The following is a 54,997-nucleotide window of genomic DNA, read 5'->3' on the forward strand; positions in this document are numbered from 1 at the left end:
CAGCGTGGATGCCAGGGGCTACTACACCAGGCTGGAATACGATGCGTACGGCAACGTGACGCGCAAAATCGAATACGCCACGGCACTGACCAAATGGAACGACGTAACTCGACCAAACGCACCCGCAGCGAACGCACAGTCCCAGGATCGAAGCACCCGCTACACCTATGACACCATGGGGCGCGTGACCCAGACCATCCAGGAGAACGTGCGGTACTGGATCGCGCTAGGAGAGGTAAGGGAGGTCACATCGGGCAATATCACCAGCAGTACGCTGACCTATGACGCCGCCGGCAACATCATTACCAGTACCGATGCGCTGGGCGCGACCACGACCAATACCTATGACTCCATGGGCCGCCTGGCAAGAATCACGCTACCGCAGACAACCGTCGCGGCCGCAGGCCAGGTAAACCCTTATGCACTCGAAACCGTCACGGCCTCCCCCATCTCGGGGTATGCCTATAACGCCTTCGGCCAAGTGGTTCTGCATGTAACGGAGGGAGGAGCCGACGCCAACGGCCGCGTTCAAGCCGGCGGCACTCGCTACCGCATTACCCAGTACGACATTGCTGGTAATGCCATCATGCAGATGGAGCCCAACGGCTCGAACCTGTACCTTAAGGTGGACGCGGCTGGGCGACGGATCGAAGAGAAGCGTGAGGTCGACATCACCACGGAAGCCTTCATGACGCCCTTCGGTGTCAACATGCCGATGAAGCACACCATCCGCCGAACCTACGAATACGACAAGCTGGGCCAGCAGATCGCTGCGAACGACTGGTACAACGTCTACAACATCCTGACCCCGACCCTAACCTCCAGCCGTACCAGCCTGACGTACAACCGCTTTGGCGAAGTCACGGAGAAGAGAGTCAACGGAGTACTCCAGGAGAAGATCAACTACGACCTCGACGGCCGCGTGCTGAACCGGGTGACGGCGCAGGTCGGGATAGAGCACTTCGCCTATGACATAAACGGCAAGGTGACCTACTCGGCACAGTATGGCAACCTGACTGACTCCTCCGACGACCGCATCACCTATTACCTGAATGACCAGCTCGGCAGGGCGGTGGAGCAGCATCTCCCCGCATTCGAGGCCAATACCAGCGGCAGCCCCCTGCACAACAAGCTGCCGGAAAATGCCCCCAAGGTGACACCGATCATCAGGCAGGTCGTCGACCGCTGGGGCAATGTGCTGACACGCACGGACGCCAAGGGCTATTCGACGAGCTATCGGTACGATCATGAGAACAGGCTGATCACGGAAACCGGCCCAGACGTCACCGTCTATCGTGAAAACGGAACCGGCTACATCGCATCCATCCGCAAGAGCTACGGTTACGACGCCGCCGGTAACCTGGTGGTGGAGCAGGACATTGCCATGCCCGTGGGCGGAACCACCACGGTCCTGCGCACGAGATATCACCTCTACAACAGCGGCAACCTGGTGTGGGAAATCGATGGAGTGGGGTCGTCTCGCTTCTACATATATGACGTTTACGGCAATCGCGTCGGCTCCAAGGATGCCGTCGGAAATACCCTGTTCAACACCTACGATGCGATGGACCGTCTGACCAGCCACGGTATCGTCCGTAACAACGTCGCCGTAGTTCTGCAGACCAACAAGTATGACCAAGCTGGCCGCCTCTACGCGGAAATCAGCGGTACCGTCGAAACGGCGGAAACACTGCGCAACGTGGCGGATAGTCGCGACGGCAGGACCTACACATCTGGAGTCGCCGGTAACACCCGCTACACCATCTATGATGAACGCGGCAATATCACCTGGGCACGGACGGAGTCGGGGGTGGACACCCGCTTCCAGTACGATGCCTTCAATCGCAAGGTTGTGGAAACCGACGGGGCCGGCAATACCAAGACGTGGGCTTACTCCGCCGGGGACTTTTCACTGCTGACCGGCTACAAGGACTGGGGTAACCACTACTACAGCTACACCTACAACGGCTTTGGCCAGCTAACATCGGAACATGTTTCTGGCGGTCCGGAGAAAACCTATCACTACTTCGCCAACGGCCTGACCAAGTTCGTTATCGAAGGCACACCCCAGAACTGGGATGTCACCGGAACGCAATACGACCTCAACGGTAACAAGACACTTGAGTTCAACAACACCCTCATGGGTTATGGAACGCCGTCGATGACAATCGGCGGGCTGGAAACCCGCTATCAATACGATGCACTCAACCGGCTGCAAACCGTGAGCCTACAAACAGGAGGCCAGCACGTCGGTCACCATGACCTGCTAACCCCCTCAGCCCGACTCGACTCCCTCTCGTACTACTACGACGAATTCGGCAATCGCCGCCGCGTGACGATGGACACCACCGACCAGGTAGGCAAGCGCACGCAACTGGACAACTGGTTCAAGTACGACCTGGAAGGGCGAGTGCTCATCAACGATGGATACCTCAACAGCCGAGGCCAGATCGTCGCAGGCGTGGTCAATGGCCAAAGCAAGGGCCAGGCCTATGGCTACAACGCCATCGGCCAGCGGATATCGTCCGAAGAGTTCGTGGGCAGCATCAACTTCTTCGGCCACCCCAGTAATGAGTATGTGCTGAAGAACTACACATACAACGATCTGGGCTCCCTGCTGACCACGACCAAGCGAGCTTCGATCCGAAATGCACAAACGGGACCGGATACCTCCGATGGCTCGATGCTGGGCGATGCAACCCTCATTTTCAGCGCCAACTACGATGCTCGCAACAACCGCGTGTATCAGGAAGACGTCAATGGCAACGAGCGCACCCGTACCACTTATACCTACCGTGGCGATGGCAAGCTGAACAATCAGCTGGTCGATCGCTGGAACGGAAGCAAGTGGAAGCCTTACCAGTACACCTTCTTCAATGAAAGCCGGGTGATCGGTGTAGATGGAGTAGAACGCGACCTCGCGCCTGGTTACGACGCAGCAGGTTTGCTGGTGCGCTATCGCTATACGGTCTATGACAAGAATGGCGATGCAACCATGTTTGGAGACTATTACACCACCTTCATTGGCTTCAGCTCTTGGAAAGAACAGCACATCTTCGTCTCGATCAATAGGGGCACGCCTGGCAACACGGCCATGGAGTACAGCGCGCGTGGCGACCTGCTGAGCGCTACCGCCACAGGCAATACCGTCTTCACGCGCCGCTACGCATCGGATCGCAACGGTCAGTTGATCATGCGCACCGAGGGCAACAACACCTCTGCCCAGACGTACGTGATGCACAACGGTAACGTCCTGGCCAGCGTCGGCAACAACAGTACTCCGGAAATCTACGACACCATCGCCTCCATCTCCCCCAACGAGATGGAACGGGCGCCGACCAACTACGTGATTGTCGACGGCGACACCCTGCAAAACATCGCCCAGAAGATCTGGGGTGATTCGAGCATGTGGTATCTGATTGCCGACGCCAACGGCCTGAGCGCCAGCAGCGCCCTGGAGCGTGGCACGACGCTGACCATTCCCAATATCGCAGGGAGCCACTCCAACAACGCAGATACCTTCAAGGCCTACGATGCCAATGAAGTCTCGGGCGACCTGACACCAGCCGCCAAATTCAAGCCGCCGAAGCCGAAGAAGAAGAAGAGCGGGGGCTTGGGTAGCATCGTGATGGTGGTGGTGGCCGTGGTGGCGGCTGTGTTTACGGCGGGGGCGGCATTGGCTGCGATTGGAGTGGCAGGGACCGCGGCAGGAGCAACGGTTGGAGGGTTGGCGTCCGCAGCATGGGCTGGCGGTGTCACTGCTCTCACGACCGGAACCTTTGCAGCAGGAACACTGGGGACGGCGATGGCCGCGGGGGCTATTGGTGGGGCGGTAGGCTCTGCTGCCGGGCAATTGGCAGGGATGTCCATGGGGGTGGTAGATAGTTTCTCCTGGAGCCAAGTAGCAGTAGGTGCCTTGACTGGCGGTATCACTGGCGGGATCGGCCATTTAGCTCAGGCCAGTAATATTGGCTGGGTGAAGGCAGCTGGCGAGATCACTAGTGGAGGGGCTGCGAACGCCAATCCATGGCAAGTCGCCTCGGCCTATGCTGCCAAGGGTGTAAGCGATTTTGCTGCCGGCCAGATTGCTAACCGTGTGGTAGGGCTGGATACCTCCTTTAGTTGGAGAGCTGTGGCTGCCTCAGCTGCCGGAGCGGCGGTGGGAGGTGTTGTGGGTAAAAATGCGGCCCAGTGGGGACGTACCGGCAAGATACTGGGCGATCAGGTCGGCGCTCATGCCTCAGCTGTGATGAGCGATAAATGGTTCGGCGGCGCGCGGCCGAACTATGGGCAGGTAGCTACCGATGCATTTGGCAATTCTCTGGGCAATTGGATTGTCGATGAGATGCGTGCGGCTGGAACGAGAGAGCGCCTTGCTGAGTGGACCGATGGAGAACTGACCCGAGCCCGGGCGCGTGTGGAGGATGCGTTCGACCGAAATGCTCTGGAATTCGAGCAAAGCTCTCAGGATTTCGCGAGCTGGGGAGGGTATGGGCTTGATCCGGAACTGGTTGGTGAATATGGGGGGAATGCATTCCGCGACTTGCCGACGGCACGGCGGGCGAGTGTGGCGCCTAGATCCGCAGCCAACCCATTATCAGTCAAGGCCAGGCCGGTTCAAGAGCTTGTTGCTAGCGTGGATGCGAGCGGGATGGTTTGCTTGGCACCTGTCGAGACTGTCTACCCCACAGGAATTGCCTCTCCTATAAAAGGCAGCTACGGAGTGGGGGCGATTAAGCGATTTGCTCAGATGGCAGGAGTAGGAGACCTGTTCCCGACCACTCTCACACTCGATCAGGAGCGTGGAGTTGGCGGCAAAATACTTAACTTCTTAGGCATAAACGATACGGCTCAGAATTATGCTGATATTGAGGCGTATCGAAGGCATTCGGTGCTGGGTACCGATCTTACTTATGGGCAGCTTACTGATGGTGTTGAGTGGGGGGTAGCTAGCTTGGGGGTACTGGCTGGCGGGATTGGTGGTGCCAAACTGTTTACTCGTGCCCCAGATACAGTGTCCGTTGATCTGTTCCGAAAGACTGCCAATACCGGTGAGTTTTCTGGCCTGAAAGTACCTATGCAGATGAGGTATGTGAAACAAGCTGCATTTGAAGGCGGGGTTGGTATGCAAGGTGTAAAAGTTCGCATTGTTCGAGACCCAGATCTTATCGGTAAAGACCTGTACGGATATACGCATCCAAATGGGTCAATTGATCTTTATCCGGATGCATTCACAAACATAGAGCAGCTTGTAAAAACTCTTGGCCATGAACGGACCCACACAATGCAAATTGATTTATATGGCCACCCGAATCGATTTTCAAACGAGCCTCTACGCATGAATCAAGAGCTCCGACTCAATGAAGGTGCTGCTCATGGTATTGAGGATAGCTTCTGGCAGTATTATCAGAAAAACAAAACTGGGCAACTTGGGGGATTTGAATAATGAACAAGAGCCTCACTTATCTTGACTGGATAAAGAACTTGCCTATTAGCGACTCCGAATATGCTCGATGCCCATGTCCGGCCTGCAGCTCAGTAGGTCTTTCGTATCAATATTTTGGCTTCCCTGGTAGTGAATTTGGCTGGAAATTGATTTGGTGCTCTTCGTGCATGGATGGCATTCGCATTTCTCGAACGAAGATTCCTGCAGCGATACAGGCACTTATTGCTGACGAGGATCAAGAACAGTTTCTAAGTAAGCATTCAGGCATTAATTTGGTTTTGTAAATAGCTAAAACAAAGCAATATGGGGCAGAAGACGATTTTCTGCCCAGAAAATCAACTACCCCCTGCCTTGTTCATACTCCCGCCCCCGATCCACCCTCTAGCCGTGCATAGGGAAAAGGATCTTCCTATGCCACGCAGAGCCCGAGCCTCACTCCCTCAGTGTCACCCTGCACCTGATTCAACGCGACAATAACAGCTCCGCCTGCTTCTACGCCGACGAGGATTACCAGTTCTATTTGGAATATCTAGCCGAGCAGGCGGACAAGCATGGCTGTGACATCCATGCCTGGTGCCTGATGACCAACCACTTTCACCTGCTGCTGACACCGCATGAGGCGGCAAGCGCTGGGCTACTGATGAAGGGGCTGGGCGAGTGCTATGTGCACTACCTCAAGCGCACCTATCGACGCAGTGGCACTCTGTGGGAGGGCCGCTTTCGCTCCTGCCTGGTTCAGGATGATGCCTATCTGCTGAGCTGCTATTGGTCCAGCTATAGGTCCAACGCTCAGGCGGAACTGCATGGACTGCGCAAGCCGCATCCCGTGTATGAGTCACTGGGTGATAGTGCGGAGGCCCGCGCCACGAGCTATCGAGAACCCTTCCAGCATGAGCTCAATCCTAGCCTGGTGGATCAGCTTCGCGCGGCTACCAACGGTAACTACACGCTCGGCACCCAGAGATTTACCGAAGAGGTGGAGCTAGCGCTAGGACGGCGGGTAACGCCAGGTAAGCCGGGCAGGCCTAGGAAGGGAGTGAGCGGCCTTGCCCCCCTGAACCGTGATCTGTCCCCGTTTCTCGTTTCTAACTTACCTGCTCATACAACCTTCGCAGCTTCTTCAAACCCTGCCCGTGCAGCTGCGACACGCGCGCCTTGCTCACTCCCATCATCTCGCTGATCTGCACGAAGCTGAGTTGCTGGTAGTAGTGCCCGGTGATCACCTGGCGCTCGCCATCGGTGAGCTGCTCCACCAGATAGGCCAGGGTCTCCATGCCGCTCTCGCGTTCGTAGAGGCTGGAGGGGTCGTTGTCGTAGAGATCGGCATCGAGGATTCCCACCTCGAGGAAGTAGCCGAAGGCGAGGCCGACGGTGAGATTGACGATGGCGGCGAGGTCGTCGCCCTCCTCCGCCTCGCCGGCCACGCTGAGCAGGCGCTCGCGAGTGGTCTGCTGCTGGTCCCTGACGTAGCAGGAAAGGCCCTTGAGCACCGCGCCCTTGATGAAGGGCTCGGCATAGCTCTTAAAACGGGTGCCCAGCGTCGGGTCGAAGCCATCGATGGCCTGGAGCAGGCCCATCGAAGCCAGGCTGACGTAGTCGGCGTATTCGGCCAGTGGGTGCGGATAACGACCGTGATAGTGGCCGGCAAGCATCCGTGACCAGGTGGCGTAGAAGTCGAACAGCTCGGCGCGGGTCTGGGCGTCGCGCCGGGTCTGCCAGCGCTGCCACAGCGTCCGCTCGGCCTCCGGATCGCGGTCCTTGCGCTCGCGCTCCATGCACCGGTCAGCCGACGCTGCGAATCAGCGTCTGGGAGACCAGCCCCCAGCCATCGATCAACAGGAACAGCATGACCTTCAGCGGCAGCGAGATGGTGATGGGCGGCACCATGATCATGCCGAGCGACATGAGGATGGCCGCGACGATCAGGTCGATGATCAGGAATGGCAGGAAGATCATGAAGCCGATCTGGAACGCGATCTTCAGTTCGCTGAGCATGAATGCCGGGATCAGCTTGACCGGTGAGACCTGCTCGGCGCTGGCAGGTAGCGACTCCTTGGCGAGGCCGTAGATCAGCCGCAGGTCGTCCTCGTGGGTTTGCCGGATCATGAAGTCGCGCACTGGCTGCCAGGCGCCCTGAGCAGCCTCCTCCGGGCCGAGTTGGCCGGCCAGGTAGGGCTTGGCCCCGGCATCGTAGGAGCGCTCCAGGGTCGGCGCCATGACGAACAGGGTAAGGAAGGCCGCCAGCACGATCAGCACGATGTTGGGCGGCGTGGTTTGCAGCCCCAGGGCATGGCGGACGAACGACAGGACCACGATGTTACGGGTGAAGGTGGTCAGCGCAATCATCATGAACGGCAGGAAAGACAGTGCCGTCAGCAGGGCAAAGATGCTGATGGGCGAGTCGGCGCCGAACTTCAGGCTCTCCCAGCTGGCCAGTTCGTCGGCCTGCGCGTAGAGAGGTGCCAGGCATGCAAGCGAGGCGATCAGCAGACGCTTCATGAGGTCGCTCCAGACTCGCGCTCGGTGCGCTCCAGCGGCGTAACAGTGACACCGGTGGCGGACTCGGTGACGAGCAGGCGCTGGCCATCGGCATCGAGCAGGTAGGCACGGGTACGCGCTGACAGGCGCAGCTCGCGCACGCAGTGCAACTCCGCAGCCACCACAGCCGCGGGCACGACCAGGCCACGCCGGGAATACCAGCGCAACACGAGATAGACGGCCAGCAGCAACAGCACCATGACCAGCATGGTCTTGATGATGAAAGCCAGCGAGATGGGGTCGCCCTGGCGCAGCGGCAGCGTGCCGGCAGCCACGCCCTGGGCCGTGGCCACAGTGGTTTCTGCCGTCACAGGATTTCCGTCAGCTGCAGCCCGAAGTTATCTTCCACGGCCACCAGGTTGCCGCGCGCCACGCGCTTGCCGTCGATGCACAGCGAAGCCGGCTCGGTGACCTGCTCCAGCAGCTTGACCACGTCGCCCGCCTTGAGGGCGAACAGCTGGTCCACGGTCATCTCGGCCGTGCCCAGCTCAACCACCAGCCCGACCTTGACGTGCTTGATCAGCTCCATGTCGCGGCTGATCAGATTGGGGGACTGGTTGTTGATTTGTTCCCGGGCCTCTTCGAGCTCCAGGGTGTCGATGGTGACGCTCACTTCATATGCTCCTTACTGCTCATGCGCCGCCAACTGCAGCGCGAGATGTTCGCCTTTGCGGGCGAGATAGCCCTTGGCAACTGCCTGGTTGTCCCCTGCCACCAGACTCAGCGGCTCCAGGAAATGGGTATCGCCCTGCAGGATGTCGCCAGCGCGCAGGCCGTTGGCCTCGCCGACTGTCAGGCTGGAGAACGGCAGGCTCACCTTGACCGTCAAGCGGGCCCCGCCGATGGCCTTGGCCCGGGCGACCAGCGGCAGCAACTGCTTGGCTGCCGGCAAGAACCCCGCCAGCAGGGAGGCGTCCGCCAGTACCAGCAACTGCAGATCGCCGAAGTCGGCACACAGCAAGAGACGCGCACTCATCGGCAACCCCAGATCGGGTTTCGCGTCCCGCACAGATACCGCCGATACCGCCAGAGCATCCAGCAGGCCCGCAGCCAGCGCCTGCTGGGCGGCTACGAGCAGTTGAACGCTGGTCGCGTCCTGCGGCGCCTCGGTGGCAAAGCGACCGAACACCAGGCGACGCCAGTGGGCAGCAATCCACAGATTGCCCTTGTCGGTCTCCGCCAGTTTCCACTCGCCCTCGGCGACCGGAGCAATCGTCTCGCTCCCCTCCAGGCATTCGAAAACCATCTTCTCGTCGCCCTGGAAGCACCACTGTTCCTGCCACTGGCGGATCGCCGCAGGCAATACACGCTCGGCGGCCGCCCTGCGAGTGGCGCCAACAAATCCCAACGCTCTCATTGGCTTAGCCACCACGTGTACCGTTGTAGAGCTGCTCGATCAGCTCGTTGGAGACCGTCATCACCCGCGAGCTGGCCTGATAGCCGCGCTGAATGATGAGGATGTCGCCGAACTCCTGGGCAAGATCGACGTTGGACAGTTCCAGGTAACCGCCCTGGATGCGGCCAAAGGGACCCTCGCCCGGACGACCGTAGCTCGGCGGCATCGAGTCGGGTGCGCGGTAGAGGGAATTCTCCTTCACGATCAGGGCCGTCTCGTCGAAGAAGTCCGCCAGCGCCAACTGGCTGCCATCGCGCTTTTCGCCATTGGAGTAGGTGAATTTGACGACACCCTTCTCGTCGAAGGCCAGCGAGCTGAGGCCCGCTACGGCGCTGCCGTCGACCACCTTGGCGCCCAGGGTATGGTTGGGACCGCTGGCCACCTGCGATGCCAAGTTGAAACTGCCGGGGGTGCCGAAGTCGAGGGTGATCAGTTGCTCCCCCATCGAGAAGCTCAGGCTGTTGAAGCCGGCCTGCGGCGTGCCGTCGGCACCGAAGGTGATAGTGCCGCTGTGCAGCATGACGCCGGTGCTGTCGAACACCTTGGCCGACCAGCTGTTCGGCGGCGTTGGCAGTTGCTCGAACTCGACGCTGAGGCTGTGGGTGGCGCCGGAGGCGTCGAAGACCTGGATGTTGCTGACCTTGTGCGAAAGCTCGGTGGGGCCGGTACGCGCCAACGTACCGACCATTTCCACGCGGGTGGTCGGCTTGGGCGGCAGGCTGCGCTGGTCGCTGATGTTGATATCGACCAGTGTGCCGCTCGGGCTGATGCCGGCTACGCGCTTCTGGGACACGGCGTCCACCAGAAAGCCCTTGCTGTCTATCTGGAACTGTCCGGAGCGGGTGTAGAAAGTCTCGCCGGAATCATCACGCAGCACGAAGTAGCCGGCACCGCTGATGGCCAGATCGGTCTGGTTGCCGGTCTGCCTGACGTCGCCCGGCTTGGTGCGGACCTCGGTGCCTGCCACGCTGGAGCCCAGGCCCCGCCCATCCTGGCCACCGACACTGCGATAGAAGGTGTCGCTGCCACGGAAGCCCGGCGTGTTCATGTTCGACACGTTGTTGGAAACGTTATCCAGCCCCTTGGAGAAGGTGAACAGTCCGCTGAGCCCGTTGAAAAATGCCTGGAGCATGCTCCCTCCTTAAATCCTGACCAATTTGATCTGTGCCATGCGCACGTCTGTCTGCACCGAGCCGTCGGCCTGTTTCACGCTCAGGAGCGGGCCGCTGGCGGAAAAACTGATGGCCGTGACCGAGCCGATGGTGGAACCACCGCTCTGGTTGGTGACCTCCACCTGGCGCCCGAGCAGGCCCAGCGACTGGGCGGTTGCATTCATGATCACCAGGTTCTCGCTGTTCTCGTTGCTGACCCGGGTCTGCTCCAGATTGGCGAACTGAGCCATCTGCGCAAGGAATTCGCGGTTGTCGATGGGCTCCAGCGGGTCCTGGAAGGTCAGCTCGGTGAGAAACAGCTTGATGAAATCTTCCTGCCCCAGTTGGCTCTGGGTCAGCTCGGATGTCGTCGATGACAGCGCATTGCCGATCGCATCGATTGCCATGCAGTCACTCCTGTGTCGTTGTCATTGGATCGGCTCACGGCGCCAGACAAGCCGGCCATTGGCCCAGATCTGTCCCAGCGGCTCGCCGGTGTTGTGCAGGAATTGCTGCAGGTCCCTGGCCAGCGTGTTCTGCTCCTCCTCCGAAAGGTGGAAGTCACGGATGATCACCTCGGTGCCGTCATCCCGCGGCAGCAGCAGAAGCCGACGCTCAGGCCAGCGCTGGGTCAGGAATGCAGCCAGATGTCCCTGCTCGGGGAGTGGCTTCATGGGGTCCATGGCGGACTGCGGACCTCGCGGCAACGAGAGTGGCGCGGCGGTTTCCGGAGAGCCGCTGGCCGAGCGAGGAAGCGGATCCGTCTCCCGCAAGGCAACCGCCTCCTGCGCCACGGGACTCGCTTGTGCCTGGCTCGGCGTCGCCGGAGAAACCGCTCCCACTCCGAACGAGCCCGGCATATAGGAAAGATGGTGTCCCGCCAACCCTCCCCATACGTAGAGTTCGTCCAGGGGTTGCGGCCGGGGTATCTTGGGCGCTTCGACCTCAGGCGGCGTCACCTGCGCGACAGGCAATCCCAGCTTCTTGCCGAAATCCCCGAGGTCCTTGGTCAGATCCTTGGCCTGCTCCAGCTGTGGGGCCATGGGCTTGGCATCTGGCAGGGCGAGCCAGAGCGATGCGCCCAGTTTAAGTTCCATGCGGATCCCCCGCCTGCTGGGCATCGAAGATATCGATCAGTTCTTGCTGGCTGCGATACCGCTGCACGCTCTCCCATGCGCACTCACGGGCCTTCTGCGCGATTCGCTCGTCCACGCGGGCCTCGCTGAGCGCCAGCCTGGCGGCTTCGAACTCGCCGCGCGCCTCGCCTACCCTGGCCTGCTGTTCGGCTACCGCGCCCTGCATGGTCAGCAGGCCTTGCAGGCGCTGCTCATGCAGCAACGGATCAAGCACCAGCCCCTGCTCCTGCTGATGCTGGTAACGGCTCAGCACCTGCTCATAGTCGTCCCGCCGCTCGCGCAAGACCTCTTGCGACTGCTGCAAGGCCTTGAGTTTACGGGCATGGGTACGCTCGGTCTTTTCACTCTGCAAGGCGCGCAGCCGCACGATCGCAGTCATCTGGCGAAGGCGCTTCTGTTCAGGCTGCATGGCCGCTCTCGCTCAGGCGCTGCGCCAGTCCCTGTGCCGCCTGCCACGAATGTTCGACGGGAACATGCTGGTCGGGAGCCTGCTTGAGCAGATCGTCCAGCTTGGGCTTGAGGGCGATCATCCGATCCAGGACGGGGTGCGAGCCACTTTCATAGGCACCCAGCTCGATCAGGTCGGCGCTCTGCTGGTAGGTACCCAGCGCGCTGCAGATGCGTTCGACAGTGTGCTTCTGCTCGGCATCGCGCAGCGCGCCTGCCAGGCGACTGATGCTGTGCATCACGTCGATGGCCGGCCATTGCCCCCGCGCGGCGATGGCACGGCTGAGCACGATGTGGCCGTCGAGGATCGCGCGCATGTGGTCGGCGACCGGCTCGTTCATGTCGTCGCCCTCGACCAGCACGGTATACACCCCGGTGATGGAGCCCTGCCCCATCAAGGCGCCGGCCCGCTCCATCAGTGGAGGCAGCAGGGAAAAGACCGAAGGCGGATAGCCCCGGCTACCCATGGGTTCGCCGGTAGCCAGGCCAATCTCGCGCTGAGCCAGCGCGAAGCGGGTGATGGAGTCCATGATCAGCAGCACATGACGCCCCTGGGCACGGAACCATTCGGCAATGGTGGTGGCGGTATAGGCGGCCTGCCTGCGCAGCACGGCGGGCTGCTCCGCCGCCGCCGCGATGACCACGGCCTTCTTCAGCCCCTCCGGGCCCAGGCTGTCTCGAATGAAGTCGCCGACCTCCCGCCCGCGCTCGCCGATCAGCGCGATCACGATCACATCGGCCTCGGCGTACTTGCTCATCATGCCGAGCAACGTGCTCTTGCCGACGCCGCTGCCGGCAAAGATGCCTACGCGCTGGCCGCGCCCCAGGGGAATGAACACATCGACGGCCTTCACCCCGGTCACCAGCGCTTTCTGGATAGGCGCGCGGTGCAGCGGATTGATAGGCGCGACGAAACGCGGCTTGCGCTGCAATCCCTTCGGCAGGGGCAGGTCGTCCAGTGGTTCGCAGGTGGCATCCAGCACCCGTCCGAGCAGCGCATCGCCGACGGGGATACTGGCGGTCTCGCCACGGGCGGTCACCTCGCTGGACAGGCACAGCCCGTCCACTGCGCCATGGGGCATGAGCAGCGTCTGGTCGCCTCTCAACCCGACCACTTCGGCGACGACGACGGCGCCACCACGGGCGGGCATGATATCCACCAGTTCGCCAAGCCTGACATCCAGGCCCGTGGCTTCGAGCACCATGCCTTGTATCGCGGTGAGACGGCCCACTCGCCGACACAGGTCGACCTGGGCGACGCGGGAGAGCGTCAGGCTCTCAAAGCGCTGCCACATGCTCGCCACTCCCCTGCTCCGTTGCCAGCAACACCTGCTTCAGCGCATCCCACTGGGTTTCCAGCCCGGCATCCAGTTGCCCGACGCCGAAGTCGATGATGCAACTGCCGACGGCGGCATCGTGATCGACCTGCAATGCGGCCTTCAACGCCGGGTCCGCACTGCTTGCCAGAATGCTGTGGTAGTCGGCTTCCGCGACGCGAATGTGCAACGGATGATCCAGGCGATACTGCTCCACGGCATGCGTGGCCAGATCGGCCACCAGCACACGCTCGGCAGCATGCCGCCCAAGCAGACGCAGCACGACGGCAAGGGTCAGGCGCCCTATTACCGGCTCCATCGTCTCGGCCATCCGCGCTTTCTGGACCTCCAGCTCGCCGATCAGCGCCTCGAGCTGTGCACGCTGTCGCTCCATGGTTTGCTGCTGGGCCTGCATCTGTTCGCTCAGCTTCGCCGACAGCTCCGCCTGCAGCTTTTCCCGGGCATCGGCCAGCTCAAGCTCGGCAGCCTGCCTGGCCTCGGCCAGCGCTCGAGTCCGGACCTCGTCTTCCAGCACCGCGAGTTCGCCCGCAAATGTCGCCCGCAGGCTGGCCAGGTCCGGCTGCCGCTGAGCGCTGGCAGGAGCATCGGCGAACTCGGCAGACTGGGCCAATGGCAGACGCCTGGTCCCGAGGCTCCTGGTTTCCGTGCGTACCACCGCGCCGGCGCTGGATTCAGGTGCGCTCATGCGTGCCATCCCGCGCTTCGAGTTGGGTCTTCAGGTGCTGCAACAACGCGGGCGGCAACACCTCATCGGCGAACTGCTTGTGCCACTTGAGCAAGCCGGGCCTGCTGCCATCCAGATACGAACGCCGAAGCTCCGGCGCCAGCGACTGCAGAGCGAGCGCCAGCCAGAATGGCGGCGCCTCGCTGTGCAGCGGGCCACTCGGGAGAGCGGCCTGCGGCGAGCCGTGCTCCGCGTCGTTCATCACCGCCTCGACGATCGTCGGATCGGCCGCCAGGCCGAGCAGATTGATGTCCTGCAGCAGCTCTTCCAATTGCCGGCGCTCGTCAGGCCCCAGCTGACGCAGTATCCAGTCCCGGTCCTCGTGGTGTACGCAGGCCAGGCGGATGGCGAGTTTGCGCAGAGAAAGGCTCATCGGATCACCGACCATCCTGCAGCCAGCGGCGCAGGTCATGCAGAAGCTGCTCACGCTCGACGGACGACAAGCGAGGCTGTTGTACCTGGACGACTGCTCGTCTCCTGCGCAACAGGAGTGGCAGGAAGGCCAGGGCGACCGCCGCCAGCAACAACGCGATCAGCGCTGTACGCGAGAGGCCGAACAACGAGGAGTCTTTCCCGGACTCCGGGGATGCCTGCACCCTGGGCGGTTCGGACACCTGGGCCGGAGCGGCGGGCTCCAGCTCGTCGCCCCCCGCCTCGAGCGGTACCCGGGACGGAATGTGCGCGATCACGATACGGTCGCCTCGCTCGGCATCGAGGCCCAATGCAGCCTCCAGCAGCTCGCGGATTTCCTTCACGCCCTGCGCAGGCAACGCCTCTGCCAGCACCACCCCGACGCTGATGCGCTCGACTCTGCCCGTGGCGTGCTCGACTTCCGCGCGCTCCTTGCCCAGTACGAAATCGGTCTCGCGGGTGGTCTGTGCCCGCTTGCTGCTGGTATCGCCCGAGGACGACTCGTTGGAGTTGACTTGCCTCTCGCGCTGCACCGCATTCTTGCCGCCCGGCAGCAGGGGGAGTTCCTTGACCGACTTGACCCTGTCGAAATTCAGCTGGACTCGCACCGATACCTTGGCGCCAGCCTTGCCCAGGGGCCCCACCAGCAGTTGCTGGGCCTTGCCTTGCAGCTCGGCTTCCATCTGCTCGGCCATCCTCAGGTGATCGGGCACCGCCAGGACGGCATCCCCCACGCTCAGCAGGCGGCCATTCTCGTCCAGCACCACCACATGTTCCTGCTCCATGCCCTCGACAGCGGAAGCGACCAGTTGCTGGATACCGCGCACCCGGCTGGCATCCAGCTCTTCTCCGCTGCGCAGGCGTACCACGACGGATGCCTTGGGCTTTTCTTCCTGGGGCTGGTACAGCGAAGTCTTGCGGAAAGTCAGATGCACCCGCGCCGACTGCACCTCGGCGATGCTCATCACCGTTCGCGCCAACTCACCCTCCAGCGCGCGCTGGTAGTTGATCTTCTGGCTGAATTCGGACATGCCGTAGTCCGCCTGGTCGAAGATCTCGAAGCCGACGCCGACCCGTGCAGGCACGCCAGCTTCCACCATGCGCATCCGCGCATTGGCCAGATCCGCCGCGGGCACCTCGACCACGCCCTCGGCGGCATTGATGCGATACGGCACCTGCCACTGGCTGAGCGTGGCCAGGATTTCCGCCTGGTCCGCTTCGCTGGCGTTCTTGTACAACGCGACGTAGCTGGGCTGATAGACCCACCAGGTGGCGGCCCCGAGCAGACCCACAACGAGAATGGCGCCACCCCAGAACAGCTTGGAGCGCCCGGCCAGCCCTTGATTGGCGTTTTGAATATCCATGGGTCAGATCTGCAACCGTGTCAGTTCCTGATAGGCGTCCACGACTCGGTTGCGGACCTCCACGGCCAACTGCATGGAGAGCTTCGCCTGCTCCATGGCCATGACCAGTTCATGCGGCGCGATGTTCTCGCCCACCGCGTAGGCCGATAGCAGCTCGCTCGCACGATTGCTGTCGGCTACCAGTGTGCTTGCGCCGGTCCTCAGCAGCTCGCTGAAGTCCGCTCGGGAGACCTGCTGAGGCTCCAGCGCCAGTGCGCCGGTTGCCTCCGGGCTCAGGGAGATGGGGGAAATGGCTGTCGTCATGTCACTTACCGATGTCGAAGGCTTTGAGGTTCATGGCCCGCAGGCTGTTGTAGGCGCGAATGTTCGCCTCGTAGGCGCGCGTCGCCGATACCAGGGTCGCCATCTCGGTGGCTGCCTCGACGCGCGGGTAGTGCACCATCCCATCCAGATCGGCCAGCGGGTGCGAGGGCTCGTGCACTTCACGCACCGCCGCGCCGAGCTGAGGCTCGACGGCGGAAGACATGGCTCCCAGGCGATCGGCAAACGATGTAGGTGGTGTGACCCGCAGCAACGGGGAAACCTGGCCGGGTGCGATCGCCACGTTGGCCATCGCCATGTTGTAGCTGGCCACTTCGGCACGGCTGCGCTCATAGGCCATGGCGTTGCGAATCACATCGCCGATGTTCTCCAGTTCCATCAGCGGCCTCCCTTGATCGCCAGCTGCATCAGCGCGAACTGGCGGGAAACGCCATCGGCCAGGGCCTGGAAGCGACCGCTTGCCGCGGACATCTCGGCGACCTCGCCATCCAGTGCCAGGGGGGCATCGATGGGGAACGGCTGGTGGTAGGCCTGCAGGTCGCTGGCACGCAGCCCCGCCAGCGTCTGCGCGAAGAGTGCCGCATCACCGCGGACAGCGCGCAGCTGCGAAAGCGGCGTGCCGACATCCAGGCGTGTCGCCCGGCTGCCGGGAACATTGGCCGTGGCGATGTTGTGCGCGGCCATCTTGGCGCGGGCATGCTCCAGGCTCATGGCCAGGTGCACGGCGTCGATGGTGAGTCCCATATCTGCTGACATCGCTGCTCCTTATTGAATGATCAGCTCGGCGTGCAAGGCACCGGCCTGCTTGATCGCCTGTAGCACGGTGATGACTTCCGCCGTGCTCAGTTTGATGCGGCTGAGCGCCTGGACCAGATCGCCCACGGTCGCGCCCTGTGCCAGCTGCACCGGCGCACGCTGCTCCTCGGTCACGCTGAGGTCCGTCTCCGGAACCACCACGGTGCGCACGCCAGGCCCGGCGTGATAGTTCCAGCCCGGCTGGGATACCGAGAACCGGGTACTCACCACCACGTTCAGGCTGCCCTGGGAGATGTTCACCTCGCCGAGACGTACGTTAGCGCCTGCGACCACGGTTCCGGTGCGCTCGTTGACCACTACCCTGGCGGCATAGTCCGGCGCCACCGCAACGTGCTCCACCCGGGAGATCAGGCGCGGCAGAGCGGTGCCCGGCGTTACCGGCACCTCGACCTTGGCGGCATGCACCACACGTACGCCAGCGATCCCAAGGTCGGCAGCCAGCGCATCGGCGATGCGTTGGGCGGTGGTGTAGTCGGGCTCGTTCAGGACCAGCACCAGATTGCGCTCGCCACCCTCATCACCGGTGAATGCGGAGCGCTCGACGCTCGCGCCGCGGGGGATTCGGCCGACGGTCGGATGGTTCTTCTGCACCGTGTTCATGTTGGCCTCGAAGGCATACCCGCCTACCGAGATGGGGCCCTGGGCCAGCGCGTAGAGCTTCTCGTCGGGTCCGTAGAGAGGCGTCATCAGCAACGTGCCGCCCAGCAGGCTGCGCGCATCCCCCAGCGAGGAGACCTCGACATCGATCTTGTCGCCGGATTCGCTGAACGAACGAAGGTTGCCGGTGATCATCACCGCGGCGGTATTGCGCGCACTGAGGTCGCCGTCGGCCACGTTCACGTTAAAGTTCTTCAGGGTGTTGACCAGCGATTGCCGGGTCGCCCGGTTGCGATCGCTGTCGCCGGTGCCGGCCAGGCCCACGACGAGGCCATAGCCAATCACCGAATAGTCCCGGACGCCCTGGATGCGCACCAGCTCCTTGATCCGTACATCCGCGCTGGCGTACTGGCACAGGCCCATGAGGGCCGCGATCGCCACGGTAGTCAGCAGCCTCATAGGATTCGCAGCCATTTCAGTGCCCGGTAGAAGATGTTCTGTTTCTGCGCATCGGCCACTACGCCATCACCGACGATGTCGATCTGCGCTTCCGCCAGCCGATAGGAGAACACGGTGTTCTCGTAGCTGATGTCGTCCGGCCGTACCAGGCCATCGACACGAATGCGCTGGCGCTCGTCATTGATAGTCACCGCCTGGACACCACTGACGCGCAGCAGGCCCTCCGGCAGCTGCTCGACGATGCGCACCGCCACGTTGGCACGGACCTGGCCGCGGCGACGGGTCTGGCCGATACCATCGGTATTGCCTGTCAGCCTCAGACTGAACTGGTGACTGCTGCTGTCGGTGTTGGCCCCGCCCCCTATGGCGGTCTGGCTGTCCGCCCCGGTACCGGCCGAACTCTCCGCATTGGTGGACTCGACCACCAGTACCGTCAGGGTCTCCCCGACCTGATAGCCACGCCGGTCTCCCGTCAGGGCCCGATAGCCATCCGGATCGATCAGGCTTTGTGCGCCAGCCAGCGGCATCACCAGACAGAGCATCACCAAGCCCCATTTATTGCTGCCCGACATGTACCTCTCCTCTACCCGCCACGACCGCGACCAGGCTCGAGCGAGCCCCTTCCAGCAGCACCGGTACGCTCTCGCCCAGCATGCCCGGACGCATGGCTTTGCCTTGCGCACTCACCACCAGCCCGGGCGCCAGCACCACCACCCGCACCACTTCATCCCGCTTCACCAGTGGTTCCGGCTGCAGCTGGCGCGCCAGCACCGGCTGCCCGGCCCGCACATCCTGCGTCAACCAAAGTCCTTGCGGCTCTTCCACGAGATCACCGGCCACCATCTGGGCTCCGGCCAGGTCGACTAGCTCCCGCCGTGGTTGCGCGGCAGCCAGGGGCCGCCCCGCTTTCGTGTTCAGCCCATAGACCCAGGCCTCCCGATAGGCCCGCAGCTTGAACCAGACCGTGCTCACCTGATGACGGCCGCACGCCTCGCCAGACAGCTCCACCGCCACTCGGCTGCGCAGGCCCGGGCCCAGCACGCGCACAGACGGCTGCGACAACGCGGGCAACGCACCCATCGGCTCCAGCTCGAGCTGCCACTCCCCGGAGCCGGCGGCCTGGCGCAGCTGCGCCTCGATCTCCTTCTGCAGGGCACGTGGCTCCGGCGTGGAGGCCACGCAGGCGCCGGCGAACGCAGGCAGCGCGAGGACGCTCCATCCGATCGCCAGCATCCGGCAGAACAGTCGACCAGGCTTCATATCAGCGGCGCAGGTTGTTGATGGTTTCGAGAATCTGGTCGCTCGCCTGCAGCAGGCGGGCATTCATCTGGTAGGCACGCTGGGCCAGGACCAGGCCGCTCATCTCGTCGATCAGGTTGACGTTCGACATCTCGACGAACCCCTGCAGCAAGGTGCCCTGGCCATCTCGCCCCGGCTCCGAGTAGGAGGCTTCGCCACTCAGCTGGGTCGGTCGGTAAAGACCGTCGCCGAGCTTCTCCAGGCGCTCGGCGCTGGCGAACCTGGCGAGCTGAATCTGCCCCAGGTTGATGACTTCCTCGGTCTCGGCGAGGGTGCCCTGCACCTGGCCGTCCTGCTTGATCACCAGCTTGCCGACATCCGGCGGCACCCTCACGCCTGCGCTCAGCACCTGGCCGTTGCCCATGGCCAGCTGGCCATCGGCATCCACGTGGAAGCGGCCGGCACGGGTGTAGGCGAGTTCGCCGGTGGGCAGCGCCACCTCGAAGAAACCATCCCCCTGGATCGCCACGTCGAGTTCGTTGCCACTCGACCTGACGACGCCCGGGCTGAATATCTGCACCGGATCGGAAACCCGGATGCCGGCGCCGGCATTGAGACGGGAGCCGATCGCGCCGGTTTCGTCACGCACGGTCACTTCACGGACCATGTCGTGGAAGTTGACCTCGCTACGCTTGTAGCCAATGGTCTGCATGTTGGCGACGTTGTTGGAAATGCTGTCGATCCAGGCTTGGTTGGCCGCCAACCCGGAGCTGGCGATACTCAGTGCGTCGATCATTCGATCCCTCTCCCTAGTCCTTGCCCAATTGGTTGATTCCGCTGTCCAGCATGCCGTCGTAGGCCGAGAGAGCGCGCTGCATGCTCTCCACGTGACGGGTCGCCTCCATCATCCGCACCATGTCGTTGCCCAGAGCAGCGTTGGAGCGCTCCTGCATGCCCTGATGCAGGACAAAATCCTTGGCCGGCAACAGCGGGGAGTGGGAGATGTACAGGCCATTGCCCATGGGTTCCACGCTGTGGGGGGCATGGACCCGCATCACGCTGATCCTCCCCGCCTCCCGTCCGTCCACGCGCACGACGCCGGCGCCATCGATCACCAGTTCGCCGCCTCTCACCTGGATGGGGCCGTCGTCCCCCATGAGCGGGTATCCCTGGTCGCCGACCAGGTATCCGGCGGCGTCCACCCGGAAGCGCCCATCGCGGGTCAGCATCGCCCCGTCCGGGGTCTGCAGGACGAACCAGGCATCGCCCGCCAGGGCCAGGTCGGTGACCCGCCCGGTGGTCTGTAGGGCGCCGCCAGCGGGATCGACATAGGAGCGCGCCTGGACCGCATCGAGCCCCTGGCGCATCCCGTCCACGGGAAGCAGTGGGGAAAACACGTTGAAGGCGCGGCTCGACTTGTAGCCCACGCTGTTGGCATTGGCGACGTTGTGCGAGACGTCGGTGAGGCCATCGATATCGCGCTGGATGACCCCAGCCAGTTGCATGATCAGATCAGTCATGACGCCTCCAAGGCCGGGAATCCAGGCAGGTCAATCATGCCGGCCGAGGTGACCCGCGCATGCTGACCGATTTCGTTGACCGACAGCACGGCCATATGCGGGACGGCCCGCCACAGGAAGGCACGCAGTACCCTGCGCAGGGGGGCGGCACAAAGCAGCACGGGCTGACGGTTGCCGACCAGTTGGCGCTCGGCCTCCTTGGCAACGGCGGCCACGAAGCGGTCGAGCTCCTGCGCGGGCAACAGCGGACCGCCACCACCCGCCTCGCGCTGGCGCGCGGCCGACAGCATGTAGCCCTCGAGCTGCGGCGCCAGCGTCAGTACGTTCAGTTCGCCGCCCTGGTCGAGCAGGCGCTCGTAGAGCGCAGCGCCCAGGCGCTCGCGCACGCGCTCGGCCAGATCCTCGGTGTTCTTGTTGCTCCGTCCCAGGTCGACCAGCACTTCCAGGATGGTTTCCAGGCCGCGGATCGGTACCTGCTCCTTCAGGAGCAGCTGCAGTACGCGCTGGATATCCGAGTAGCTCAACACCTGGGGCACCAGCTCATCCACCAGGCTGCCGAGTGCGGCACGCTTCCTCTCCACCAGACGCTCGGTCTCCGCGCGGCTGAGGAAGTCCGGCGCATAGCGCTTGGCCAGTTCGGAAAGGTGGGTGAGCAATACGGTGTCCGCTTCCACCAGCGTATAGCCGGCGGAACGTGCCTGGCTGCGCAAGGCCGGCACGATCCACTGGGCATTCAGACCGTAGGTCGGCTCCTTGGTCGCCCTTCCCTCCAGGGTCAGGGTCACGCCCCCCGGATTGATCGCCAGCACCTTGTCCAGCTCCAGCTCGCCGCTGGCCACCGAGGCGCCGCGTATGCAGACCTGGTAGGTACCGGCCTGCAGCTTCTTCTCCAACTGCACATGCAGTTGCGGAAGGCTGAAGCCATAGTCGCGCGCGAACTGCTTGCGCATGTTCTCGATGCGCAGGTTGAGCGTGCTGGTAGCCGTCAGTACCTGGGCGGCCAGGTCGGCGCTGAGACGTAGCTCGAAGGTTTCACCGCCGGTCTGCTCCGCACCTTCGCCTTCCTCATCGGCATCGGCATCGCTCTCGGCATCCTGGCCGCTCTTTGACTTGTTCAGTTTGCGGAAGGAGTACCAGGCCGCGCCGGAGAAGGCCAAGAACAGCAGCAGCAGCGGCAGCATGGGCAGGCCTGGCAGCATCATCAGCAGCAAGGTCACCACGGCCACCACGACCAGGGTCTTCGGGTAGGAAGAAACCTGTCGCCCCAGTTCCTCGCCCAGGCGTGCATCGGTAGCCGCGCGGGTGATGATGATGCCCGCCGCGACGGCGATGATCAGCGACGGAATCTGGGTGACGATGCCGTCGCCCACGGTCAGCAAGGTGTAGTGATGCAGCGCCTCGCCCCAGCTCATGCCCTTCTGCAGTATGCCTACGGACAGGCCGCCGATGATGTTGATGGCGATGATCACGATGCCGGCGATGGCATCGCCCTTCACGAACTTGGAAGCACCATCCATGGCACCGTAGAAGTTGGACTCACGCTCCAGCTGGCTCCGGCGACGCTTGGCCTCGTCCTGATCGATGATGCCCATGTTCAGATCGGCATCGATGCTCATCTGCTTGCCCGGCAGGGAGTCCAGGGTGAAGCGTGCGGCCACCTCCGCTACCCGCTGCGCGCCGCTGGTGACCACCACGTACTGCACGACCACCAGGATCAGGAACACCACGAAGCCGATGACATAGTTGCCACCCACCACGTGGGTGCCGACGGCGCCGATCACCTTGCCCGCATCGCCGTCGGTCAGGATCAGACGGGTAGCCGCGATGTTCAGTGCCAGGCGCAGCAGCGTGGTCATCAGCAGCAGCGATGGGAAGGTGGAGAAGCTGAGCGGCTTGTCCGTATCGAAGGTCACCAGCAGAACCAGCAGTGCCACCGCAAAATTGGTCAGCAACAGCAGGTCCAGCAAGCCGGTGGGTATCGGCGTGAACAACACCAGCAGCACGCCGATCACGGCCACCGCCAGCAGCAGGTCGTTGCCCTCGCTGAGGACGCGCTTCCACAGTTGCATCATCCCATCACCACCTTGTTGCCGGGGATGGAGATGATCCAGCGATAGACGCTGGCCACGTCGTTCTGCATGGCATCGGGAATGGCTGCATCTATGCGCCCCACGGCATACAGCGCGCGAGCCAGTGGCGGGCGGCGCAGGATGGGCACTGAATGTCGGCGAGCCAACAAGCAGATGCGCCTGGCAAGCAGGCCGCGCCCCTTGGCCAGCACCACGGGTGCGCGCATCAGGCTGGGCCGATACTGCAGAGCCACGGCGTAGTGGGTGGGATTGACGATGATCACGTCGGCGTCCTTGACCTTGCCCAGCGCGGCTGCCTTGCTCAACAGCTCCTGCTGCACGCTCTTGCGCTTGGAGCGCATCTCGGGATCACCCTCGCGGCGCTTGTACTCGTCCTTCAGCTCCCGCCGGCTCATGCGCATCTGCCGCGCGTACTCCTTGCGCGAATACCACATGTCGAACAGCGCCGCGGCGGCCATCACCAGCAGCACCGCGAAGCCCACCTTCATCATCAGTTGCTTGACCGCCTGAGGCAGTTCCAGAGGAGAAGAGCTGGCCAGGCCGAGCAGCTCGGGAACCAGACCCTGGGCCACGTAGTACAGCACCAGGCCGAACAGCAGCCCCTTCACCACGACCTTCAGCAGATCCACCAGCATCCGCCTGGAAAACATGCGCTTCAGGCCGGTAACCGGGTTGAGCCTCTTGAAGTCAGGTTTCAACGGGGTGCTGGAGAACACGGGGCCGTTGAAGATGAGGTTGGTCACCACCGCCACCAGCACCAAGGCGCCGATCAGGGGCAGCAGCGCATAGGCGATCTCGCGCAGGCTATGGCCGCCCTGGGCCGCCAGATAACCCCAGTCCCGCCCCATATGGCCGGCATTGCCCAGCCACCAGTGAGAGTGCATGGCAAACACGCTGGCCAACTGATAGACCGTGGCGGAAAACACCATCAGGAAGGCGAGCACCATCATGAACGACAACAGTTCCTGGCTACGCGCCACCTGCCCCTTCTTGCGCGCCTCCTCCAGCTTGTAGGGAGTCGCATCTTCGCTCTTGTCCTGCTGATCCTGGCTGCTCATGGCGCCCCCGGAATGGACGCGCCGAAGCCAAGGGCCCGCTCGAACAACAGAGGAATGCGCTGCACCACCAGCGGCAGCGACAGCAACAGGACCAGCGCCCCGAGAGACAGCTTCACCGGCAGAGCCAGGAAGTAGACGTTGGCCTGGGGCATGGAGCGCGCCATGAACGCGAATGCGATATCGACCAACCAGAGGGTCACTACCACCGGTGCCACTATCATCAGCGCCAGGAGGAACTGCTGCGTCAGTATCTGCACCAGAGGAATGGAAAGCACGGCCAGGGATACGCTCCCCGGCGGAACCACTGTCAGCAGCCCGCTGAAGGCCCGCAGCAGTTCATGGTGCTGGTTGAGGGCGATGAACAACATGGCGAAAGCCAGCACCAGGAACTCGGCGATGATCCCGGTGACATTCGAGGTGCCGGGGTCGAACACACCCGCGGCATTGAGGCCGATCTGCGTATCCACCAGCTTGCCGAGAAAATCCAGCGCGGCATGAGCGGCATGGAAACCGAAGGCCATAACAACTCCTACCAGCAGCTCGCCGGCGATCACCGCCGGCGACAGCTCGACGGCCCGCTCCGGCAGGGCACCCGCCATCACTGCCGCCAAAGTCAGCGCCAGCAGCATGCGCACCATCAGCGGAACACGCGCGAAAAAAGCCACCGGCGCAGCGACTATCAACGGAGTCAGCCGCACGCTGATCAGCAAGGTATTGATGGCGAAAGCCGTAAGCACAGCGACGTCCCTGGAGCTGAGCTAAAGGGTGGCGCTTTGGGTGATGGTGGAGAGCGCGAACTGCCGTAGCGTCGCAATCATCCAGCCACCAAACACCAGCAGCATGACCACGCTCACCGCCAGCTTCGGCACAAAGGTGAGGGTCATTTCCTGAACCTGGGTGGCAACTTGGATGATGCTGATCAGCAGGCCGACGATGAGAATGGCCAACAGCAATGGAGCAGCCACCACGGCTGCCGTAAGAAGCGCATCCTTGAGCGCGTACAGCACGAAATCCTGTGTCATTCCCAGTCCCCGACTACACGACCAAACCCGGCCGCCAAGGTGTTGCGGACATCGCGGACTGCGGGCCTCTACGGGTCCATCGGTTTGACGATGTCATTCTGTGATGCGGTGCGCATGCTATAGAGGTCGGGTACGCGCATGCAATAGAGGTACCTCCAAGGGAGCATGGTGACCGATGGGTCTCCGACCAGCGGTGATGGCAAAATGACACAGCCCGCAGCGGGGAGCAGTTGGGCCTTCAATTCCTGAGGCTCCAAACATCGATCCACCTCCGGACTAAATGACATCACTCCGCAATGCCGTTCGGTGGCTGACCTTTAACACTGGAATTGATCTGACAGAAGAAGGGATTTCCCGTGCCATTTCGTCGTAAGCCCTATCATTCTGCTGCCCCATTGCTCCTTCGGCTCTCGCTTCGCCTCTATCCGGCTCAGTGATTTCGACACTTTTCCGACAGCCTCTAGACATTCAACCTTCCAGCCTCGTAGCTTTCAAATTTGACGGTGCCACCCGCTTCACGGTGTTGATAAGTGCCGCGCTCATCTCCTAAAAGCTGAACATCATATGAAAACCATTCCACGAGCCTTGACAATCGCTTTGCTGTTGGTGTCGGCGCATGCAAGCGCCTGCCCTCTCGAAGGGTATTGGAAGTCTCATGAAGAGAAAACATTAGCCAGTTTCCAGCAGCCCAGCGGGAGACACTCATGACACGATACCCACTTGCAAGAACCATCATTGCCAGTTTTATAAGAATTGCCTCACCATTGTGGCTTCCAGTTTTTTTGCGGTTGCCGGCGGATATATAAGAAGCCTTTTCCACCCTCCATCACAAATTGGAGAAACTAGGATCTTTTATATATTTATATTTTTACCCATTGTTTTCTCTTTCTTTTGGGGAAACATAGCAATTATTAAAATTCAAACAGGCACAACCGGCAAGATCGTAGCGTGCATTTGCTATTCGGCCATTGCGTTTTTTGTGCTGTTCTTTGTCGGGTGGGGTTCAATGATGCACTTACACCTTTAACCAGGTGTTTGACATGGCGCTGGAGACACCTCCCATGAAAGCACTCACCGCAAGCGAATCCCGCACCAACCTCTATCGGCTCACGGACCAGTCGGCCGAATCGCACCAACCGATCATGATCTCCGGCAAGCGGACCAGCTCCGTGCTGCTCTCAGCCGAAGATTGGGAAGCCATCCAGGAAACGCCCTATCTGCTGTCCATCCCTGGCATGCGCGAGTCGATCAAGGAAGGTATGGCCGAGCCGCTCTAAGGAACTGGACTGGTGACCTGGCAACTCGTCTACACGAAACAGGCGCAGAAGCTGGCGGCTGCTGGCTCGAAGAACAAGGCGAAAGCGCTGCTGGAAGTAGCGCGGAACAACCCCTTCCAGAACCCGCCCCCTTACGAAAAGCGAGTCGGTAATCTGGCCGGCGCCTACTCGCGGCGCATCAATATCCAGCATCGCCTGGTGTATCAGGTGCTGCAGGAGGAGCAGACGGTGAAGGTGCTCAGGCTCTGGTCGCACTGCGAATAGCGCCGGCTCTCGACACTTCCTCGAGACGTTCGAGGGCCTGAAAAGCAAAAGCCCCGAAAACTCGTTAGTTTTCAGGGCCTTAGCATTGGGTTCTGGCGGTGAAGGAGGGATTCGAACCCTCGATACGGTTTCCCGTATACACACTTTCCAGGCGTGCTCCTTCAACCGCTCGGACACTTCACCGGATCTCGCCGAACCAGTCTGGTCCGTCGAGGCGCGCTAATGTAGCCGAACGGTTTTCCGAATGCAAAATATTTTTTCAGTCGATTCATACGCTTATGCGGAGCGGTGGGGTTTCGTCTGGTTCGCGTCGAAGCGACGGCCGCCGAACAGCAGGAAGCCGTGGGAAACGAACAGGCTGAACAGGAACAGCTGCAGCACGCCGGACTGGCTGTGGCTATAGGGTGTGGCGGCCAGGACCGTCAGGCCGACCAGCAGCAACGACAATAGAAAGGGGACGATACGGGGCATGGGGGCGCTCCTCAGGTTCGCGGCCAACCTAAGTCACAGCTCGGTATAGCAGCCAATCGACAATGCCGATGGCGCCGATAGGCGACGACCGACGGGCGGGCGGATGACCCCATGGTCAGCCAAAGCGCTTTACCCTTGGCCCGGTGCTGGGTAACGTCAGCGCCACTTCCCGCAACCTGGACTAGGACTTCCGCCATGAGCGACCTGATCAGCTATCAACTCGAAGACGGCATCGCCACCCTGACTCTCAACAACGGGAAGGTGAACGCCATCTCCCCAGATGTGATCGCCGCCTTCAATGCCGCGCTGGATCAGGCTGTGCAGGACCGCGCCGTGGTGATCATCACCGGCCAGCCGGGCATTCTCTCGGGCGGCTACGACCTCAAGGTGATGACTTCCGGTCCGCAGAACGCCGTGGCGCTGGTGACCGCCGGCTCCACCCTGGCGCATCGCATGCTGAGCCACCCCTACCCGATCATCGTCGCCTGCCCGGGCCACGCGATCGCCAAGGGCGCCTTCATCCTGCTCTCCAGCGACTACCGCATCGGCGTGGAAGGTCCGTTCAACATCGGCCTGAACGAAGTGCAGATCGGCATGACCATGCACCACGCCGGCATCGAGCTGGCCCGTGACCGCCTGCGCAAGGCCGCCTTCCACCGTTCGGTGATCAACGGCGAAATCTTCGATCCGCAGGGCGCCGTGGACGCCGGCTTCCTCGACAAGGTGGTGCCGGCCGAGCAGCTGCAGGCCGCCGCCCTGGCCGCCGCCCAGCAGTTGAAGAAGATCAACATGACTGCGCACAAGAACACCAAACTCAAGGTGCGCAAGGCGCTGCTCGAGACCCTGGAGAAGGCCATCGAGCTGGACCAGAAACACCTGGGCTGATCGCAAGCACACGAAAAAGGCGCCTCCGGGCGCCTTTTTTATGGCTATGTCCCCGTTGCGTGTTGCAGCTCTACAGCTGGCCTGCGGAAACGGCCTGCCTGCCATATCAATAGGAGCTCGTAGGATAGGTTAGGCCACAGGCCGTAACCCACCAGAGCAATAGATTGCGACATAGCCGATAGGTTACGCCGGCAAGCGGCTGACCCCACCCTACGCGATGCGTGGTCAAGGCCCTTTATCTGAGCGCTGCAGTTGCCTGCTCCTGGATTATTCCCCTTCGGGCCAGCGCAAGCGCTGTTCAGCAATACAGCTGCTGTCCCGCCTGCGCGGGAATGACGGTTCCGGAAATTCCCCCCCCTACCTCGTCATCCCCGCGCAGGCGGGGACCCAGAATGGGCTCGGGCGCTACAACACGTAACGGGTACATAGCCAAGAAAAAGGCTATGTCACCGTTAAATGTTGCATACCTTGTGGGAGCAGATTATCCGCGAATTTCGCGGCCAATCGGAATGCCGCCCAGCCGCTCCCACAAGAGCAGAATTGCGCCACCAATGCGTAGCAGGGACATGGCCTTTTATGGCCTGCCATCCCGCTGTGGTGACGTTGAAAGACTCTCAGCCCATTTCTGGGTGCGCGCAGCGCACCCTACGTCTACGTGCGTCAGCAGTCGCTGAGGTGCAGGAAGATTTCCGCCAGCCGCTCGATGCCGACCTGGTCCTCGACGCTGAATCGCCCGAGATGCGGGCTGTCCAGGTCGAGCACGCCGATCAACCGGTCCTCCTTCACCAGCGGCACCACCAGCTCGCTGTTGGAAGCGCTGTCGCAGGCGATGTGACCGGGGAAGGCGTGCACATCCTCGACCCGCTGGGTCTGCCGGGTGCTCGCCGCGGCGCCGCACACGCCACGCCCGAAGGGGATGCGTACACAGGCCGCCTTGCCCTGGAACGGGCCGAGTACCAGTTCCTCGTTCCTGTTCAGGTAGAAGCCCGCCCAGTTGAGCCCGTCGACCTCGCTGAACAGGAAGGCGGCGAACTGTGCCGCGTTGGCGATGAAATCGCGCTCTCCAGCCAGCAGCGCCTCCAACTGCGCTGCCAGCAGCTCGTAGCCCTCGCGCCCCTGCCCCACTTGCTGCAAATCGATCACTGTCCGGCCTCCAGCAGTTGCTGACCAACCCAGCTGCGGGCGAACTGGTAGGCGCAGCGGCCGTTGCGATTGCCACGTCCCAGCGCCCAGCGGATGGCAAGGATTTCCAGGTCGTGGCTCCACTCCCAGTGCAGCCCGACCTGACCCGCCAGCACACCGACCCAGTGGCGCACCACCGCGAGAAAATGCTCCTGGGTAAAGGGATAGAAGGAAATCCACAGGCCGAAGCGGTCGGACAGGGCGATCTTGTCCTCCACCGCCTCGCTCGGGTGCAGCTCGCCCTCGACATGCTGCCAGTTGTCGTTGTCGCTCTCCTTCTCCGGCACCAGGTGGCGGCGGTTGGAGGTGGCGTACAGCAGCACGTTGTCCGGCGCCCGCTCCAAGGAACCGTCCAGCACGCTCTTCAGCACTCGGTAGTCGCCCTCGCCGGACTCGAACGACAAATCGTCGCAGAACAGCACGAAGCGCTGCGGCAGGCCGGCCAGGGCCTCCACCACGCGCGGCAGGTCGGCCAGGTGGTCGCGCTCGATCTCGATCAGGCGCAGGCCGACGCCGGCGTTCTCCGCCAGCAGCGCGCGCACCAACGAGGATTTGCCGGTGCCCCGCGCACCCCACAGCAGCGCGTGGTTGGCCGGCAGGCCCTGCACGAACTGACGGGTGTTGCGCGCCAACTGCTCGCGCTGGGTGTCCACGCCGACCAGATCGGATAGATTCAGGTCCAGGCTCACCCGCAGCGGCTGCAGGAATCCGCTGCGCCCCTCGCGCTGCCAGCGGGCGGCAATGACGCTGTCCCAGTCCAGCGCCACGCGCACGGCGGGCAACAGGGGTTCCAGACGCTCCAGCACGGCATCGGCACGTTGCAGAAAACTGTTCAAGCGAGAATCCACGACTTACTCCTCAATATCCGCCAGGGCATTCGGGTGAAAGCCCTATACGATAGGCAACCCGGCCACTCCCGCGCAGGCGGGAATCCGCGCGCAGGCCAAGACGCTGCATTCCTGGTTCCCCGCCTTCGCGGGGACGACGAGGGGGTACAGCCACTCCACCCCATTGCCCTGAATATCCGCCCCTGCCGATGATCCGGCGCCATGGGCTATGCTAGGGTCTGTTGGCGTTTCGGCGTACGCCGCCGAACCTCAGCAGGCCCCATGGAAAGCCAGTAATCAAGGACTCAACCGCCGCACCGATGGATATTTCTCTGACCCATCGCCTGTCTTACAAGCAGGCCAAACTGACGGTGCTGGTGGCCTTCATCCTGGGTACCCTGCTGAGCCTGATCCAGGTGGGACTGGATTATGCCAGCGAAGACGCCTCCATCGACCGGGAAATCCAGTCTCTTCTGGAAATCAGCCATAACCCGGCCGCACGCATCTCCTACAACATCGATGCCGAACTGGCCCAGGAACTGGTGCTTGGCCTACTGCGCTCGCCCGCGGTGATGCGCGCGGAGATCATCGACAACAGCGGTCTGGTGCTGGCCTCGGTGGATCGTCCGCCGGTCGAGAGCCGCTACCGGATGTTCAGCGACTTCCTGTTCGGCGAGCGGCGCCTGTTCGAGGATCCGCTGTTCGTCAGCCACGCGCCCGACGAGTCCCTCGGCGTGTTGCGCCTGGAAGTGGACACCTACGCCTTCGGCAGCCACTTCCTGCGCCGCGCCCTGCTCACGATGATGACCGGCTTCGCCCGCAGCCTGCTGCTGTCGATGATCCTGCTGGTGCTGTTCTACGCCATGCTGACCAAGCCGCTGGTGGGCGTGATCCGCGCCCTGAGCGACCGCGACCCGCGCCGCGACTTCTCGCCGGTGCCATGCCCGCCCGGCCATGAGCTGGACGAGGTGGGCACGCTGGTGGCGGTGACCAACCTGCAGCTGGCCAACACCCACCAGGAGATCAGCCAGCGCCGCGAGGCCGAGGACCGCCTGACCCAGCACCTGTCCGAACTGGAGAACATCGTCTCGTCCCGCACCGCCGAGCTGAAGGCGACCAACGCCCGCCTCACCCATTCCAACCAGGAACTGGAGCGGGCGCGCAGCACGGCCCTGGAAATGGCCCAGGCCCGCGCCGCCTTCCTGGCCAACATGAGCCACGAGATCCGCACCCCGCTCAACGGCCTGCTCGGCATGCTGGCGCTGTCGCTGGACGGACCGCTCAGCAGCGAACAGCGCCAGCAGCTGTCCATCGCCCACGACTCTGGCAAGGTCCTGGTGGACCTGCTCAACGATATCCTCGACCTGTCCAAGTTCGAGGCTGGTCAGCTGGAGCTGGAGAGCATTCCCTTCGACCTCGGCACGCTGGCGGAGGAAACCGCCAGCCTGCTGTCGCAGAACACCGCGCCGCAGGTGGAGCTGACCTGCCTGATCGACCCACGGCTGCCGGCCCTGGTGCTCGGAGACCCCACCCGGGTGCGGCAGATCGTCAGCAACCTGCTGTCCAACGCCCTCAAGTTCACCCGCTTCGGCCGTGTCGACCTGCGCGTCTCGCCCACGCCCGGCGGCGTGCGCATCCTCGTCAGCGACACCGGCATCGGCATCCCCGAGGAGGCGCAGAAACGCATCTTCCAGCCCTTCATCCAGGCCGAGGCTGGCATAACCCGCCAGTTCGGCGGCACCGGCCTGGGCCTGGCGCTGACCCGGCGCCTGTGCGAGGCCATGAACGGGCAGCTCACCCTGGATTCGCGAGAAGGCTTCGGCAGCCAGTTCAGCACCACCCTGCCCCTGCCGGCCCACGCCCCGGTCATCCGCTGGCCGGCCCTGCCGGGGCGTGTGGTCGCCCTGTGCAAGCCTGGCAGCGGCCTGGCGGAGCTGCTCGACAGCTGGCTACCGATCTGGGGCCTGGGCTACCAGCGCCTGGACGACGACGCCATGCCGGGCGAACAACCCGTCGACCTGCTGATCTGCGACAAGCCCGAGCGCCTGCCCGCGCTGCGCCAGCGCTTCGCCAGCCCGCTGCTGCTGGTGTCGGCCTACGGCACCTTCATCCCCGGCGAGCAGAGCGCCAGCCTGGCGCCGTTCGAGCAACTGCCGCGTCCGCTGTCCCGCCTGGAGCTGCACCACGCCCTGCAGCGCTTGCTGCTGCCGCACCAGGCGGCCAGCACCACGCCGCCGGATGGGCAGCCGAGCCGCCCACGCCAGGCCCGGGTGCTGCTGGTAGAAGACAATCATGTCAATCAGATGGTCGCCAAGGGCATGCTGACCAAGCTGGGCTGCGAGGTGGCGGTGACCGGCCACGGCGGCGAGGCCATCGCCTACCTGGAGCAGCACCCCGTGGACCTGGTGCTGATGGACTGCAACATGCCGGTGATGGACGGCTACGAAGCGACCCGGCGCATCCGCCAGCACGGCCAGTGGGCGGGACTGCCGATCATCGCCCTGACGGCCAACGCCCTGCCGGACGAGCGGGAGCACTGCCAGGCCGCCGGCATGAACGACTACCTCGCCAAGCCCTTCCGTCGCGAGGACCTGGCCGCCCTGCTGGACACCTGGCTGCCGCTCACGACCGAGCAGTGACCAGGGTCAGCAGCTGCCCCAGCCCCTGGCGCAGGCCGTCCAGCTCGGCCATGTCGACCCCGCTCTCGCACAGCAGGCGGTTCTTCAGCGGCAGCACTTTGTCCTTCAGCGCCAGCCCCGAGTCGGTCAGGGCGAGGCACAGTTCCCGCTCGTCGACGCTGGAGCGCCGGCGCTGGACCAGGCCCAGCTGTTCCAGGCGCTTGAGCAGCGGCGTCAGGGTGCCGGAGTCGAGCATCAGGCGCTCGCCCAGCGCCTTGACCGTGGCCTGCTCCGGCGGCCGCGCCTGCCATTCCCACAGCACCAGCATCGCCAGGTACTGCGGGTAGGTCAGGCCCAGCTCGTCGAGCATCGGCTTGTAGGCGCGGATCACCGCCCGGGACGCGGCGTACAGCTTGAAGCACAGCTGGTTGTCCAGCAGCAGCTGCGCTTCGATGTCTTGCGGGGCGTTCATTTCAGCAGGGCTTCGATCTCGGCGGTCAGCTCTTCCGGCTTGGTGGTCGGGGCGAAGCGCTTGACCTGGGTACCGTCGCCGCTGATCAGGAACTTGGTGAAGTTCCACTTGATGCCCTGGCTGCCGAGCAGGCCCGGGGCGCGTTTCTTCAGCTGGACGTACAGCGGATGGGCGTCGCTGCCGTTGACGTCGACCTTCTTGAACAGGGGGAAGCTGACGCCGAAGTTCAGCTCGCAGAACTCGGAAATGGCGCCCTCGTCGCCCGGCTCCTGCTTGCCGAACTGGTTGCAGGGGAAGCCCAGCACCACCAGCCCCTTGTCCCGGTATTGCTGCCAGACGCTCTCCAGGCCCTTGTACTGCGGGGTGAAGCCGCACTTACTGGCGGTGTTGACCACCAGCACGGCCTTGCCGCCGAAGTCCTTGAGGGTCTTCTGCTCGCCCTTGATGGTGGTGACCGGGATATCGAAAAGCTTGTCGCTCATGGCCTGCGGCTCCGCTGCGGTGGAAAAGCGTGGAATATAGCGAGCAATTGAATTGAACACAATTCAATTGCTCGAATCCCGCCAGTGGCGGGCCGCCCCAGGGCGCTAGCTGTCCCTCGGCTCCAGCTTGAGCGCCACCGAGTTGATGCAGTAGCGCAGGCCGGTCGGCCGGGGGCCGTCGGGGAAGACGTGGCCCAGGTGGGCATCGCACTTGGCGCACCTGACCTCGATGCGGTGCATGCCGTGGCTGAAATCCTCCTTCTCGGCGATCACCTTGTCGCCGACCGGCTGGAAGTAGCTGGGCCAGCCGCTGCCGGAATCGTACTTGGCGTCGGAGTCGAACAGCGCCTCGCCGCAACAGGCGCAGTGGTAGATGCCAGGCACCTTGCTGTCGTGGTATTCGCCGGTGAAGGCACGCTCGGTGCCACCCAGCCGGCAGACGTGGAACTGGGCGTCGGAAAGCTCGTCGCGCCAGGCTTCCAGGGGTTTCTCGATCTTTTCCATGGAGTACACCTCAGGGGCAGAAAAAAGCCCGGCCTGTACCTTTTCCGGGCATCGGGCCGCACGTATCATGCGTCCCTCCTTGGACGCCAGTCCGTCCGCCGCGTTACGGCGGGCACGGATCGATCCTTCCCGCGTCGCCAGCGACATTTTCTTCATTTCGGGATACAGCATCATGCAGGTCAGCAAATCGAACAAGCTCGCCAACGTCTGCTACGACATCCGCGGGCCGGTGCTCAAGCACGCCAAACGCCTGGAAGAGGAAGGCCACCGCATCCTCAAGCTGAACATCGGCAACCCGGCGCCGTTCGGTTTCGAGGCCCCCGAGGAAATCCTCCAGGACGTAATCCGCAACCTGCCGACCGCCCAGGGCTACAGCGACTCCAAGGGGCTGTTCAGCGCTCGCAAGGCGGTCATGCAGTACTGCCAGCAGAAGCAGATCGAGGGCGTCGGCATCGAGGACATCTACCTCGGCAACGGCGTGTCCGAGCTGATCGTGATGGCCATGCAGGCTCTGCTCAACAACGGCGACGAAGTGCTGATCCCGGCGCCCGACTACCCGCTGTGGACCGCCGCCGTGGCTCTCTCCGGCGGCAAGCCGGTGCACTACCTGTGCGACGAGCAGGCCGGCTGGTTCCCCGACCTGGCCGACATGAAGGCCAAGATCACCAGCAACACCAAGGCCATCGTCCTGATCAACCCGAACAACCCGACCGGCGCGGTGTACTCCAAGGAAGTGCTGGAAGGCATCGTCGAACTGGCGCGCCAGCACAACCTGGTGCTGTTCTCCGACGAGATCTACGACAAGATCCTCTACGACGAGGCCCAACACATCTCCACCGCGTCGCTGGCGCCGGACGTGCTGTGCCTGACCTTCAACGGCCTGTCCAAGTCCTACCGGGTGGCCGGCTTCCGCTCCGGCTGGCTGATCATCTCCGGGCCGAAACACCGCGCGCAGAGCTACATCGAGGGCCTCGACATCCTCGCCAACATGCGCCTGTGTGCCAACGTGCCCAGCCAGCATGCGATCCAGACGGCGCTGGGCGGCTACCAGAGCATCAACGACCTGGTGCTGCCCCAGGGCCGGCTGTTCGAGCAGCGCAACCGCGCCTGGGAACTGCTCAACGACATTCCCGGGGTCAGCTGCGTCAAGCCGATGGGCGCGCTGTACGCCTTCCCGAAGATCGACCCGAAAGTCTGCCCGATCCACAACGACGAGAAGTTCGTCCTCGACCTGCTGCTGTCCGAGAAGCTGCTGATCGTCCAGGGCACCGCCTTCAACTGGCCGTGGCCGGATCACTTCCGGGTGGTCACCCTGCCCCGCGTCGACGATCTGGAACAGGCCATCGGGCGCATCGGCAACTTCCTCAAGACCTACAGCCAGTGATGCCTCCCCACCCGGTGACGATCACCGGGTGGGAACACCGTCAGGTGCCGCTCTTGACCTTGGTCCAGATGCGCGTGCGCACCCGGTCGATCTTCAGCGGCATGGCCTCCAGCGCGTACAGCTTGGTCATTACCTCTTCCGGCGGATAGACCTTGTTGTCGGCCCGCAGCGCCGGGTCGACCAGGGCATCAGCCTTCTGGTTGCCGTTGGCGTAGTGCACGTGGTTGCTGATGGACGCGGCCACGTCCGGCTGCAGCAGGTAGTTGAGGAAGGCGTAGCCGGCCTCCTCGTTGGGCGCGTCGACCGGCATGGACGCCATGTCGAACCACATGGGCGCGCCTTCCTTGGGAATCACGTACTCGATCTTCACCCCGTTGCCCGCCTCGGCGGCGCGGCTGGCGGCCTGCATGATGTCGCCGGAGAAGCCCACGGCCACGCAGATGTCGCCGTTGGCCAGGTCGCCGACGTACTTGGAGGAATGGAAGTAGCGCACGTTCTTGCGCATCTCCATCAGCAGCGCTTCGGCCTTCTTGTAGTCATCGGGGTTCTGGCTGTGGTGCGGCAGGCCCAGTTGGTGCAGGGCGATGGGCAGCATCTCCGGGCCGTTGTCGAGGATCGCCACGCCGCACTGGGCCAGCTTGGCCAGCTGTTCGGGCTTGAGGATCAGGTCCCAGGAGTCCACCGCCACGCCGTCGCCGAGCACGGCCCTGACCTTGTCCACGTTGTAGCCGATGCCGGTGGTGCCCCACAGGTACGGGAAGCCGTGCTGGTTGCCCGGGTCGTTGGTCTCCAGCGCCTTGAGCAGTACCGGGTTGAGGTTGCTCCAGCCGGGCAGCTTGCTGCGGTCGAGCTTCTTCAGCGCGCCGCCCTGGATCTGCCGGGCCATGAAGTGGTTGGACGGGAACACCACGTCGTAGCCGGAGCGCCCCGCCATCAGCTTGGCGTCGAGGGTCTCGTTGCTGTCGTAGACGTCGTAGTGGGCGGCCACGCCGCTCGCCTTCTGGAAGTTCTTCAGGGTGTCCGGGGCGATGTAGTCGGTCCAGTTGTAGATGCGCACGCTCTCGGCGGCCTGGCTGGCCGACGCCACGAGCATCAGCGGGAGGAGTTTCTTCAGCATGGGGGTTACCTCGTCGATTGTTCTTGTTAGGCAGTGACTCGGGGCTGCGCCGATCAATAGATCAGCACGAAGGTCTTCCTGACGGTTTCCTGGATGTCCCACACGCCGGTGGTGTTGGCCGGCATCATCAGCGCGTCGCCGGCGCGGATCTCGATCGGCTCGCCGCCGTCCGGGGTGAAGGTGCAGCGACCGGCGATGAAGTGGCAGAACTCCTGTTGCACGATCTGCCGGCGCCAGCGGCCGGGGCTGCACTCCCACACGCCGGCCTCGACGCCGTCGGCGCGCTCGACGCCGTGGCTGCGGGTCACGGCATGGGGCTCGCCCAGCGGCACGGCCACCGGGTTGACGTCTTCCAGGGCCATTTCGGCGGTGTTCTTGAAGTGGTCGATGTTCATCGGTTTCTCCGTGGTCATTTCATGAAGCCCTCCATCAAGCCCGCCACGCCCAGGGCCAGGCGGCGGCGCCAGGGGGCGCTGTGGGGATCGGCCAGCACCCGGTCCTCGTGGACGAAGCTGCGGATGATGGCGTTGTAGCCCAGCCAGCGGCACGGCTCCGGCTCCCAGCCGGGCAGGCGTTCCAGGCCGGAATCGGCGTGGACCCAGGGCTGGCGGGTCAGCTCGTTGTCCTGGCCGAGGATCAGCGCGGCCAGGGTGCGGCCGCCCAGGTTGCTGGCGCCCACGCCCTCCCCGCCGTAGCCGCCGGACAGGGCGATGCCGTTGCGCGGATCGCGCAGCATGTGCGGCTGGAAGCGCCGGGCCATGCCCAGGTTGCCGCCCCAGGCGTGGGTCAGGCGCACGTCGCGCAGCTGCGGGAACAGCTCGCCCAGCAGGTAGCGGCGCAGCTCGCGCTCGTCCTCGGTCAGGTTGAAATCGCTGCGCAGGCGGCCGCCGAAGCGGTAGCCGCCGCGGGCGCCGAACACCAGGCGGTCGTCGGCGCTGCGCTGGCCGTAGGTGACCTGGCGACTGGCCTCGCTGAAGGCCTGACCGCGCTCCAGACCGATCTCGGCCCAGACGGAGGCCGACAGCGGCTCGGTGGCGACGATCAGGCTCTGCACCGGCAACTGGTGCCGGCCCAGTGGCGGCAGGCTGGCGGCGTAGCCCTCCACGGCCGGCACCACCCAGTCGGCCTGCACGCTGCCGCTGGCGGTACGCACCAGGCCGCGCTGCCAGTCGATCACCCGGCTCTGCTCGTACAGCTCGACGCCCATGGCCTCCACGCAGCGAGCCAGCCCGCGGGCCAGTCTGGCCGGCTGGAGCGTGGCACAGTGCGGGCTGTACAGCGCGCCATAGGGATTGGCCACACGCAGTTGCTCGGCCAGCTCCGCCGGCTCCAGCCAGCGGTAGTCGTCCTCGCCCAACCCCAGGCCACGCAAGTGCCGCAGGTGCTCCTGCAGGCCACTCAGCTGTTCGGGGTAGCGCGCGGCGCAGTAGAGCACGCCGCCCTTGCGCAGGTCGCAGGCGATGCCTTCGCGCGCGGTGACGTCCGCCACTTCGTCGGGAATGCCGTGCAGCAGGTCGAAGGCCGCCCGTCGCGCCTCGGCCGGCAAGCAGGCCAGCAGGCGATCCTCGCCGAGGATGTTGCCCATCAGCCAGCCGCCGTTGCGCCCGGAGGCGCCGAAGCCGGCGATCTCCGCCTCGAGCACGACGACGCGCAGCTGCGGCGCCTGGCGCTTGAGGTAGTAGGCCGTCCACAGGCCGGTGTAGCCGGCGCCGACGATCACCACGTCGGCACGCAGGTCGGCCTGCAGGCTCGGCCGCGCCGCCAGGGGCTCGTCGAGCTGGTCCATCCACAGGCTGATATCGCGCCACGGGCTCATCGGGGTCTCCATCGTCGGTTGATCGACAGAGACTAGTCAGCCGGCTCAGGACTTGTCTTGCGTGCGGGCCCGCGAGGAAATTTGCCGGAGATAGGCCCGGGGCGTCATGCCCAGGCGCTCGCGGAAGCACTTGTAGAAGGCCGACAGCGAGTTGAAGCCGGCGGCGAAGGCCAGGTCGTCCACCCGGCCCGGGTCGCTGCCCGCCTCCAGGCCATCGAGCAGGTGCTGCAAGCGGGCCTGGTTGACGTAGCGGTAGAAGCTCTGGCCCAGCACCTGGTTGAGCAGGTGGGAAATCTGGTTGCGGCTGTAGCCGGTGGCGGCGGCGACCTGCTGCAGGTCCAGTTCGGGGTCGAGGAACGGCTTGTGGCGCTGGAAGTAGTCCTGCAGGTCCTGGGCCAGCAGGCCAAGCTGACGCGCGGACAGGCCCAGGCGGCTGGTCGCCGGACGCGCCAGGGCGCCTTCGCCGCCGCAGCGGGCCTCGCGCACCAGGGTGGCGTACTCGTTGATCCGCCAGATCAGCCCGTCGCGCACGGTGATCGCCTCGCCGGTACGGAACGACACCAGCCCCTCGCCGCCCAGCACACGGGTGCGGTACTGGATGAAAGCGGTGTGACCGTCGATGCGGATGCGGTCGAGGTGCTCCAGCAGCTCGCCAGGGCGCCGCGGCAGGTTGTTGCCGACATACTCGCGCAGGTCGCCCAGGCGCATGGTGCGCTGCTGGAAGAAGTCGTTGTACTCGATGTCCGGGTGGTACAGCGCCAGCACCGCCTCAAGGTCGCGGTGCTTCCAGCTCAGGTGGTAGCGCAGGATGGTCTCGCGGGTGCGCTCGGTCTGCGCGGCGTCGTCGGGAAAGTCGCTGTCGTGCATGGCGGTTCGGCGGGCTGGGGACCCGCGCAGCTTGCCCGATTCCTCAGCCGGCGAACAGGCGGATGCCGCGCGGCTGGGCCAGCGCCGCCGAGGGACTCATGCCGATGATGGTGCGGAAGGTGTGGCTGAAATGCGCCGAGTCGGTGAAGCCGGCGGCCATCGCCGCATCGGTCAGGTTCATGCCGCGGGCCACGCCGACGCTGGTGACGAACAGCCGGTGCCACTGGCGGTAGCGGCGGATGGGAATGCCGATCTTCTGCCGGAACAGCTGGGTCAGGCGCGGCACCGACAGCCCCACCTGCTCGGCGAGGAACTCGATGGACTGGTTGCACGCCACGTCGGCCTTGATCAGCTGCACAGCCCGGACGATGCGCGGGTCGCAGGCGAAGCCGGGCGGCGGCCGCTGCTGTGGGTTGATCAGCCGCTCCAGCCAGTCGTAGGCCTCCGGGGGCGACGCGATACGCCGGTGCAGGTCGTCGAAGTCGGCGATGCAGGCCGCCTCTTCGCCCAGGGCGAAGTGCACCGGCCCGTGGCGGCTCTCCATGCGTGGCAGCAGCAGGGCGTGGTCCTCGCCGAACACATCCAGGTAGATGATCGCCACCCGCGAGCCACGGCTGTCCACGACCAGGTCCAGGCCCGCGGGCAGCAGGGCACTGCGGCAGGCCAGTTCGTTGTCGCGGCAATGGATCGCCAGCTCGCCGTCGAGGGCGACCAGCAGCATGGCGGCGGCCTGCGACAGGCGCAGCGGCTCGTCGAAGGCACTGAGGTAGAAGGTGCGCTTGTCCCACAGGTAGAGCAGGACCGGGGCATCGCTCGGAGGCATGGACGTCTCTCGCCCTGTTCTTGTTTTTGTGGGCGGCAGGGTTACCACAGGCGCGCCGGCGATGAAAGTCCATCTGCCAACGGCGTCGCAATAATTCGCGTGCCGCCCGGGCGATTTCATCAGTTCTTACAAGCCGACCCTGTGCGCGAGTGTTTTCATGGCCGCCACCTCCGCTGCTGTGTGCGGAGCCACAAAAACAAAAACGAACACACAGGTACCCCCATGAAGAAGCTGCTGATCCCGGCGCTGGCCACTCTCGGCCTGTGCGCCACCCTCCCTGCGCAGGCCAACACCCAGTCGCAGACCAAGAACCCCATCGTCCTCGTCCCAGGCATCTTCGCCTTCGACACCATCGCCAGCGTCGACTATTGGCACCAGATCCCCAGCGCCCTGCAGAGCCAGGGCGCCAAGGTCCACGTGCCGAAGATCAACGCCTTCGACAGCTCGGCCAAGCGCGGCGAATCGCTGATCGCCCAGCTCGAGCAGATCCGCGCCAGCTCGGGCGGCAGCGTCAAGAAGTTCAATCTGATCGGCCATAGCCAGGGCGGCATCACCGCACGCTATGTGATGAACACCCGCCCCGACCTGGTGGCCTCGGTGACCACCCTGAACTCGCCGCACAAGGGCTCGCCGCTGGCCGACCTGGTCACCGGCGTCGCACCGACCGGCAGCCTGAAGGGCGTCGCCTTCGACGTGTTCACCAACGCCGTGGGCAACCTGGTCAACCTGCTGTCCAACAACCGCAAGAGCCCGTCGGACGTGCGCGCCATGCTCGCCGAGTTCAACAAGCCCGGCGCCACCGCCAACAACCAGCGCTACCCGGTTGGCGTGCCGACCAGCGCCTGCGGTGAAGGCCCGGAGACGGTCACCCTCAACGGCAACAGCATCCGCCTGTACTCGCTGAGTGGCACCGCGCCCCTGACCAACGTGTTCGACCTCTCCGACCCGCTGTTCGCCGTCACCTCGCTGGCCTTCAGCGAAGCCAACGACGGCGTCACCGGCCGCTGCTCCAGCCACTTCGGCAAGGTGCTCAAGGACAACTACACGATGAACCACCTGGACATCAACAACCAGGTGCTGGGTCTGGTGTCGCTGTTCGAAACCAACCCGAAGACCCTCTACCAGAACCAGGCCAACCGTCTGAAGAACCTCGGTCTGTAAGCCGCGCGGGCATGGCCAGGCACTGCGCCATGCCCGCCGCGAGGAGTGCTCGATGTCCAGCAGAATCATCCTGGCCGCCCTGGCCGTCGGCGCGACGGTGGTCGGCAGCACCTTGCTGCTGTATCGCCCGCAGCCCGCTACCCCCATCCAAGCCGAATCCCCTTCGCCGGCCGCCATGCCCGCGAACGACGAGCGCAGCCGCCAGGCCAGCGCCCTCAACCACCAGTTGCGCAAGACTCAGGCCGCCGCCCTGGCCGATCCGGGCCCGCTGCCACCCTCCCTGCAAGGCGCCAGCCATGGCGTGATCCTCGGCATGGATGCGCAGGGCAACCTGGTGCTGCAGTCCGACCTGCTGCACCTGTTCGACTTCTACCTGGCCGGCCGCGAGGAAGAAGGCCTGGACAAGGTACTGACCCGCATACACCGGGACCTGGCCGCCCAGCTGAAAGGCAACGCCCTGAACCAGGCGCGCGACCTGCTGAGCCGCTACGTGGATTACCGCATCGCCCTGCAGAACCTGCCCGAGGCCGGCATCGCCCTGGATGCCGACGCTCTGCGCCAGCGCCTGGACGCGCTCAACGCCACGCGCCAGCAGTATTTCAGTGCCGAGGAATACGCCGTGTTCTTCGCCCGCGAAAACGCCGAGGACGAATACGCGGTGCAGCGCCTGGCGCTGGGCCAGCAGAAGGACCTCAGCGAGGAGCAGCGCCACCAGGCCATCACCGAACTGGAACAGCAATTGCCCAATGAAGTTCGCGAGACCCGGGCGGCCAGCACCCGCCATGGCGACCTCTATGCCGCGACCCAGGCCATGCAGGCGCGAGGCGCCAGCGCCGAGGAAATCCGCCAGCTGCGCGAACAGGAACTGGGCAGCGAGGCCGCAGACGCCCTGGCCGAACTGGACCGCCAGCAGGCCGCCTGGCGGCAGCGCCTGGTCGACTACGCCGCCGAGCGCAACCGCCTGCGCGCCGCGGGGCTCAGCGACACCGACCTGCAGGCGGCCGTCGCCGAGTTGCAGGCGAGCCGTTTCGACGCGCTGGAGCGCAAACGGGTAGAGGCACTGGACGCGGAGCTGTAAATCCCACCGCCTGGGCTAAGCTGAGCCCAGGAGGTGTCCGATGGACCAACAGAACGACGACAACAACAAGCCGCTGACCTTCCGCGAGATGCTGCAGAGCGTGCTGGCCGCCGCCATCGGCGTACAGAGCGGCAAGAACCGGGCGCGCGACTTCGAGCGCGGCAAGCCGATCCACTTCATCCTGCTCGGCGTGCTGTTCACTTCGGTGTTCGTGCTGCTGCTGTTCGCGCTGGTCAGGCTGGTGCTGCACCTGGCCGGGGTCTGAGGCTCAGCGCAACAGGCTGTCGATCGAGCAGGAATAGGCATTCATGGCCCGATTGCGGGTGGCGCTGAAACGGCGGAAGTCCAGACCCAGGTCGGCACTGCCGATCCGCTTCAGGAGTTTCTTCGCCTGCCCCGCATCGACCAGGCGCAGCAGGCGGGCCATCTGGTCCTTGCCACCGCGCTCGGCGAAGTCCAGCCCGGCGGCGTGATCGTGCAGCATCACCAGCGCGCAGCCACCGAGAATGAAATGGCCGGTGGCGAGCGTGCCGATCCTGCCGTCCATGCGTGCCCGCAGCGCGCGTTCGGAATTGTTCAGCGCCGTGTAGGCGAGATGCCTGCCCTGCTCTTCCGCCGCCTGCATGGCACCGAAGGCCATCTCGTCATTGGCCGACCAGACCAGGGCCACATTCGGATAGCGGGGCAACAGAGCCCCGGCCTGCTCGTAGGCGCGCTGCCGGCTCCACTCGCCGTAGAGCAGCTGGCGCAGGCGCACCTGGGGCCGCTCCGCCAGGGCGCGGTGCAATCCCTCTTCCCTCAGGGTGGCGGAAGGCGTGTTCTTCACCCCGGAGAAAGCCACCAGTTCGCTTCCCTCACGCGCGCCCTTGAGCAGATCACGCGCCATCAAGTAGCCGGCCTCCTCGTCGTTGGCGACCAGACTGCCGATCCAGTTGGCGTACTTCTCCCGGCTACCGCCGGCCAGCCGCTGCTGCTCCACGGTGAGCGTGCTGTGCAGGGTGAACAGGCGAATGCCGCTGTCGGCCAGCAGGCGGAGAATCTCCGGGCCGAGATACTGCTCGTTGGAAAACAGCAGGTAATCGGGCTTGCGCTTGCGTTCGAGCAGGGCACGGGCGTTGCGCAGGACCGTCTCGTTGTCGCGCTCGCCGTAGAGCACCTCCAGCTCCATGCCCAGGTCGCCAGCCGCATCCTGCATGTAGCGGCTGTAGTCGACCCAGAAGCTTTCGCTGGAATAGCCGGGGTTGAAGAAGACCACGGAGGTGGCCTGCACCGGGGCGCAGAAGGCGCTGAAACAGAGGCACAGGAAAATACGGAACGACAATTCGTGAATCCGGATTCGGCAGTAGGCGGCGGAGTATACAGCGCCACTGTCGATCAGGGGTCTCGTCGATCCGCGCGGGCAGGCAGCCGGAAGCAACGCCTGGCTCTCGACGCAGGCTCCGGCTTGTCGACGGGATTACTGGTGGCTGACCCAGAACACGGCGGTACTCACCACCAGCACGATCAGCGCGAGTATCGCCCAGGCGTCTACGACGCTGTCCTTGTCATCAGAGACTGAATGCTTGGTCATGGCTACACCTTTCTTGTGGTTATTGGGTGTCACCACAGTTAAGACCAGGCTCGCCGTCGCCTCAAGCCGATTCGCTTATCTAATTTAGCTATGTACTTATATGGAAACTTCACTTTTTCCCATATTTACGAACTGGTATCTTCCCCAGCCTGAATAAAGAGCGCGTTTACCGTGCGCGCGAGAAAAAACCATCGCTGCCTGATGAAGCAGTAGCCTGACCTCCACAGGACACCTATGTACGTATACGACGACTACGATCAGCGGATCGTCGAGGACCGCGTCAAGCAGTTCCGCGACCAGACCCACCGCTACCTGGCCGGTGAGCTTTCCGGCGAGGAGTTCCGCCCGCTGCGCCTGCAGAACGGCCTCTATATCCAGCGCTACGCGCCGATGCTGCGCATCGCCGTGCCGTACGGCCTGCTGAACTCCACCCAGGTGCGCAAGCTGGCGCAGATCGCTCGCGACTACGACAAGGGCTACGCCCACATCAGCACCCGCCAGAACGTGCAGTTCAACTGGCCGGAGCTGGAGGACGTGCCGGAGATCCTGGCGGAGCTGGCCACCGTGCAGATGCACGCGATCCAGACCAGCGGCAACTGCATCCGCAACACCACCACCGACCAGTTCGCCGGCGTGGCCAAGGACGAGATCGTCGACCCGCGCCCCTGGTGCGAGATCATCCGCCAGTGGTCCACCTTCCACCCCGAATTCACCCACCTGCCGCGCAAGTTCAAGATCGCCGTCAACGGCGCCGTAAGCGACCGCGCCGCGGTCGAAGTGCATGACATCGGCCTGGAAGCAGTGCAGAACGAGGCCGGCGAGCTGGGCTTCCGCGTCGCCGTCGGCGGTGGCCTGGGCCGGACCCCGATCGTCGGCAGCTTTATCAACGAGTTCCTGCCGTGGCAGCACCTGCTCGGCTACCTCGACGCCATCCTGCGCGTGTACAACCGCTATGGCCGTCGCGACAACAAGTACAAGGCGCGCATCAAGATCCTGGTCAAGGCGCTGACCCCGGAAGTCTTCGCCGAGAAGGTAGAGGCCGAGTTCGCCCACCTCAAGGATGGTCCGACCACCCTCACCGAGGCCGAAGTCGCCCGCGTCGCCGCCCACTTCGTCGACCCGGCCTACCGCGAGCTGGCCGACCAGGATGCCGAACTGGTCGCCCTCGACGCCCAGCACCCGGGCTTCGCCCGCTGGCGCCAGCGCAATGCCTTCGCCCACAAGAAGCCGGGCTACGTCGCCGTGACCCTGTCGCTGAAACCCACCGGCGTCGCCCCCGGGGACGTCACCGACAAGCAGCTGGAAGCCATCGCCGACCTGGCCGACCGCTACAGCTTCGGCGAGGTGCGCAACAGCCACAACCAGAACATCATCCTCGCCGACGTCGAGCAGCAGCAGCTGTTCACCCTGTGGGGCGAGCTGCGCGAACTGGGCTTCGCCACGCCGAACGTGGGCCTGCTGACCGACATCATCTGCTGCCCCGGCGGCGACTTCTGCTCCCTCGCCAACGCCAAGTCGATCCCGGTGGCCGAGGCCATCCAGCGCCGCTTCGACGATCTGGACTACCTGTTCGACATCGGCGACCTCGACCTGAACATCTCCGGCTGCATGAACGCCTGCGGCCACCACCACGTCGGCCACATCGGCATCCTCGGCGTGGACAAGAAGGGCCAGGAGTTCTACCAGGTCTCCCTCGGCGGCAGCGCCGGTCGCGAATCCAGCCTGGCGCAGATCCTCGGCCCATCCTTTGCCCAGGAGCAGATGGCCGACGTGATCGACAAGCTGATCAAGGTCTACGTCGAGCAACGCACCGAAGAAGAAACCTTCCTCGATACCTTCCGCCGTATCGGGATCGACCCGTTCAAGGAGCGCGTCTATGCAGCGAATCATTAAGAACGGCCAGGTGCTGGACGAAACCTGGCACCTGCTGCCCCAGGACGCCACGCTCGACAGCGTCAGCAACTGCGACGACCTGATCGTGCCGCTGGCCCTCTGGCGCGAACACGCTCACGCCCTCAAGGCCCGCGACGGCGGCCTGGGCGTGTGGCTGGACGCCGGAGAGGAAATCGAGGAAATCGCCGACCAGCTGGACAACTTCCAGGTGATCGCCCTCAACTTCCCCGCCTTCACCGACGGCCGCCACTGCTCCACCGCCTACCTGCTGCGCAACCGCTACGGCTACAAAGGCGAAGTGCGCGCCATCGGCGATGTGCTGCGCGACCAGCTGTTCTCCTACAAGCGGGTCGGCTTCGACGCCTTCGCCCTGCGCGCGGACAAGGACCCCTACGACGCGCTCAAGGCCTTCGAGGACTTCTCCGAGGTCTACCAGGCCTCCACCGATCAGCCGCTGCCGCTGTTCCGCCGCCGCGCCTGACTCGCCTCACCGCCACTCACGCCGGTCGCCGCAATGGCGCCGGCTGGCGGCCGGCTCAACATCAAAGCGCTTCCAGGGTCTGCAGCAGGACCTTCACCTTGGTGATGGACTCCTGGTATTCCGAGCGCCAGTCCGAATCGGCCACGATGCCGCCACCGCCCCAGCAGCTGACGACGCCGTCCTTGACCAGCAGGCTGCGGATGGCGATGGAACTGTCCAGCTCGCCGCGCACATCCAGATAGAGCAATGAACCGCAGTAGAGCGCGCGACGGGTCGACTCCAGTTCGTCGATGATCTGCATCGCGCGGATCTTCGGCGCGCCAGTGATGGAGCCGCCCGGGAAGCTGCCGGCGACCAGGTCCAGGGCATCCTTGTCCGCGCTCAGCTCGCCGGTCACGGCACTGACCAGATGGTGTACGTTGGGATAGCTCTCGAGCGCGAACAGTTCGGGCACCCGCACCGATCCCGTGCCGCAACTGCGCCCCAGGTCGTTGCGCAAGAGGTCGACGATCATCAGGTTCTCGGCGCGATCCTTGGCGCTAGCCAGCAACTCGGCCGCATTGGCGGCATCCTCCGCGGGCGTGGCACCCCGAGGCCGGGTGCCCTTGATCGGTCGCGTCTCCACCCTCCCCTCACTAACCTGCAGGAACCGCTCCGGCGACAGGCTGAGAATGGCATCGCCGCCCTCCAGCGCCTGGAAGCCGGCGAACGGCGTCGGACAGGCAGCGCGAAGCGCGCGGTAGGCGCTCCATGCATCACCTTTGCAAGGAGCCTGGAAGCGCTGGGCGAAGTTCACCTGATAGCAATCCCCCGCCTCTATATAGGCCTGGATACGCTCGATGGCATCGCGGTACTCGCCCTCATCGAGATCGGCACGGAATGGCTGGCGCAACGAGAAGGGCTCGGGCACCGGCCCTGCATCCGACTCGAACAGCGCCACCAAGCGCTCGCACTCTTCCTGCGCCAAGTTCGGGTGAAACACCAGCTGACTGGTCTGGCGCAGATGATCGCTGACCAGCGCCCAGCCATAGAGACCGAAGCGTGCATCGGGCAGGTCCAGATCATCGACGGCATTCTCCGGTAGCCGCTCGAGGCGTCGACCGAAGTCATAGGCCAGATAACCGATCAGCCCGCCTGTGAAAGGCAGTTCGAAACCATCCGGCGCCTCGGCTCGCCCCAGGCGGGCCAGGCCTTCGCGCAAACGCTGAAAGAACGGCCGCGCCGCCTCATCGGCCTGCGATACATAGGTCGCCAGCGGCCAGGCACTGAACAGATCGAAACGCCCCCGCTCCGCCTGCGGCCGGCCAGCGTCCAGCAGCACGGCGCCCGGCTCGCGGCGCACTCTGGAAAAGTACGCGGCAGGATCGGTCCGGTAAGGGAGGGAGTGGACGCGGCAGATGCTCATACTGAGGAGTCGAAGGCTGGGCTTGCGATTGTAGAAGCACGCGAATCAATGAAAAAAGCCCCGCAGACCTGAATCTGCGGGGCTTTCCATAGTGGAGGCCGAGGTCGGAATCGAACCGGCGTACACGGATTTGCAATCCGATGTAAAAACCCTTACCCATCAGTATCTTAGGTAAAAATCATTTCCGCAAGTCAGCCGACGCGCATGCTCTGCATCCCTAGTGCCACGCGGGGCCACCTCGGCGATGCGGAAACGATTTTGCCCCTTCTCGCCCATTCTGGGCAATCCCCCTTCAAAAGCCTCAGGTGAATTTGGTGACAGTGTTTTGGCTTTGAGCCCCGCTTCTATGGAACAGTCTTCTACCCCCCCTCAACAAAGGAAAATGAAATGGGTACGTTGCAACTGTTTTCGATTGGCGTACTGAGCCTCGTAGGCGGCCTAGCGATGGTCACGCTGTATGGCCTGTATTACCTCACGCAGGCGTTTGGCGCATGGACCGGGAGGGGCGAAAAACCGAAGGACCGCCTGAGCTTCTTCATCCCCTTCTCGTTTGCCTTCGGTCTGGCTATAGGCAGCTTCGCGCAGGGCATTTATGACATGAAGCCGGCCTGTGACGCGGCGGGGCAGCCGCTGTTCTTCTGCCTTGCGTCTATCGCCCAGAGCTAACAGCTCGCCTTACAGCCTCAACTAGCCTCCGGTGGTGATGCCGCTGGCATTCGAGGTACTTCCCGGCCATTGCAATATCAGCAAGGATCAGCTCGGCCGGGTCGCCGATGCCATCGTCAACGATCGGCACCGGCGGCAAGCCGGGCACCGCTCCAGCAGGTACTGTTGGTACTCGGCCGGCGACTGAAATCAGTAACCCGAGGGTTTACAACTTCGAGCAACAATTGCTCGCGCAGCCGCTCGCCGTGGACGAGAGGTCAGACTTCCCTCGCCCTCCGGATAATACCGGCGGCCAAACACCCGGACGCCAACCCACATCACCCGACCAATCACCACCGAAGCAACGGCAGCAGCTGCGGCAAGTCCTGGGTTGTCAGCAGCCCAGACCCGCTACACACACCTGCAGGCGCTCGTCCGCCAAGGCCTGGCCGATCTGTTGAGAATAGTCGATGTCGTGGATCTGGCAGCAGTGCGCCCACCAGCCTTCGGGGAACAGGGTACAATACATCACAGAGCCCCTGCGCACTGAATGCTGATGCGGTGGGGCGCGACGGCCAGCGCCACAGCCTCCCGGCTCACCGTGCGTACCTCAGTCGGTAGGCCGCAATAGCGAGCGGTGGCGAAGGCTGAGGCGATCAGGAGGGCGCTGACCGGCGAGGAAGTTGGCCAGCCGTCGGAAGCCGCCCACAACTACGCATTCACACTCGCGGTCGAGCGCATCAGCGGCACCCCACTGGATGGCGGGTTTGAAACCTGGCAGATGAAGCGCGGCCATGAGCTTGAACCCGACGCCAGGATGGAGCACGAGATACAGACCGGTCTGGTGGTACATCGCGCCGGCTTCGTCACCACCGATGACGGCGTGTTCGGCGCCAGCGCCGACGGCCTGATCGGAGAGAACGGCGGCAGCGAGTACAAGTGCTTCCTGGCTCCGGAGAAGCTCCGCGCCTTCCACATCGACAACGACGCCAGCGGCATCATGGATCAGGTGCAGGGCTGCATGTGGATCACCGGACGCAAGTTCTGGCACATCGGCATGTACTGCCCTGCCCTTGAGCCTGTCGGCCGCCAGCTCTGGTGGCGGGAGTTCCAGCGCGATGACGACTACATCGAGGCACTGGAGGAAGACCTGTGGCGCTTCAAAATCCTCGTTGACCAGTACGAGGTGAGGCTTCGGGAGAAAGCAGCATGATCCAGCCCCCACACTTCCGCAGCCACGCAGAACAGCGGGCCATCCTCAGCTGCCCTGCCAGGAGTTGACGTAGGAAAAGCGGCGCCGCCAGCTTAGCTGCAATAAATGGAAAAAGTGATCTCGCCAATTATGAGCCCGAAGCAAAAGCTTCCTCTGCAGCTCGGATCTCCTGCAGAGCCTCCGTAGCCCGATCCTCCCAATACAGCATGAAGGTACTGGAGACCTCCGCAATGTCCTCCTCCGTTAGCCCAGCAGCTTCAAGCGCAGGCTCCATGGATCTGGCAATGGGGTTGCCTGGAACAACGCCTCCCCCCACCGATGACATGCCAGCGGACGAATAGAGCTGCCTTAGCAGGGCAAGCTGTGGAGCTGTGAAGCGTTCTGCGTAGAGCGGAGCAAGCACAGAAACAAAGCGCGCTTTGCTAAATGGCTTCATCGAGGCGTTGGTCAGAATGCGCTTCTGCCCAAGAGTGTATGGCCATGAGCGCAACTCGCTGGCCATCTTGAACTGCCAATCCCACCGCATTGAGCCAAGCATGGCTAGCACAAGCCATTCAGCCTCCATTTGAGCATCGGTCCTCTGACCAAGCTCGCCGCCCCCTTCCAGCCCTAACTGCTGGTCACCCTTGCCCACTGAGCAGCCCGCTGCCACTGCAAATGACAACGCGAAAAGTACTGCTAGAACACCACGCATCTCTCGATCCCTGATTTTTGGGGACCGCAGCATACCTGCGCGCCCGCTATGGCGGAACCCAGTTCATTTGCTCCGTATACCGCCGTCCCGGCGGGCCCCTATCAATCGCCTGGCTGCAGCACCGCTGCCGGCCGGGCTCTCTGCATGCCGGAGAAAGCATGTCCGCCTACGAACAGTTCCTGCAGAAGAAAGTCTGCGTCGCCCCGTCTCTCGGATTCAAGGTCGACCAGGCCCTGGTCAACCCCCGCATGAAGCCGCACTGCCAGGCGATCGTGCCATGGCTGCTCGATGGCGGCCGGCGCGCCTTGTTCGCCAGCTTCGGCCTGCACAAGACCGTCATCCAGTTGGAGGCCGTGCGCCTGGCCGCCGAGCACGCCGGAGGCCGCGGGCTGATCACCATCCCCCTCGGCGTGCGCCAGGAGTTCCGCCGCGATGCGGTGGAGCGCCTGGGCTGGGCTGAGCCGCCCCGCTTCATCCGCAGCATCGAGGAGGCCGACGAGACCGGCGTCTACTTGACCAACTACGAGACCGTGCGCGACGGCAAGCTGGACCCTCGCCACTTCGTGGCCACCAGCCTGGACGAGGCCGACTGCCTCCGCGGCTTCGGTGGCAGCAAGACATTCCGCGAGTTCATGCGCCTGTTCGCCGGCGACGATCGTAAGGCCGGCGTGAAGACCGAGGGCGTCCGGTACCGGTTCGTTGCCACGGCCACGCCCAGCCCGAACGACTATATCGAGCTGCTGGCCTACGCCGCCTACCTGGGCGTGATGGATGTCGGCGCCGCCAAGACCCGCTTCTTCAAGCGCAACAGCGAGAAGGCCGACCAGTTGACCATCCACCCCCACAAGGAGGAGGAATCCTGGTTGTGGGTCGCCAGCTGGGCGCTGTTCATCCAGAAGCCCAGCGACCTTGGATTCAGCGACGAGGGCTACACCCTGCCGGAACTGGATCTGCATTGGCACGAACTGCCCAGCGATCACAGCCAGGCCGGCACGGAGAAGGATGGCCAAGGCCGCCTGTTCAGCAATGCCGCCATCGGGGTGCAGGACGCGGAAGGTCAAGCGCGACAGCCTGCAGGACCGCATCGGCAAGCTGCAGGAGATCCGCGCGGCAGAGCCCGGCGCGCACCGGATCATCTGGCACGACCTCGAGGCCGAGCGCCACGCGATCGAGGCCGCGATCCCTGATGTGGTCAGCGTCTACGGCTCCCAGGTACTGGACGAGCGCGAACAGCTGATCGTCGAGTTCAGCGACGGCAAGTTCCCCGAGCTGGCCGCCAAGCCCGTGATCGCCGGCGCCGGCTGCAACTTCCAACGCCACTGCCACCAGGCCGTATTCCTGGGCATCGGCTTCAAGTTCCGCGACTTCATCCAGGCCGTCCACCGCATTCAGCGGTTCGGCCAGCAGCACCGCGTCCGCATCGACCTGATTTACACCGAGGCCGAGCGCGACATCCGCCGCCAGCTGGAGCGCAAGTGGCGCCAGCACGACCTACAGGCACAGAAAATGACCCAGATCATCCGCGACTTCGGCCTGGCGCACGCCGCCATGGCCCAGCAGCTGGCGCGCTCGCTCGGCGTCGAGCGCGTCGAGGCCTCCGGCGAGCACTACACCGTCGTGAACAACGACTGCGTTCTGGAAACCCAATGCATGGAGTCGGACAGCGTGCATCTGGTGCTGACCAGCATCCCGTTCGGCAACCAGTACGAGTATTCGCCCAGCTACAACGACTTCGGGCACACCGACAACGCCGAGCACTTCTGGCAGCAGATGGACTACCTGATCCCCGAGCTGTACCGCGTTCTGCAGCCTGGCCGGGTCGCCGCCATCCATGTGAAGGATCGCATCACGCCAAGCGGTATCTCCGGCATGGGCTTTCAGGTAGTCGAGCCGTTTAGCGACCAGTGCATCGCCGCCTTCCGCAAGCACGGCTTCGGCTTCCTGGCCCGCAAGACCATCGTCACCGACGTGGTGCGCGAGAACGCCCAGACCTACCGCCTCGGCTGGGCCGAGCAGTGCAAAGACGGAAGCCGCCAGGGCGCAGGCATGCCAGAGTACCTGCTGGTCTTCCGCAAGCCACCAACCGATCGCGCGAACGGCTACGCCGACGTGCCGGTGGTGAAGAGCAAGGAGGTATACACCCGGGCTCGCTGGCAGTTCGACGCCCACGGGTTCACCCGCTCCAACGGCAACCGCCCGCTGATGCCCCAGGATCTGGATGGCCTCGACCAGGCCGCCATCTTCCAGCGCTTCAAGGCCCACAGCCTGGAGAACGTCTACGACTTCCGGCATGACGTGATGATCGCCGAGCGGGTCGACAAGTCGGGATGGCTACCCAGCAGCTTCATGCTCCTGCAGCCGCAGAGCTGGCACCCGGACGTGTGGACCGACATCACCCGGATGCTGACCCTGAACAGCACTCAGGCTGCAAAGGGCCGCGAGCAGCACATCTGCCCGCTGCAGTTCGACATCGTAGACCGCGCGATCGAGCAGTACACCATGCCCGGCGAGGTCGTCTACGACCCCTTCGGCGGCATCGGCGCCACGCCCTACCGCGCGATCAAGCACGGACGCTACGGCCGCGCCTGCGAACTGTCCCCGCCCTACTTCCTCGACATGGCCGCCTACTGCGCTGCGCAGTCGCGTGACATGGCCATGCCTGACTATTCGCTCTGCTCGAGAACGAACAGGCCGGTGCGGCTTAAGCGCGATCCATGGTTTCCCAAGTGAGGGTGTAAGGGGCAGCAGTGAGCTGAACCCTACACCAGCGATCTCCACACTCGATACAGGTATAGAAATCCATGTCCTTGCCGATCGGGGCACGCTCCCCGGTTTTCTCGAAGCCATCTGGCCTGTAACCGTTGTCGACTTGGTGCATCGACTTCTCACAGCACTGATTGATCACAGCTCGTATCCCTCATCGGTTCCGGCAGGTACCGAATCATCACCCCAATTCCTCACCGCTAGCCACTGGAAAGTAGTTGCTTTCCAGAAGGGGTCCCCATGCTTAAAAGAATCCAACTCTGGAGCAGCGGCGGCGGCGTCCAATCAGCCATGGCTGCCTAAGCGGACACTGCTTCACCTGAGGCGACCGCTACTTGCTCTGCCTTAAGTAGCCGATGAACAATGCGATGACAGTTAGCGCAAAGGCACTGCAGGTCCTCGAGTCGCGTCTGGTGCTCATCAGCCATAGCAGCGACCTGAACCTTATTGTGGTGCACCTCAATGCAGGCTTCGCCTGCATCGCCATATTCCTTAACTGGATCCAGGGTGCATCGCTCGCAGAAGAGCCGCCCATGCAATGCACGGAAGTGATCCTTCTTGGCTTTTGCCAAGCCGGCCCCACGCTCCTTTCGGAGATGGGTCACGAGCCTCGGCTGCCCCTCAGACCAGACGCGATCCTCGTAGGAAATTTGCAGATCTGGGATCGGTGCAGGCTCTTCCTTCGGCAAGATCAGATAGCCAGCATCTGCAAGGATCTCGAAACATGGGCTGCCAATTCCTGCGGTGAAGTGCTTCGGTTGCACCTGAAACTCCAGCGCCTGAGTGGCAGCCAGACCGAAGACCGCTTTGGGCGGCAAGCGGCTCCCCCCTTCTACAATCAGGTCGTAGTCGGTCGACGGTCCGAATCCCGGTACCTCAACTCCGCCAAGAAAGTCTTGAACTGCTTGCCACACATGCCTCGCTGATACTCTGCGAAGCTGCTCTACCGGTAAGCGCTCGAGCTCTCTGCCGGGCTTCTGGCCTGTCGAGAAGGAGTCCGCAAGGCGCCGGATTTTCGAGGCGGACTGGCCAGCGAGGCCGAGTACTAGTTCACCTAGCTCAGTAGAGATAGCTGCCAGGTAGATGCTTTGGTTGCCGTCGCCGCTAGTCCTCTGCAACGGCGAGTACTTCTCGGGAAGCAGTTCAGCTATTTGCGGCAAGTGGTCCTTGGGTCGAATGGGGGGACTCAAGTAGGTCCAGGTAACTGGTACCTTCCATCCCATTTCGCTCCAAGTCTCACCTGCAGAGCCATATTCGGTTGGCTTGGGTGCATCGACGTAGCTGTCGCGCGCAACCCCAATGGCTTTGATCAGTGTTTCAGCGTAAGAAATGATGATGTCGCCAGGTCGCACCAGCGTAAGGTTGATATACGCCTGATTGCGCACGCCCCCCTTCTTCTCTCGTGGAGACCAGATATAGCCCTCAGCAAGCTCCACTCGGCTCGTTTGCTTATGGTTTACCCACCAGAATCCACTCGCCGGGCGCGGGTCGCAGCGATTACAGAACTGCAGTGGTTTTCCGAATTGCCGATCACTCCAATCCTTTAGCGCGTCAAGGGATTCAGAACAGACCTTGTAGTAAGAACCAGTGGTGAAGTTCTTGCCTTGGACGATCAGCTTGCATGAGGAGGTGTGCGCGAGCGGGTATTGAGGAACAGAATGTCGCTTGTCTATGTTGGCGACATACCCGGAAGGGTGGGCGCCCACCCATTCAAGGTACTGATCCTCAGCGCCCCAGAATTTCGTGACCGCCGAAAACGACACGGCGGCGGCGGCCTGCTCAGCAACTAGCGACTGGACCTCCTGGCCCGTAGCATCGTTAGTGGCTGCGCAAGTGTGACGAACTGGTGCTGATCGAACTTCGCGATGGGCTACCGCATCGGCCAGATTTGGTATCAGGTGAACCCAGCGAACACCGAGCCAATGCCTATGACCGTTAGCGAATGCCGGAGTGAGTTGGGCTTGGTCTACAAGCTCATAGGGTCTGGTGGGATCTATCTCAGCCACCGCAACGAATCCTGTGTCCTCGGCATA

Annotated in this window: 58 protein-coding genes and 1 tRNA gene (1 of these 59 cut by a window edge); 16 read left to right on the top strand and 43 right to left on the bottom strand. The window is 63.6% G+C overall.

What is annotated here, in order from left to right; genetic code table 11:
• The first annotated feature begins 55 nt into the window (after nucleotides 1-55).
• The gene (locus N7640_RS17665) at nucleotides 56-5,446 is read left to right on the top strand and encodes a LysM peptidoglycan-binding domain-containing protein (RefSeq protein ID WP_279906216.1); all 5,391 of its coding nucleotides are present in this window, start codon (nucleotides 56-58) and stop codon (nucleotides 5,444-5,446) included.
• A 460-nt stretch (nucleotides 5,447-5,906) separates the two neighbouring features.
• Entirely contained in the window at nucleotides 5,907-6,626 is a 720-nt protein-coding gene (locus N7640_RS17670) for a transposase (RefSeq protein WP_279905157.1), read from the top strand.
• Here the strand turns inward: N7640_RS17670 and N7640_RS17675 are convergent.
• From N7640_RS17675 to N7640_RS17800, 26 genes are all read right to left on the bottom strand, one after another.
• Nucleotides 6,532-7,221 carry a sigma-70 family RNA polymerase sigma factor gene (locus N7640_RS17675; protein WP_279905149.1) on the bottom strand — a complete coding sequence of 230 codons (690 nt, stop codon included), beginning with the start codon at nucleotides 7,219-7,221 and terminating at the stop codon, nucleotides 6,532-6,534. The genes N7640_RS17670 and N7640_RS17675 overlap by 95 nt on opposite strands.
• A 7-nt stretch (nucleotides 7,222-7,228) precedes the next feature.
• Nucleotides 7,229-7,945, bottom strand: coding sequence for a flagellar type III secretion system pore protein FliP (gene fliP / locus N7640_RS17680; protein WP_279905147.1), 717 nt, complete (start codon nucleotides 7,943-7,945; stop codon nucleotides 7,229-7,231).
• Nucleotides 7,942-8,295, bottom strand: coding sequence for a hypothetical protein (locus N7640_RS17685; protein ID WP_279905146.1), 354 nt, complete (start codon nucleotides 8,293-8,295; stop codon nucleotides 7,942-7,944). The genes fliP and N7640_RS17685 overlap by 4 nt, the downstream gene beginning before the upstream one ends.
• The gene (locus N7640_RS17690; RefSeq protein ID WP_279905145.1) at nucleotides 8,292-8,597 is read right to left on the bottom strand and encodes a FliM/FliN family flagellar motor switch protein; all 306 of its coding nucleotides are present in this window, start codon (nucleotides 8,595-8,597) and stop codon (nucleotides 8,292-8,294) included. Before N7640_RS17690 ends, N7640_RS17685 begins: the two co-directional genes overlap by 4 nt.
• Nucleotides 8,598-8,609: 12 nt before the next feature.
• Nucleotides 8,610-9,287 (bottom strand): FliM/FliN family flagellar motor C-terminal domain-containing protein, encoded by a 678-nt coding sequence (locus N7640_RS17695; protein WP_279905144.1) that lies wholly within the window; start codon nucleotides 9,285-9,287, stop codon nucleotides 8,610-8,612.
• Between the two features lie 58 nt (nucleotides 9,288-9,345).
• Nucleotides 9,346-10,512, bottom strand: coding sequence for a flagellar basal-body rod protein FlgF (gene flgF / locus N7640_RS17700; protein ID WP_220815863.1), 1,167 nt, complete (start codon nucleotides 10,510-10,512; stop codon nucleotides 9,346-9,348).
• A 9-nt stretch (nucleotides 10,513-10,521) separates the two neighbouring features.
• Complete coding sequence (locus N7640_RS17705) at nucleotides 10,522-10,938, bottom strand: flagellar hook capping FlgD N-terminal domain-containing protein (RefSeq protein ID WP_220815864.1); 417 nt, start codon at nucleotides 10,936-10,938, stop codon at nucleotides 10,522-10,524.
• 21 nt (nucleotides 10,939-10,959) lie between these two features.
• Nucleotides 10,960-11,628 carry a hypothetical protein gene (locus N7640_RS17710; protein WP_279905143.1) on the bottom strand — a complete coding sequence of 223 codons (669 nt, stop codon included), beginning with the start codon at nucleotides 11,626-11,628 and terminating at the stop codon, nucleotides 10,960-10,962.
• Nucleotides 11,618-12,076 carry a hypothetical protein gene (locus N7640_RS17715; protein ID WP_279905141.1) on the bottom strand — a complete coding sequence of 153 codons (459 nt, stop codon included), beginning with the start codon at nucleotides 12,074-12,076 and terminating at the stop codon, nucleotides 11,618-11,620. The genes N7640_RS17710 and N7640_RS17715 overlap by 11 nt, the downstream gene beginning before the upstream one ends.
• Complete coding sequence (locus N7640_RS17720; protein ID WP_220815867.1) at nucleotides 12,066-13,409, bottom strand: FliI/YscN family ATPase; 1,344 nt, start codon at nucleotides 13,407-13,409, stop codon at nucleotides 12,066-12,068. Before N7640_RS17720 ends, N7640_RS17715 begins: the two co-directional genes overlap by 11 nt.
• The gene (locus tag N7640_RS17725; RefSeq protein WP_279905139.1) at nucleotides 13,393-14,136 is read right to left on the bottom strand and encodes a FliH/SctL family protein; all 744 of its coding nucleotides are present in this window, start codon (nucleotides 14,134-14,136) and stop codon (nucleotides 13,393-13,395) included. Before N7640_RS17725 ends, N7640_RS17720 begins: the two co-directional genes overlap by 17 nt.
• The gene (locus N7640_RS17730) at nucleotides 14,123-14,548 is read right to left on the bottom strand and encodes a hypothetical protein (protein WP_279905137.1); all 426 of its coding nucleotides are present in this window, start codon (nucleotides 14,546-14,548) and stop codon (nucleotides 14,123-14,125) included. Before N7640_RS17730 ends, N7640_RS17725 begins: the two co-directional genes overlap by 14 nt.
• A gap of 4 nt (nucleotides 14,549-14,552) precedes the next feature.
• The gene (fliF, locus tag N7640_RS17735; protein WP_279905136.1) at nucleotides 14,553-15,950 is read right to left on the bottom strand and encodes a flagellar basal-body MS-ring/collar protein FliF; all 1,398 of its coding nucleotides are present in this window, start codon (nucleotides 15,948-15,950) and stop codon (nucleotides 14,553-14,555) included.
• Nucleotides 15,951-15,953: 3 nt separating this feature from the next.
• Nucleotides 15,954-16,253, bottom strand: coding sequence for a flagellar hook-basal body complex protein FliE (fliE, locus tag N7640_RS17740; RefSeq protein WP_220815871.1), 300 nt, complete (start codon nucleotides 16,251-16,253; stop codon nucleotides 15,954-15,956).
• Nucleotide 16,254: 1 nt separating this feature from the next.
• Nucleotides 16,255-16,650, bottom strand: a complete 396-nt coding sequence (locus N7640_RS17745; RefSeq protein WP_279905134.1) for a flagellar basal body rod C-terminal domain-containing protein — start codon at nucleotides 16,648-16,650, stop codon at nucleotides 16,255-16,257.
• The gene (locus N7640_RS17750) at nucleotides 16,650-17,027 is read right to left on the bottom strand and encodes a hypothetical protein (protein WP_220815873.1); all 378 of its coding nucleotides are present in this window, start codon (nucleotides 17,025-17,027) and stop codon (nucleotides 16,650-16,652) included. The genes N7640_RS17745 and N7640_RS17750 overlap by 1 nt, the downstream gene beginning before the upstream one ends.
• Nucleotides 17,028-17,036: 9 nt before the next feature.
• Nucleotides 17,037-18,143 carry a flagellar basal body P-ring protein FlgI gene (locus tag N7640_RS17755; RefSeq protein WP_262880410.1) on the bottom strand — a complete coding sequence of 369 codons (1,107 nt, stop codon included), beginning with the start codon at nucleotides 18,141-18,143 and terminating at the stop codon, nucleotides 17,037-17,039.
• Nucleotides 18,140-18,715 carry a flagellar basal body L-ring protein FlgH gene (locus tag N7640_RS17760; protein WP_220815875.1) on the bottom strand — a complete coding sequence of 192 codons (576 nt, stop codon included), beginning with the start codon at nucleotides 18,713-18,715 and terminating at the stop codon, nucleotides 18,140-18,142. The genes N7640_RS17755 and N7640_RS17760 overlap by 4 nt, the downstream gene beginning before the upstream one ends.
• Complete coding sequence (gene flgA, locus N7640_RS17765) at nucleotides 18,699-19,376, bottom strand: flagellar basal body P-ring formation chaperone FlgA (RefSeq protein ID WP_279905132.1); 678 nt, start codon at nucleotides 19,374-19,376, stop codon at nucleotides 18,699-18,701. The genes N7640_RS17760 and flgA overlap by 17 nt, the downstream gene beginning before the upstream one ends.
• 28 nt (nucleotides 19,377-19,404) lie before the next feature.
• The gene (locus N7640_RS17770) at nucleotides 19,405-20,178 is read right to left on the bottom strand and encodes a flagellar hook-basal body complex protein (protein WP_279905131.1); all 774 of its coding nucleotides are present in this window, start codon (nucleotides 20,176-20,178) and stop codon (nucleotides 19,405-19,407) included.
• 13 nt (nucleotides 20,179-20,191) lie between these two features.
• Nucleotides 20,192-20,902, bottom strand: coding sequence for a flagellar hook-basal body complex protein (locus N7640_RS17775; RefSeq protein WP_279905130.1), 711 nt, complete (start codon nucleotides 20,900-20,902; stop codon nucleotides 20,192-20,194).
• Nucleotides 20,899-22,974, bottom strand: a complete 2,076-nt coding sequence (locus N7640_RS17780) for a flagellar biosynthesis protein FlhA (RefSeq protein WP_279905129.1) — start codon at nucleotides 22,972-22,974, stop codon at nucleotides 20,899-20,901. The genes N7640_RS17775 and N7640_RS17780 overlap by 4 nt, the downstream gene beginning before the upstream one ends.
• Nucleotides 22,971-24,050, bottom strand: a complete 1,080-nt coding sequence (locus N7640_RS17785; RefSeq protein ID WP_279905128.1) for an EscU/YscU/HrcU family type III secretion system export apparatus switch protein — start codon at nucleotides 24,048-24,050, stop codon at nucleotides 22,971-22,973. Before N7640_RS17785 ends, N7640_RS17780 begins: the two co-directional genes overlap by 4 nt.
• Nucleotides 24,047-24,787: a flagellar biosynthetic protein FliR gene (locus tag N7640_RS17790; protein ID WP_279905127.1), complete on the bottom strand. Its 741-nt coding sequence runs from the start codon at nucleotides 24,785-24,787 to the stop codon at nucleotides 24,047-24,049. The genes N7640_RS17785 and N7640_RS17790 overlap by 4 nt, the downstream gene beginning before the upstream one ends.
• 21 nt (nucleotides 24,788-24,808) lie before the next feature.
• On the bottom strand, nucleotides 24,809-25,072 hold the full coding sequence (locus N7640_RS17795) for a flagellar biosynthetic protein FliQ (protein ID WP_279905126.1): 264 nt from the start codon (nucleotides 25,070-25,072) through the stop codon (nucleotides 24,809-24,811).
• A gap of 460 nt (nucleotides 25,073-25,532) precedes the next feature.
• Nucleotides 25,533-25,892 carry a hypothetical protein gene (locus tag N7640_RS17800; protein ID WP_279905125.1) on the bottom strand — a complete coding sequence of 120 codons (360 nt, stop codon included), beginning with the start codon at nucleotides 25,890-25,892 and terminating at the stop codon, nucleotides 25,533-25,535.
• A 241-nt stretch (nucleotides 25,893-26,133) separates the two neighbouring features.
• Between N7640_RS17800 and N7640_RS17805 the strand changes: the two genes are divergently transcribed.
• Nucleotides 26,134-26,349 (top strand): type II toxin-antitoxin system Phd/YefM family antitoxin, encoded by a 216-nt coding sequence (locus tag N7640_RS17805; protein ID WP_279905124.1) that lies wholly within the window; start codon nucleotides 26,134-26,136, stop codon nucleotides 26,347-26,349.
• A 12-nt stretch (nucleotides 26,350-26,361) separates the two neighbouring features.
• Nucleotides 26,362-26,613: a Txe/YoeB family addiction module toxin gene (locus N7640_RS17810; protein WP_279905122.1), complete on the top strand. Its 252-nt coding sequence runs from the start codon at nucleotides 26,362-26,364 to the stop codon at nucleotides 26,611-26,613.
• A 93-nt stretch (nucleotides 26,614-26,706) separates the two neighbouring features.
• On the opposite strand, the gene N7640_RS17815 is transcribed toward N7640_RS17810, so the two are convergent.
• Together N7640_RS17815 and N7640_RS17820 are read right to left on the bottom strand one after the other, a co-directional pair.
• Nucleotides 26,707-26,796 (bottom strand) — tRNA-Ser (locus N7640_RS17815).
• Nucleotides 26,797-26,889: 93 nt separating this feature from the next.
• Nucleotides 26,890-27,084 carry a hypothetical protein gene (locus N7640_RS17820; protein WP_279905121.1) on the bottom strand — a complete coding sequence of 65 codons (195 nt, stop codon included), beginning with the start codon at nucleotides 27,082-27,084 and terminating at the stop codon, nucleotides 26,890-26,892.
• Between the two features lie 195 nt (nucleotides 27,085-27,279).
• Between N7640_RS17820 and N7640_RS17825 the strand changes: the two genes are divergently transcribed.
• Entirely contained in the window at nucleotides 27,280-27,969 is a 690-nt protein-coding gene (locus N7640_RS17825; protein ID WP_279905120.1) for a crotonase/enoyl-CoA hydratase family protein, read from the top strand.
• A 660-nt stretch (nucleotides 27,970-28,629) separates the two neighbouring features.
• Here N7640_RS17825 and N7640_RS17830 read toward each other — a convergent pair.
• Complete coding sequence (locus N7640_RS17830; RefSeq protein ID WP_279905119.1) at nucleotides 28,630-29,112, bottom strand: GAF domain-containing protein; 483 nt, start codon at nucleotides 29,110-29,112, stop codon at nucleotides 28,630-28,632.
• Nucleotides 29,109-29,999 carry an ATP-binding protein gene (locus N7640_RS17835; RefSeq protein WP_279905118.1) on the bottom strand — a complete coding sequence of 297 codons (891 nt, stop codon included), beginning with the start codon at nucleotides 29,997-29,999 and terminating at the stop codon, nucleotides 29,109-29,111. The genes N7640_RS17830 and N7640_RS17835 overlap by 4 nt, the downstream gene beginning before the upstream one ends.
• 299 nt (nucleotides 30,000-30,298) lie before the next feature.
• Between N7640_RS17835 and N7640_RS17840 the strand changes: the two genes are divergently transcribed.
• Nucleotides 30,299-32,617, top strand: coding sequence for a response regulator (locus tag N7640_RS17840; protein WP_279905117.1), 2,319 nt, complete (start codon nucleotides 30,299-30,301; stop codon nucleotides 32,615-32,617).
• Here N7640_RS17840 and N7640_RS17845 read toward each other — a convergent pair.
• The 3 genes from N7640_RS17845 to msrB all read right to left on the bottom strand — a co-directional run bounded on the left by N7640_RS17845 (nucleotide 32,601) and on the right by msrB (nucleotide 34,054).
• Nucleotides 32,601-33,068, bottom strand: a complete 468-nt coding sequence (locus N7640_RS17845) for a MarR family transcriptional regulator (RefSeq protein ID WP_279905116.1) — start codon at nucleotides 33,066-33,068, stop codon at nucleotides 32,601-32,603. The two genes, N7640_RS17840 and N7640_RS17845, sit on opposite strands and share 17 nt — an antisense overlap.
• Nucleotides 33,065-33,550, bottom strand: coding sequence for a glutathione peroxidase (locus N7640_RS17850; protein ID WP_279905115.1), 486 nt, complete (start codon nucleotides 33,548-33,550; stop codon nucleotides 33,065-33,067). Before N7640_RS17850 ends, N7640_RS17845 begins: the two co-directional genes overlap by 4 nt.
• Before the next feature lie 105 nt (nucleotides 33,551-33,655).
• Entirely contained in the window at nucleotides 33,656-34,054 is a 399-nt protein-coding gene (msrB, locus tag N7640_RS17855) for a peptide-methionine (R)-S-oxide reductase MsrB (protein ID WP_279905114.1), read from the bottom strand.
• 172 nt (nucleotides 34,055-34,226) lie between these two features.
• Here msrB and N7640_RS17860 point away from each other — a divergent pair, with 172 nt between their 5' ends.
• Nucleotides 34,227-35,438, top strand: coding sequence for a pyridoxal phosphate-dependent aminotransferase (locus N7640_RS17860; protein ID WP_220814862.1), 1,212 nt, complete (start codon nucleotides 34,227-34,229; stop codon nucleotides 35,436-35,438).
• 40 nt (nucleotides 35,439-35,478) lie between these two features.
• Here N7640_RS17860 and N7640_RS17865 read toward each other — a convergent pair whose 3' ends face one another.
• From N7640_RS17865 to N7640_RS17885, 5 genes are read right to left on the bottom strand one after another with little or no spacing between them, the layout of a single operon-like run.
• Nucleotides 35,479-36,555: a polyamine ABC transporter substrate-binding protein gene (locus N7640_RS17865; protein ID WP_279905110.1), complete on the bottom strand. Its 1,077-nt coding sequence runs from the start codon at nucleotides 36,553-36,555 to the stop codon at nucleotides 35,479-35,481.
• A 53-nt stretch (nucleotides 36,556-36,608) separates the two neighbouring features.
• Nucleotides 36,609-36,950 carry a cupin domain-containing protein gene (locus N7640_RS17870; protein ID WP_220814895.1) on the bottom strand — a complete coding sequence of 114 codons (342 nt, stop codon included), beginning with the start codon at nucleotides 36,948-36,950 and terminating at the stop codon, nucleotides 36,609-36,611.
• Between the two features lie 14 nt (nucleotides 36,951-36,964).
• A complete protein-coding gene (locus tag N7640_RS17875; protein ID WP_279905109.1) occupies nucleotides 36,965-38,371 on the bottom strand; it encodes an FAD-binding oxidoreductase in 1,407 nt (468 codons plus the stop codon).
• A gap of 45 nt (nucleotides 38,372-38,416) precedes the next feature.
• A complete protein-coding gene (locus tag N7640_RS17880; RefSeq protein ID WP_279905108.1) occupies nucleotides 38,417-39,238 on the bottom strand; it encodes a helix-turn-helix domain-containing protein in 822 nt (273 codons plus the stop codon).
• A gap of 43 nt (nucleotides 39,239-39,281) precedes the next feature.
• On the bottom strand, nucleotides 39,282-40,061 hold the full coding sequence (locus tag N7640_RS17885) for an AraC family transcriptional regulator (protein ID WP_279905107.1): 780 nt from the start codon (nucleotides 40,059-40,061) through the stop codon (nucleotides 39,282-39,284).
• A gap of 222 nt (nucleotides 40,062-40,283) precedes the next feature.
• On the opposite strand from N7640_RS17885, the gene N7640_RS17890 reads away from it, so the two are divergent.
• Genes N7640_RS17890 through N7640_RS17900 form a run of 3 tightly spaced genes read left to right on the top strand, consistent with a single transcriptional unit; the run spans nucleotide 40,284 to nucleotide 42,565 of the window.
• Nucleotides 40,284-41,222, top strand: a complete 939-nt coding sequence (locus tag N7640_RS17890) for a triacylglycerol lipase (protein WP_279905106.1) — start codon at nucleotides 40,284-40,286, stop codon at nucleotides 41,220-41,222.
• A 52-nt stretch (nucleotides 41,223-41,274) separates the two neighbouring features.
• Complete coding sequence (locus tag N7640_RS17895) at nucleotides 41,275-42,300, top strand: lipase secretion chaperone (protein WP_279905105.1); 1,026 nt, start codon at nucleotides 41,275-41,277, stop codon at nucleotides 42,298-42,300.
• A gap of 40 nt (nucleotides 42,301-42,340) precedes the next feature.
• Entirely contained in the window at nucleotides 42,341-42,565 is a 225-nt protein-coding gene (locus N7640_RS17900; protein WP_220814869.1) for a DUF2970 domain-containing protein, read from the top strand.
• Nucleotides 42,566-42,568: 3 nt separating this feature from the next.
• On the opposite strand, the gene N7640_RS17905 is transcribed toward N7640_RS17900, so the two are convergent.
• Complete coding sequence (locus N7640_RS17905; RefSeq protein WP_279905104.1) at nucleotides 42,569-43,621, bottom strand: ABC transporter substrate-binding protein; 1,053 nt, start codon at nucleotides 43,619-43,621, stop codon at nucleotides 42,569-42,571.
• A gap of 483 nt (nucleotides 43,622-44,104) precedes the next feature.
• Here N7640_RS17905 and N7640_RS17910 point away from each other — a divergent pair, with 483 nt between their 5' ends.
• The gene (locus tag N7640_RS17910) at nucleotides 44,105-45,763 is read left to right on the top strand and encodes a nitrite/sulfite reductase (protein WP_279905103.1); all 1,659 of its coding nucleotides are present in this window, start codon (nucleotides 44,105-44,107) and stop codon (nucleotides 45,761-45,763) included.
• Complete coding sequence (locus N7640_RS17915) at nucleotides 45,747-46,244, top strand: DUF934 domain-containing protein (RefSeq protein WP_279905102.1); 498 nt, start codon at nucleotides 45,747-45,749, stop codon at nucleotides 46,242-46,244. The genes N7640_RS17910 and N7640_RS17915 overlap by 17 nt, the downstream gene beginning before the upstream one ends.
• A 61-nt stretch (nucleotides 46,245-46,305) precedes the next feature.
• Here the strand turns inward: N7640_RS17915 and pabB are convergent, their stop codons facing one another.
• Nucleotides 46,306-47,649 (bottom strand): aminodeoxychorismate synthase component I, encoded by a 1,344-nt coding sequence (gene pabB, locus N7640_RS17920; RefSeq protein ID WP_279905101.1) that lies wholly within the window; start codon nucleotides 47,647-47,649, stop codon nucleotides 46,306-46,308.
• Nucleotides 47,650-48,036: 387 nt separating this feature from the next.
• Between pabB and N7640_RS17925 the strand changes: the two genes are divergently transcribed.
• Complete coding sequence (locus N7640_RS17925; protein WP_220814873.1) at nucleotides 48,037-48,315, top strand: hypothetical protein; 279 nt, start codon at nucleotides 48,037-48,039, stop codon at nucleotides 48,313-48,315.
• Nucleotides 48,316-48,688: 373 nt separating this feature from the next.
• Here N7640_RS17925 and N7640_RS17930 read toward each other — a convergent pair whose 3' ends face one another.
• Nucleotides 48,689-48,823 carry a hypothetical protein gene (locus tag N7640_RS17930; RefSeq protein ID WP_279905100.1) on the bottom strand — a complete coding sequence of 45 codons (135 nt, stop codon included), beginning with the start codon at nucleotides 48,821-48,823 and terminating at the stop codon, nucleotides 48,689-48,691.
• A gap of 108 nt (nucleotides 48,824-48,931) precedes the next feature.
• On the opposite strand from N7640_RS17930, the gene N7640_RS17935 reads away from it, so the two are divergent.
• Nucleotides 48,932-49,507, top strand: coding sequence for a YqaJ viral recombinase family protein (locus tag N7640_RS17935; protein ID WP_279905099.1), 576 nt, complete (start codon nucleotides 48,932-48,934; stop codon nucleotides 49,505-49,507).
• Nucleotides 49,508-49,634: 127 nt separating this feature from the next.
• Here N7640_RS17935 and N7640_RS17940 read toward each other — a convergent pair whose 3' ends face one another.
• Nucleotides 49,635-50,201, bottom strand: a complete 567-nt coding sequence (locus N7640_RS17940) for a hypothetical protein (RefSeq protein WP_279905098.1) — start codon at nucleotides 50,199-50,201, stop codon at nucleotides 49,635-49,637.
• A gap of 158 nt (nucleotides 50,202-50,359) precedes the next feature.
• Here N7640_RS17940 and N7640_RS17945 point away from each other — a divergent pair, with 158 nt between their 5' ends.
• Nucleotides 50,360-51,388: a hypothetical protein gene (locus tag N7640_RS17945; protein WP_279905097.1), complete on the top strand. Its 1,029-nt coding sequence runs from the start codon at nucleotides 50,360-50,362 to the stop codon at nucleotides 51,386-51,388.
• Between the two features lie 463 nt (nucleotides 51,389-51,851).
• Nucleotides 51,852-52,931, top strand: a complete 1,080-nt coding sequence (locus N7640_RS17950) for a DNA methyltransferase (RefSeq protein ID WP_279905155.1) — start codon at nucleotides 51,852-51,854, stop codon at nucleotides 52,929-52,931.
• Between the two features lie 332 nt (nucleotides 52,932-53,263).
• On the opposite strand, the gene N7640_RS17955 is transcribed toward N7640_RS17950, so the two are convergent.
• Nucleotides 53,264-54,997, bottom strand: partial view of a hypothetical protein gene (locus N7640_RS17955; RefSeq protein WP_279905096.1) — the 3' portion only. The gene runs 162 nt beyond the window's last position; the window shows 1,734 of its 1,896 coding nt (coding positions 163-1,896); the start codon falls outside the window, past its right edge; the stop codon is at nucleotides 53,264-53,266.

The sequence above is a fragment of the Pseudomonas sp. GD04015 genome (assembly GCF_029837675.1).
In the GTDB taxonomy this organism is placed as follows: Bacteria; Pseudomonadota; Gammaproteobacteria; order Pseudomonadales; family Pseudomonadaceae; genus Aquipseudomonas; species Aquipseudomonas paralcaligenes.

Excerpts from the sequence above, each read along its gene's own strand:
- msrB (WP_279905114.1), bottom strand. The coding sequence starts at position 34,054 with ATGGAAAAGATCGAGAAACCCCTGGAAGCCTGGCGCGACGAGCTTTCC.
- N7640_RS17675 (WP_279905149.1), bottom strand. The coding sequence starts at position 7,221 with ATGGAGCGCGAGCGCAAGGACCGCGATCCGGAGGCCGAGCGGACGCTG.
- fliP (WP_279905147.1), bottom strand. The coding sequence starts at position 7,945 with ATGAAGCGTCTGCTGATCGCCTCGCTTGCATGCCTGGCACCTCTCTAC.
- N7640_RS17730 (WP_279905137.1), bottom strand. The coding sequence starts at position 14,548 with ATGAGCCTTTCTCTGCGCAAACTCGCCATCCGCCTGGCCTGCGTACAC.
- N7640_RS17950 (WP_279905155.1), top strand. The coding sequence starts at position 51,852 with ATGGAGTCGGACAGCGTGCATCTGGTGCTGACCAGCATCCCGTTCGGC.
- N7640_RS17825 (WP_279905120.1), top strand. The coding sequence starts at position 27,280 with ATGAGCGACCTGATCAGCTATCAACTCGAAGACGGCATCGCCACCCTG.
- N7640_RS17885 (WP_279905107.1), bottom strand. The coding sequence starts at position 40,061 with ATGCCTCCGAGCGATGCCCCGGTCCTGCTCTACCTGTGGGACAAGCGC.
- N7640_RS17850 (WP_279905115.1), bottom strand. The coding sequence starts at position 33,550 with ATGAGCGACAAGCTTTTCGATATCCCGGTCACCACCATCAAGGGCGAG.
- N7640_RS17865 (WP_279905110.1), bottom strand. The coding sequence starts at position 36,555 with ATGCTGAAGAAACTCCTCCCGCTGATGCTCGTGGCGTCGGCCAGCCAG.
- fliF (WP_279905136.1), bottom strand. The coding sequence starts at position 15,950 with ATGGATATTCAAAACGCCAATCAAGGGCTGGCCGGGCGCTCCAAGCTG.
- N7640_RS17880 (WP_279905108.1), bottom strand. The coding sequence starts at position 39,238 with ATGCACGACAGCGACTTTCCCGACGACGCCGCGCAGACCGAGCGCACC.
- N7640_RS17910 (WP_279905103.1), top strand. The coding sequence starts at position 44,105 with ATGTACGTATACGACGACTACGATCAGCGGATCGTCGAGGACCGCGTC.
- N7640_RS17915 (WP_279905102.1), top strand. The coding sequence starts at position 45,747 with ATGCAGCGAATCATTAAGAACGGCCAGGTGCTGGACGAAACCTGGCAC.
- N7640_RS17780 (WP_279905129.1), bottom strand. The coding sequence starts at position 22,974 with ATGATGCAACTGTGGAAGCGCGTCCTCAGCGAGGGCAACGACCTGCTG.
- N7640_RS17900 (WP_220814869.1), top strand. The coding sequence starts at position 42,341 with ATGGACCAACAGAACGACGACAACAACAAGCCGCTGACCTTCCGCGAG.
- N7640_RS17745 (WP_279905134.1), bottom strand. The coding sequence starts at position 16,650 with ATGGAACTGGAGAACATCGGCGATGTGATTCGCAACGCCATGGCCTAT.
- N7640_RS17925 (WP_220814873.1), top strand. The coding sequence starts at position 48,037 with ATGGGTACGTTGCAACTGTTTTCGATTGGCGTACTGAGCCTCGTAGGC.
- N7640_RS17755 (WP_262880410.1), bottom strand. The coding sequence starts at position 18,143 with ATGAGGCTGCTGACTACCGTGGCGATCGCGGCCCTCATGGGCCTGTGC.
- N7640_RS17840 (WP_279905117.1), top strand. The coding sequence starts at position 30,299 with ATGGATATTTCTCTGACCCATCGCCTGTCTTACAAGCAGGCCAAACTG.
- N7640_RS17895 (WP_279905105.1), top strand. The coding sequence starts at position 41,275 with ATGTCCAGCAGAATCATCCTGGCCGCCCTGGCCGTCGGCGCGACGGTG.
- flgA (WP_279905132.1), bottom strand. The coding sequence starts at position 19,376 with ATGCTGGCGATCGGATGGAGCGTCCTCGCGCTGCCTGCGTTCGCCGGC.
- N7640_RS17785 (WP_279905128.1), bottom strand. The coding sequence starts at position 24,050 with ATGAGCAGCCAGGATCAGCAGGACAAGAGCGAAGATGCGACTCCCTAC.
- N7640_RS17860 (WP_220814862.1), top strand. The coding sequence starts at position 34,227 with ATGCAGGTCAGCAAATCGAACAAGCTCGCCAACGTCTGCTACGACATC.
- N7640_RS17770 (WP_279905131.1), bottom strand. The coding sequence starts at position 20,178 with ATGATCGACGCACTGAGTATCGCCAGCTCCGGGTTGGCGGCCAACCAA.
- N7640_RS17930 (WP_279905100.1), bottom strand. The coding sequence starts at position 48,823 with ATGTATTGTACCCTGTTCCCCGAAGGCTGGTGGGCGCACTGCTGCCAG.
- N7640_RS17710 (WP_279905143.1), bottom strand. The coding sequence starts at position 11,628 with ATGGAACTTAAACTGGGCGCATCGCTCTGGCTCGCCCTGCCAGATGCC.
- N7640_RS17705 (WP_220815864.1), bottom strand. The coding sequence starts at position 10,938 with ATGGCAATCGATGCGATCGGCAATGCGCTGTCATCGACGACATCCGAG.
- N7640_RS17725 (WP_279905139.1), bottom strand. The coding sequence starts at position 14,136 with ATGAGCGCACCTGAATCCAGCGCCGGCGCGGTGGTACGCACGGAAACC.
- N7640_RS17795 (WP_279905126.1), bottom strand. The coding sequence starts at position 25,072 with ATGACACAGGATTTCGTGCTGTACGCGCTCAAGGATGCGCTTCTTACG.
- N7640_RS17820 (WP_279905121.1), bottom strand. The coding sequence starts at position 27,084 with ATGCCCCGTATCGTCCCCTTTCTATTGTCGTTGCTGCTGGTCGGCCTG.
- pabB (WP_279905101.1), bottom strand. The coding sequence starts at position 47,649 with ATGAGCATCTGCCGCGTCCACTCCCTCCCTTACCGGACCGATCCTGCC.
- N7640_RS17890 (WP_279905106.1), top strand. The coding sequence starts at position 40,284 with ATGAAGAAGCTGCTGATCCCGGCGCTGGCCACTCTCGGCCTGTGCGCC.
- N7640_RS17805 (WP_279905124.1), top strand. The coding sequence starts at position 26,134 with ATGAAAGCACTCACCGCAAGCGAATCCCGCACCAACCTCTATCGGCTC.
- N7640_RS17720 (WP_220815867.1), bottom strand. The coding sequence starts at position 13,409 with ATGTGGCAGCGCTTTGAGAGCCTGACGCTCTCCCGCGTCGCCCAGGTC.
- fliE (WP_220815871.1), bottom strand. The coding sequence starts at position 16,253 with ATGACGACAGCCATTTCCCCCATCTCCCTGAGCCCGGAGGCAACCGGC.
- N7640_RS17845 (WP_279905116.1), bottom strand. The coding sequence starts at position 33,068 with ATGAACGCCCCGCAAGACATCGAAGCGCAGCTGCTGCTGGACAACCAG.
- N7640_RS17875 (WP_279905109.1), bottom strand. The coding sequence starts at position 38,371 with ATGAGCCCGTGGCGCGATATCAGCCTGTGGATGGACCAGCTCGACGAG.
- flgF (WP_220815863.1), bottom strand. The coding sequence starts at position 10,512 with ATGCTCCAGGCATTTTTCAACGGGCTCAGCGGACTGTTCACCTTCTCC.
- N7640_RS17715 (WP_279905141.1), bottom strand. The coding sequence starts at position 12,076 with ATGCAGCCTGAACAGAAGCGCCTTCGCCAGATGACTGCGATCGTGCGG.
- N7640_RS17870 (WP_220814895.1), bottom strand. The coding sequence starts at position 36,950 with ATGAACATCGACCACTTCAAGAACACCGCCGAAATGGCCCTGGAAGAC.
- N7640_RS17760 (WP_220815875.1), bottom strand. The coding sequence starts at position 18,715 with ATGTCGGGCAGCAATAAATGGGGCTTGGTGATGCTCTGTCTGGTGATG.
- N7640_RS17775 (WP_279905130.1), bottom strand. The coding sequence starts at position 20,902 with ATGACTGATCTGATCATGCAACTGGCTGGGGTCATCCAGCGCGATATC.
- N7640_RS17940 (WP_279905098.1), bottom strand. The coding sequence starts at position 50,201 with ATGCGTGGTGTTCTAGCAGTACTTTTCGCGTTGTCATTTGCAGTGGCA.
- N7640_RS17945 (WP_279905097.1), top strand. The coding sequence starts at position 50,360 with ATGTCCGCCTACGAACAGTTCCTGCAGAAGAAAGTCTGCGTCGCCCCG.
- N7640_RS17750 (WP_220815873.1), bottom strand. The coding sequence starts at position 17,027 with ATGTCAGCAGATATGGGACTCACCATCGACGCCGTGCACCTGGCCATG.